The sequence below is a fragment of the Mycolicibacterium sp. lyk4-40-TYG-92 genome (assembly GCF_030209435.1).
Lineage (GTDB): Bacteria > Actinomycetota > Actinomycetes > Mycobacteriales > Mycobacteriaceae > Mycobacterium.
In genome coordinates this window covers 56412-113159 of the sequence record NZ_JARVRX010000021.1, presented here as the reverse complement: position 1 = coordinate 113159, position 56748 = coordinate 56412, and the positions used below count along the sequence as shown (strand labels likewise).

Here is a 56748-nt window from a genome sequence, read left to right as displayed (position 1 = left end):
ACGAGACGACGGCGTTCCTGGTGGTCGCGGCCACCCTCCTGGATCTGAAGGCCGCGAGGCTGCTGCCCGCCGCCGAGGTCCACGACGAGGAGGATCTGGCACTGCTCGAAGTGCGCGACCTGCTGTTCGCGCGGCTGCTGCAGTACCGGGCGTTCAAGCACGTCGCGCTGATGTTCGCCGAGCTCGAAGCCGCGGCGATGCGCAGCTACCCGCGGGCCGTCACCCTGGAGGACCGGTTCACCGAGCTGCTGCCGGAGGTGATGCTCGGCGTCGACGCCGATCGGTTCGCACAGATCGCGGCGGCCGCATTCACGCCGCGTCCGGTGCCGTCGCTGCGCGTCGACCACCTGCACGTGCAGGCGGTGTCGGTGCCCGAGCAGGCGATGAAACTGATGGGCCTGCTGGAGAATCGCGGCATCGGGGAGTGGGCCTCGTTCACCGAGCTGGTCGCCGATTGCGACGGCGGCATGGAGATCGTCGGGCGGTTCCTGGCGCTATTAGAGCTCTACCGTGCCAAGGCGGTAAACTTCGAGCAGATTGAACCGCTTGGAGTGCTGCAAGTTTCGTGGACCGGTGAGCGGCCGACGAACGAGCATCTGGCAGCGGCGGTGGAAGAAGACCAATGACGGACAACGACGCGGTGATTGCCGCGGATAGCAGCGTGGGCGAGGACGTCGAGCCTGACGCCGGTGTGACCGACGCGGCCACTGTCGCCGAAGGTGACGAACTCGACACCGAGGCTGACGACGCCGACGACGCGACTGCCGATGACAGCGACGAGATCAACACCGAGATCACCGATGACGAGCTGGGCTCGGCGCTGGAGGCGTTGCTTCTGGTGGTCGATACGCCCGCCCCGGTGGACTCGTTGGCCTCCGCGCTGGACGAGACGATCGAGCGCGTCGAGGACAAGCTGCGCCGGATGGCCGCCGAGCTGGCCGAGCGCGGCAGCGGCATCGACCTGCGCGAGGCCGGCGGCGGCTGGCGGATGTACACCCGCGCCCGGTACGCGCCCTACGTCGAGCGGCTGATTCTCGACGGCGCCCGGTCGAAGCTGACCCGGGCGGCGCTGGAGACGCTCGCGGTGGTGGCGTACCGGCAGCCGGTGACCCGCGCCCGCGTGAGCGCCGTGCGTGGCGTGAACGTCGACGCCGTGATGCGGACCCTCGCGGCGCGCGGCCTGATCATCGAAGCCGGCACCGACGCCGACAGTGGCGCAACGACTTTCGCCACGACGGAATTGTTCCTGGAGCGGCTCGGGTTGACCTCGCTGAGCGAGCTGCCGGAACTCGCCCCGCTGTTGCCGGATGTCGACGTGATCGACGACATCACCGAGACGCTCTCCGAGGAGCCGCGTTTCGCCAAACTAGGCGGAACCCCCACGCCGGCTGCGGAGCCGGCCAAATTCGATGTAGATCGGGACTGACATGGCCAACGAAGAAGGCGTGCGACTGCAGAAAGTGTTGTCGCAGGCGGGAATTGCCTCCCGTCGCGTCGCCGAGCGGATGATCCTGGACGGGCGAGTGGAGGTCGACGGCCAGATCGTCACCGAACTCGGCACCCGGGTTCACCCCGAGCGGCAGGTGGTCCGCGTGGACGGCAGTCGCGTGCTCGTCGACGAGGACCTGGTGTACCTCGCCCTGAACAAGCCAAAAGGCATGCACTCCACCATGTCTGACGACCAGGGCCGGCCCTGCATCGGCGATCTGGTCGAGCATCGCGTGCGCGGCAACAAGAAGCTCTTCCATGTCGGGCGGCTCGATGCCGACACCGAAGGCCTGATCCTGCTGACCAACGACGGCGAGCTGGCACACCGGCTGATGCACCCGCGGTACGAGGTGTCGAAGACCTACCTGGCGACCGTGGCGGGAACTGTGCCCCGTGGGTTGAGCAAGACGATGCGCGAGGGCGTGGAACTCGACGACGGTCCGGTCCATGTCGACGAATTCGCGGTGGTCGACATGGCCGCCGGCAAGTCGTTGGTGAAGATCGTGCTGCACGAGGGCCGCAATCGCATCGTGCGCCGGCTGATGGCCGCGGTGGGTTTCCCGGTCAAGGAACTGGTACGCACCCACATCGGCACGGTGGCGCTGGGGGAGCAGCGCGTCAACAGCCTGCGGGCGCTGACGCGCAAGGAAGTCGGCGAGCTGTACCAGGCGGTGGGCCTGTGAACGCCATCGTCATTGCGATCGACGGTCCGGCGGGTACCGGGAAGTCCTCGGTGTCAACGGGTTTGGCGCACGCACTCGGCGCCAATCACATCAACACCGGTGCGATGTACCGCATCGTGACGCTGGCGGTGCTGCGGGCCGGCATCGATCCGGCCGACGCCGATGCCGTCGTCTCGGTGTGTGAGAAGACAGAGTTCTCCGTCAGCTTCGACCCGGACCACGACACGTCGTACCTTGCGGGCGAGGACGTTTCGGATGAGATCCGTGGCGAAGCGGTGACGCTGGCGGTGTCCGCCGTGTCGGCGATCCCGGCCGTGCGGACGCTGCTGGTGCGGCGCCAGCGCGAGCTGATCGCTGAGGCCGGCGCGGTCGTCGTCGAGGGCCGCGACATCGGCACCGTCGTCAAGCCCGACGCCGATCTCAAGATTTTCCTGACCGCCTCGGCCGAGGAGCGCGCCCGCCGGCGCAATGCGCAGAACGTCGCAAACGGCTTGGGCGACAACTACGAAGCGGTGCTGGCCGATGTGCAGCGCCGTGACCATCTGGATACGACGCGCGCGGTCTCGCCGCTGCAGGCCGCCGATGATGCGATCGTCGTCGATTCCAGTGATATGACCCAGGCTGATGTGGTGGCACATCTGCTGGATCTCGTGCAGCAGAAGGTAGGTGTGCGTCAATGAGTGACGACGATGGTGTGTGGTTCGACGAGGGTGACTGGGAGGTCGGCTCGGAGGGCTTCGACACCGATCTCGAGGAGTACGCGGGACCGCCCCCGGTGGTGGCCGTGGTCGGCCGCCCGAATGTCGGCAAATCGACTCTGGTGAACCGCATCCTGGGCCGTCGCGAAGCGGTGGTGCAGGACATCCCCGGCGTGACCCGGGACCGCGTTTCGTACGACGCCCAGTGGGTCGGGCGCCGGTTCATGGTGCAGGACACCGGCGGCTGGGAACCCGACGCCAAGGGTCTGCAGATGCTGGTCGCCGAGCAGGCCACTGTCGCCATGCGTACCGCCGACGCCATCATCTTGGTGGTCGACGCAGTGGTCGGGGCGACCTCGGCCGATGAGGCCGCGGCCAAGCGGCTGCAGCGCTCCGGCAAGCCAGTGTTCCTGGCGGCCAACAAGGTTGACAACGAGAAGGTGGAATCCGAGGCCGCCGCGCTGTGGTCGCTGGGGCTGGGACAGCCGTACTCGATCAGCGCGATGCATGGGCGGGGCGTGGCCGACTTGCTGGACGCCGTGCTCGAAGTGCTGCCCACGGTGTCCGAATTGGGCGGCGGGACAGGTGGTCCGCGCCGCGTTGCGCTGGTCGGCAAGCCCAACGTCGGCAAGAGCTCGCTGCTGAACAAGCTGTCCGGTGATGAGCGGTCCGTTGTGCACGACGTCGCCGGCACCACCGTCGACCCGGTGGACTCGCTGATCGAATTGGACGGCAAGGTTTGGCGTTTCGTCGACACCGCCGGCCTGCGCCGCAAGGTCGGCCAGGCCAGTGGGCACGAGTTCTACGCCTCGGTGCGCACGCACGGCGCGATCGACGCCGCCGAGGTCGCGGTCATGCTGATCGACGCCTCCCAGCCGTTGACCGAGCAGGATCTACGGGTGCTGTCGATGGTGATCGAGGCCGGGCGTGCGCTCGTCATCGCGTTCAACAAGTGGGACCTGGTCGACGAAGACCGGCGGTACCTGCTGGACAAGGAGATCGAGCGCGAGCTGGTGCAGGTGCAGTGGGCGCCGCGCGTGAACATCTCGGCGAAAACCGGTCGGGCCGTGCAGAAGTTGGTGCCGGCGCTGGAAACCTCGCTGGCGTCCTGGGACGCCCGCATCCCGACCGGACGGCTCAACACCTTCCTCAAGGAGATCGTGGCCGCCACGCCGCCGCCGGTGCGCGGTGGCAAGCAGCCGCGCATCCTGTTCGCCACCCAGGCGGCCTCGCGGCCGCCGACCTTCGTGCTGTTTACCACGGGCTTCCTGGAGGCCGGCTACCGCCGGTTCCTGGAGCGCCGACTGCGTGAAGAGTTCGGCTTCGAGGGCAGCCCGATCAAGATCAATGTGCGGGTGCGGGAGAAGCGCGGGGCCAAGCGCTAGTCGCCGACGCGCGGCCGGACCCGTTTAGGGTCCGGCGGGAGGTCTGAGGTAGGCTTTCCAACCGTTGCCGGTTCGTCCGGCAGCGCCGCGGGCTGTGGCGCAGCTTGGTAGCGCACTTGACTGGGGGTCAAGTGGTCGCAGGTTCAAATCCTGTCAGCCCGACAGAAGAAGTAGCAGGTCAGAGGCGGTTTCGGAGAAATCCGGAGCCGCCTTTTTCATACCCTTCGGGGGTATGTACAGCAACCGGTACAGCAACCGGTACAGCAACCGGTACAGCAACCCGGCCAGAGTCACATGCCCAGGCTGGTGGCCAGCCCGTCGACCGCGGCGCGCGCCGTCTCATCGCTGGTATGGCCGTAGACGTCGCCAGTGATGGCGACTGATGAATGCCCGAGCAGGTCGGCCACTGCTTTGATGTGGACCCCAGCCTCCAACCACGCCACCGCCGCGCTATGTCGCAGGGTGTGCACGCCGATACCAGCGACACCGACGTCCTTGGCGGCTTCCTCAATCACCCGCAGCAGGTTGCGGGGGTCGACCGCCGTGCCGAGCTCGGTGGTGAACACAAGGCCGCTCGTGGACCACTGGTTGGCGGCGCGCAGCTGCTCGGCCGCCTGGGATGCCCGGTGCTTTCGCAGCAGCGTCACCATCGCGGGATTCAGCGGCACGGTGCGCCGTGACCGGTCGGTCTTGGGAGCCGTGATCAACAGGCCACGCTTGCCGACCCTGCCCAGCGTGCCCACCACCTTCAGCTTGGCTCCGTCCAGGTCGACGTCGGCCCACCGGAGGGCAAGGACCTCACCGCGGCGCAGACCCGTGTTGGCGATCAGCGCCAGTGCCGGGTAGTAGCGCGACTGTTCGGCAGCCTGGAGGACCGCCACCACCCTGCCGGTGTCGAGGTGCTGCGCTTCGCGCCGCTCCACTCCCGGCCGCTTGACAGCAGCGGCTGGGTTCTTGGCCAGCAGTCCGTCGCGCACCGCACCGTCCAGGCCGGCGCGCAGCACGGTGTAAATCTGCCGAACGGTGCTGTCGGCCAGGGCGCGAACAGGAGTCGGCTTGGGATCGGCCTCGGTGACCTTGCCCGGCTTGGTGCGGGACCGCAGTTCCAACACCAGGGCCTCGACGTCGGTCGGCCGCAATTTGTCGAGCCGCCGGTCACCGAACGGTGCGGGCTCAAGGTGCCGACGCGACAGGGTGGAGTACAGCTCGCGGGTGGATTCTTTCCTGTCGGATACAGCCAGTGTGGTAGCGCGCCAGCGGGCCATCCACGCACCGACCGTCACTGATGCGTCCTTGGGCGGTCCACCGGCATCCAACCGCTCGCGCACCTTGCCCAATTTCTCTCGCACTTCGGCGCGGGTACGGCCGTAGACAGTGTGCCGCCGTGTCCGGCCATCGCCGTCCTCGTAGGTGATGGCACCCCCATAACCGAGCGACTTGCCGTCGCGAGTCCGCTTGTAAATCGACCCTTCTCCATTGGCGTTTTTGGTCACGACGGTTCTCCTTCTGGTGTGAGTACGGCTGTGTCGATGAGGGGAAAATTGAGACGGTGAACAATGCTGCGACCTCGCGAAATCTTCTGCCGGTCGGCAACTCTCGCGTCCTGACGACCACTTGACACGTCCACACCGTACCTCTCTGGACGTAAACCTTTACCAGTACACGTAAACCGAAGTAAAGGGATGAAATGGGCAGTGACACAGAACTTCTCGTAACGGTCGAGGAAGCCCAGCGGCGACTAGGCGGCATTAGCAAACCAACCCTCTACAAGCGGATCGCCGCAGGTCAGATCGTCAAGGTGAACATCGGCCGCCGGGTCTTCGTCACGGTCGAATCGCTAACGGCATACGTTGACCTGCTCAAAGACGCCGGTGGAGCGGCGTGAGTCGAGCCAATAGCGTTGCGTCACAGCGGAACTCGGCGGTGACCGCTTGACCAACCAAACCAACACGGCGGTTCTGGACGAAGCCCTGAAACAGTGGCGGCGTCTGACGAAGGCCGAAATCCGTCTGCGGGAACGGATTCACCACCAACACAGCCTGATCATTGCCCAGCTGGAAACCCAAGAGGAACGCGTCGAGATGCGCGACCGCCTCGCCAAAGCTGACGCGCTGCTTGCGCAGTTGAAGACGCTGGTGGGTGAGGTGTGATGTGGCGTACTGGCAGATCAGCGAAAAGGAACGCGAGCAGCACGGAAAGCTCACCCCCGCCGCGCGACTGCTCTACTACGACGCGGGCGCGTGGGCAATGCAACAGGTGTACGACCGCCGCGGCGTCCTACCCGACCAGTGGTTCATCCCCGCGGCGCAGGTGCGTGCTTGGGGCAAGAAGAACGCTGCCACCCTGTTGGTGCGTGAGGGGTTGTGGGAACGTGCCGAGCGCGACGGACGCGCCGGCTACGTCTACGTGTCGCTGCTGGAGCAGAACACCCCCAGGCACTTGCGTGATCTGCGCGAGGACGACCGTGATGCCAAGCGCCGCAGACGGCTTGTCCATACGGACAAGGGGTAATCGGTTGTCCCAGTTCGGGACAGGGGTTGTCCCGAACTGGGACACGTTCACCACGGGTGACCTGCGTTTTGCCGACCGGTGTCCTACCGGACAAATCGCGTTGTCGGTATTACTCACCTTGGGCACGTCCCAAAACAGGACATACGCGCAGCTAGCGCACTCGCTGCGCTCGCTTGCCAACCCATCGTCGGAACCGCTCGCTGCGCTCGCGAACCCGCGATGGATCGAGCACGTCGTGCTGTCGGGCGCGCACCACCGACATCCATCGCAGCGGCGATTCACGGCGATGACCACCGCCATCGGCAACCAACCGAATCGACGGGCGCGGCCAACAACGCAAATCAGCGACCTCGTCCAGACCCAAGGGCGCGAAGCGTCCGCGGGCGCAGCCGTCACCTTGGCCGGGAACGGTACTAGCGCCAGAGGTTTGGCGACGTGCCTAGCAATTGCTACCGGGGTGCCAGGGTGATGCGGGGTCCGGTCGCCGATGCGTACCAGGGCGCGCTCGAGTCTGCGTGCGACTCGTGCGGGGCCGACGCCGGCCAGTACTGCACGACGCCCGACGGACGGTTACGCCCCTGCCCCTGCGTAACTCGCTGCCGGTCAATCCCCGTCGAACTGAGGTCATCGGCCCGCGAAGGGGATTTCGACGCGGCAGAAGGGCGTGCAGAGCCGTTGTTCATCGACCTTGACTGCCCCGACCCGAGCGAGCCACGGCACCCGCGAGGTGACGCATGAATCTCGCTGATGTCGTTGCACCGCTGATGCAGGGCGCGGCCTGTCGCGGGCATTGGCTGATGTTCGATCCCGCGCGGGCAGGCGAGCGGCCGGAGGCGGTGGCCGAACGTCACGCCCTGGCGGCGGCCGCTTGTGCTCGATGCCCAGCATTGCTCAAGTGCCGCAGCTGGTTTGACTCACTACCTACTCACAAGCGGCCGGGCGGCGTTGTCGCCGGCCGCGTTCCCCGGGAGGACCAATGACCGACAACAACCCCTGCGCTAACCCCTCGTCTAAGGGTTGCGCTGACCCCGCCGACGATGCGTTCAAGCACACGGTGGCGGTAGCCATCCAGTTCCTGAAGGAGGCGGTCGACCAGGTTGACCGGATGGACGCCCCGGAGTGGCAGCGGGCCGCGACGACGGTGCTGCTCCAGAACCTCGGCCAAGGGGTACGGGCTGCGGCGGTGGCAAAGCTGCCTGAACCGCAGTGGTTTTCAGGTGGCTGGCCGGTCGTCAATCGGGTGGACCTCGGTATGGATTGCAGTTGCGTGCATTGGCGGGTGTGGCACCCGGACCGTGATCACGGGGTGAATCGGCCGCAGGAGTTGCCGTCGGTTGAATGCCCGGCCGGCGGCCGACATCGGCTGTTTGTGATGGGGCCGGGGGATATCGAGGTACGGACCGAAGGTGCGACACGGTGACGCAGGCAACCCACCTCGACCTGTTGAAGTTCGCGGTCGCCGTTGGCGCGGGACAGGCGGCGTATACCCAGGGGGTGATGGCAAAGATGCGCGAGCTGGGCATGCTCGAGTGGGCAACGCTGACCACGATCCTGGAGAGCGTCGAGAGGCAGCTGCTGGAATGTCTGCCGAACGGCGAGGCGGACCTCGACGGCCGCTACTCGGCTGGCCACCGCGTCGCGTCCGTCGTGGAATTCCCTGATTGCCAATGCACTCACGTACAGCTCTGGCATCCCGACCCTCGCCACTCCCGCAACCAAGCGCAAGTCCTGGCGGACCTGCCGTGCCCGAAAACCGCTGTAACGCACCGCATCGAGGTCATGGAGCCGGGCGTCTTGAAGACCGTCGACCTGGGGGCGGCTGGTGCGGGATGACGGACTGTGGCTCGACGCCGACGATGCGCTGCTGTTCGCCGGGGCGCTGAAGCTGCTGGACTGGGCACTCAAGAAGCGCGGCCACAACACGCCTCCTGACATCGCCGCGGCGCAGCGAAAGCTCGAGGAGTTCATCGCAAGTCGCGTGGAAAGTCGCGTGGACGCGACAACGCGACCGATGGCCGACTGGATGGCGAATGCTCAGCTCATGGATTCGACCGAAGCGGCTGAGCGCCTGGGCCTGACGCCCGGCGCGGTGCGGAAGGCATGCCGCAGCGGCCGCTTGCAAGGTGTGGCGCGGAAAGAGCTGGGCCGCTGGATGATTCCGGCGGCAGATGTGGAGATGGGCGCATGACGTTCATTCAACGTAGTCGACCAACGGCCATCACCGATGCGCCGGAGCACCGCGCCATCCCGATTCATCAAGTGGAACTGCGGTCCGATGACAGTGGTGGCCAAGTGACGCTGACGGGTTATGCCTCGACGTGGCAGCCGTACGAGATGTACGGCGGACCGGCGGCCGGTGGCTGGATTGAGCAGATCGACAAGAAGGCGTTTACCAAGACGCTGCGCGAGTCGCCCGACCTCATGCTGCTGATCAACCACGAGGGAATGCCGCTGGCGCGCACCAAGTCCGGCACCCTCAAGCTGTCGGTGGACTCCCACGGGTTGAAGGTCAGCGCCAAGTTGGACCGGTCGGACCCCGACGTGCAGCGGCTGGAGGCCAAGATGCGCCGCGGCGACATGGACGAGATGTCGTTCGCATTCCGCGTCAAGGCCCAAACCTGGTCCAGTACAACAGAATTCCCGAACGACCAGACGGCGCTACGAACAATCACTGAGGTGTCGTTGCACAAGGGCGACGTCAGTGTTGTGAATTACGGAGCCAACGACACCACGTCAGTTGAACTCAAGGCGAGAAAGGGCACAACGATGGGAACGAGATTGGCGGCCGCGTTGGCTGACGCTCGGCGTAAGACAGGTGGTTACCGACCTCCGCCAGTGGTCGAACAGCTGTTGCAAGGCCGCTCGACGGTGTTGGTGGAGGCCGAGCGACTGGCGCGCCAACCGAGCATCTATCCGCCTACCGCCACTGCGCGCGGTCGCGTCGCAGAACGTGTGGCTCAGGAATCGCGTGACGCTATCGAACAAGGTCGTCAGGCGATTGTCAGCCAACTTGTGGCGAGAAGGGCCGAGTTGCTGCTGAAGGCGTACCAAACACCAACGCGGATGTCGCCCAACGATGTCAGAGAGCTGGCACTGGCCAACCGGCGGGAGCAGTGGCGTGCGGCGGGCCTGGACCCTCTCACTGGCCTGCCATACAAATCTCACGACTTGCTGGTGAATCCCCGCACCGGTCGCCCGTACAACGCATAACGGATCCGCATCGCCTGACCGGACCACGGTGGCCCGGCGAACGCGGAGCCTTTCGACGTTCCTCCATCCGCAGTGTGTGCCGTTGGCTTGTGTAGACCAGCACCGCCGCCGGGCCACCTGACTCCACCACCAGTCAATGAACAGCTCTTTGAAACGGAGATGCGATGACGGCATCAAGTAAGGCCGCGCCACGAAAGGCAATGCCCCGCAAATCGGATTCTGCGAATGCAGCGCCGGTAGAGACCGAGCCGATGACCAGCGCGGACGACACGCCGACGGCGTCGGGGATGGCGGATGCGCTGTCCAAGCTGTACCCCAAGGGCACCCCGGTGTGGGTGTTCACCGCGGCTGACGGCACCGAGATTCCGTTCCCCAAGTTTTCGACCGTCCCGACCCCGGACCGCGCGTTCTTCTGGCAGCTGTACCAGATGGACACGATGTTCCAAGGGTTCGAGTGGATGCGGTACGCGGGCGTTCCCGCCGAAATCCAAGCCATCGCAGTGCAGTTGCCCGAAATGGACTACCAGGGGTTGTTCGACGGCTGGTTCGCCGACGCCAAGGCCGACAATGAAGGGCCGACCAGTGCCGGGTAATGGTGGTATCGAGCTGGCCCAGGTGTGGGTGCCGCTTATGCCGGAGGCCTCCAAGATGGCTCGCGGCGTCGAGAACGTCGCGGCGACGGCCGAGCGGCGTTTCGGCAAGGCGAGCAAGGTAATTGGTGGTCACCTCGCGCAAGGGGTCGACGCTGGCGCATCCAAGATGCGGCAGGCCCTGGCTGACGTCGAGAAGCGCACGCTGGCGGTCGAAAAGGCGAAGCAGCGGGAAGCCGACGCCCAAGGGCGGGTGAACGTCGCTGAGAAGCGGTACCACGAGCTGCGGAATTCCAGTAGCGCCAAGGAATCCCAGCGCATGAAGGCGTACGAGGACATGACGCGGCTGCAGCGTGCAGCCGCGGCGTCCACGGCCACGCTGACCCGTGAGACCAAAGCTCTGTCTGTCGCCCAGGAAGCCAACGCGGCGGCGTCGGCTGCCGCTGCGTCGGCGGCGAAAGTGCCTATGGCGCAGCGGCTGTCCGCTCAGGCGGCAGCCGCGGGGGTGGCATCGGGCCAGCAGTTCACCAGGGGTTTCAGCTCGATGCTCAAGTCGGGTGCCGCGCTGGCTGGTGTCGGCGGGTTCGCTGCCACGCTCAAGTCGGTGGTGACGGCGGGCGTCGACATGGAGGCCAACCTGAACCGGCTCCAGGGCGTCACCGGGGCCAACTCCAAGGAGATGGCGCTGGCGTCCGCGACGGCCCAGAAGCTGGGGTCCGACACCACCATCGTGGGCGCGACGGCCGCCGACGCCGCCGCGGCCATGCTGGAGCTGGCCAAGTCGGGTCTGACGATGAACCAGGCGCTGGGCGCGGCCCCCGGCACGCTTCGGCTGGCGGCCGCCGCCTCGATCGACGCGGCGACTGCCGCTGAGGCGCAAGGCAACATCATCAACTCATTCCAGCTCAAGGCTGAGGACGCCAACCACGTCGCTGACGCGCTGGCCAATGTCGCCAACGCGGCAGCCGGTGACGTGCCTGACTTCATGCAGGGCCTGCAGCAGGCCGCCACGGTGGCGCACGGATTCGGCATTTCGATGGACGACACCGTTGCCACACTTGGGCTTTTCGCCAACGCGGGCATCAAGGGATCGGACGCCGGTACGTCGCTCAAGACGATGCTCACCCACTTGGCTGCGCCGTCGGATCAGGCCGGCAAGGCGATGGATGCGCTGGGCTTGAACATCCGCAATGCCAAGGGCGAGTTCGTCGGTATGCGCGAGCTGTTCCGGCAGATCGGCGAGGCGTCGAGCCGTATGCGGCCCGATGATTTCCAGGAGAACGTCGCCACGGTGTTCGGCACCGACGCGATTCGCGGCGCGATGATCGCCGGCAGCCAGGGCATCGAGACGCTGGACCGGATGAAGAAGTCGGTCATCGAGGTGGGCGGTTCCACCAAGATGGCGGCCGCCAACATGCAAGGCGTCCCAGGGGTTTTGGAGAAGATCAGCAACTCCGCATCGGGCGTCGGGCTGACGTTCTACGAGATGATCAAGCCAATTCTGTTGTCAGGCGGCGACAAAGTGGTGTCGATGCTGCAGAAGGCGCAGGATGCGCTCGACAAGATCAAGTCGGGCAAGGGCGCTGGCGGCGCGTTGGCGGTGATCGCTGACGGCTGGAAGAACATCAGCGGCGCAGTGAAGGACATCGGCCCCGACCTGATCAAGGCGGCAGCCGCGCTGGCCAAGGGCGTCGGTAGCGCCGTTGTAACTGGTTGGAATGCACTGGGTTTGGCATTTCAGGTGATCGAGCCGCCAGCCAAGCTGCTGTTGCAGGTGCTCAACAGCCTTCCCGGTGGGCTGTCGACGGCCGCCACTCTGATTGGCGCGCTGTACCTCAAGTCCAAGCTGGCGGGTCCGGCGATGCAGGGTGCCGCGGCGGCAACGAAGGCGTGGGGCAACGCATTCAGTGGCTGGCGGTCGCAGGCGGACGAGACGCACCGGACGATGACGCGTATCACCACCGCCACGGGCGAGACGGTGTACCAGCAGCGCGGCTACATCACCCAGATTCGTGATGCGTACCGCAGCAGCGCAACTGAGGCGGGCAACTTCCGCCGGACGATGGGCGTGGCCAGCGGTGCGATGACGGGCCTGCGGATCGCAGGTGGCGGCGTCATGTCGATGCTCGGCGGCCCGTGGGGTGCTGCGGCCGTCGGCCTGACGGTGGCGATGGGAGCGGTAGCCAAGTCGCACGCCGACGCGGCTGAGGCAGCGCGACGCCAGAAGCAGGCCGAGGACGAACTCAAGGGCACGATGACCGCCGGCCGGTTGTCCGAGCAGACGCTCAAGGACATGTCGAAAGCGTTGGAGGACAGCGGCGCTGCCAAGCGGGCACAGTCGTTCGGGCTGAATCCGAACGTGCTGTTGCAGGGCGCGACCGGCGACAAGGCGGCACGGGAGCAGCTGTTGACCAACCTGCAAAACCAGCTGGCCGACGTCGAGAAGAACAAGGGCAAGAACGACCAGTTCCGCGAGTCGGCCAAGGCGTTGGAGGTGTTGAAGGCCGCGGGCGTCAACGACCAGGACTTGGCCAAGGCGCTGTCGAAGGAGGGCTTCAACTGGGACATCGCCACCAAGAAGCTGGACGAGTACAACGCGGCGCAGAAGCAGGCATTCCAGGCGGATAAGCGCAACGAGGGCAAGAACTTTCAACCCGTCATTGCGTCCCTGGACACGCTGATGAACATGCTGCCCGACGCCGCGGAGTCGGCCGCGACGATGAACCAAGAGATGAACCACCAGGCGTTGACGGCGACGAACGCCGCCGAGTCGTGGAAGCGCGAGAACGCGGTCCTCAACGGCACCTGGCAGACCACGGCGCGCGGCGTGGAGGCGTTCGCCGCGTTGGGTGCCGCCATCACGTCGGTCCAATCGGACAAGCAGGTCACCGTGTCGATCCCGGATGACAAGTACATCGAGTTCAAGCGGCGGCTGGAGGAGCTGGGCAACAAGGTCGAGAAGTTGCCGGACGGCACCGTGGTGGTGACGGCCAACACCGACGAGGCGACCGAGCGGTGGAAGGCGTACCTGCAGAAGGTCGCAAGTACGCCGGTCCAGGTGCCGATCGAGTTGCAGGTGCAGAATTACGACGCGGCGCTGCGCGCGTGGGTGCAGCGGGTCCAGGCTGGCCAGATCGGCCCCATGCCGCAGGCCCCGGTCACCCCGGGCCGGACGATCGGCGGCCGCGCGACGGGTGGCCGGGTCGACGGCTCAGGGCGGATCACCGGACCGGGAAGCGGCACAAGCGATTCCATCCTGGCGCAGGTGCTGGGCGGCGGAATGGTGCGTGTGTCCAACGAAGAGTCGATCAACACCGCGCGGTCGACCCGGGCCAACTGGCCAGTCATCGACGCGATGAACCGGGGTGCCAACCTGACGCCGTGGTTCAAGCAGCTGCCCACCTTCGCTGAGGGCGGCCTGCTCGACTACGCGGAATCGCTTGTGGGGCAGGGCTACAGCCAGGCGTCACGGTGGGACTGCTCGGGAACCATTGCCCGCCTGGTCAATCGCGCTGTGGGTGGTGGCGGCGGTGGTCTGATGACCACGAAGAACGCGGCTGAGTGGCTGGCGGCCCGCGGGTTCGTGGAGGGTACCGGCGGCCCGGATGACTTCTCGGTCGGCTGGTACGACCACGGGCCCAACCCCAACGACGGCCACATGGCGGCAACGCTGCCCGGCGGTATCAACGCGGAGCAGGGCGGCAAGAACGGGGTGTTCACCCTGGGGGCTGGCGCGGCCGGCGCGAACGACCCTCAGTTCGACCGCCACATGTACCTGCCCGTGGACGCGATGTTCCCGGAGGGTGCGGGTGGCAGTGGGGGCTTCGGCGGTTCGTTCGGCGGTAGCGGCGGTGGGGGCTCGGCAGGTGGGTCGGGCAGCGGCCCGACGGGCGCGGAGCGCCGCGCACTGCGCAACGCCGCGCAGAAGGTCGATGACACCGCCAAGTCGGTCGAGCTGGCCCAGAAGCGACTGGACGAGATCAACGCGGACCCCAAGTCCAAGCCGTCAGCTCGAGCGGCCGCGCAGGAGCGGCTGAACAAGGCCGAGCGCGAGCACCAGGACGCGCTGGACGACCAGGCGGCCAAGCAGGAAGAGGTCAACCAGAAGGTGGCTGACCGCGGCTCCCGGGGCAGCAAGGGCGACCGCGACGGCAAGAGCGGCGGACCCGACGGGCAGTCGTTCGCCAAGGACATGCTGTCGGGTGCGCTGGAGGCCTTCGGGCTGGACGGGTCGGTGTTCTCCAACCCGATGGAGTGGGGCATCTGGAAGACCGGCACCGCGGCGGCCAACTGGGTTGGCGGATTACTCAAGAACTGGGGCACCAACAGCGGCCCGTCGCGCCTGAACCCCTACGGGGAGCGGGCGTATGCAGGCGACCCGATGGGTTCCCAGCACGGCCGCGGCGCGGGATCGCCGGGCCCCGGCAATCAGGGCGACGGCGGCCTGGGTGGCTTCCAGCTGGGTGACGGCGGCGGCATGTCGGGCGTCGGCGACACCCTGATGGGCGCGCTGCCGTCGGTGGCGGACTTCCTGCCATCGGCCGCTACCAACGTCGGCGGACCCATTGACGCGTCAATCACGGTGAACGGCAACGTCGATTCCAAGACGTGGGGCCAGGTCACCGCCTTCAACATGGACCGGACTCGCACAGCCGGATCCGGTCTCAAGGGAGCGGGTGGCTTCTGATGGACGGCAGCACAACCCAATAGACCTAGCGGCGGACCGGTCTTTTGACGGCCATTCGGGGACCGCCCCCGCCGCTATGGAACGTCGCTCCACCCGGTGCCCAGCACCTCACCGGGTGGGGCGACACCCACAGAAGGGGAACGACGTGGCCAAGAAACCGAACATGCCGTGCGCCAGCTGCGGCAAACCAATGTGGTCCAGCCCCCGCAACCTGCCCGCCGGACGCGCCACCTGCCTGGACTGCCGGCGCGCCAGATCGGCCACCAAGCCTGCAGCCACACGACGGTGCCGCGTGTGCGCCATCCCGGTACCCAGCCCTGCCCAGAAATGCCGCCGGCACAAGGCGTTGCGCCGCAAAGTGTGTCGACGGTGCGGCACCCAGTTCATCGGGCCCCGCGGCACCAATTGCTGCAGCGATGCCTGCCGCCAGATCGGCTACGATCAAGCACCAGCGCTATGGCGAAACACCTTGTCGCCGAACGGAATCGGCTAGCACGTCGCTAGCGAAAACCTGGCGACGTGCTAGCAAACCGGTACTGAACCGAGCTCAGTCCTGTTCGGCGATGGCAACCAGCGTCGCAGGTCCGCCCGCCGTCGCCGCACTGACCGATTCGATAGCCTCAATGGCCCGTCGACCTGCTGCGTCCTCGTCCCAGTCCCGCACCATCACCGTGACGATGCGGGTTGAGCCGACCGTCGACTCAACGACTGGCGGTTCGATTGGGTCGAAGCCCTCTACCAGGTCCAGCAGGCGCTTGAAGACCACGGCGTTGGCGACGTCGCACTGCACCTGAACCCGCCACAACGGTGCGCCTGGCTTGTAGGGCTTTGTGTGGTCAGTGCCGTGCCAGCGGAGGCCGTAGGTGATGACGTCGCTGCGGGACCCGTTGGTGCGGTGGGTGATTGAACGAGGTACCCCGCACGCGGTGGCGTACTCGTGCAGGTCCAGGTTGGGGTCCATGTGCCGCAGTACCTGGGCCGTCACCCACATGACGTTGGTCCGGACGGCAGCAGTTTCCGTGGGGTCGAGTGGCTCGGCAACGCGCCTGGCCGGACTATCGTCTTCGCGGCGGTGGCCCGCACGGTCGAGCCGGTACGGAGCGTCAGACCAGTCGTGGGAAGCGATCTCTGCGGCGAACTCACGCGCAATTCGTGACAGCATAAAAAATAACCCTCCGATGGGGTAGAAGTTAGTCGCCCCCCGACGGGGCAACTTGTAAAGCGCACTCACTATACACCACGGCACCCGACATTCGTCCAGGTCGCACCACCCTGTCGGTATAGCACGCTAGATTCCGCTCATGGCCGATATCTCGGGGTTGATCGTTGGTGGCATCGGCAGCGTCGCCGGAATCCTTGCGCTGGTCTACGCACACATCGCCAACAACAACGCCAAGCGATCCATCACCGTTGCCGGCGAGAGCCGAGACCTGGCCGTCGAAGCCAACGACCTGTCGCGACAATCCAACACCATCGCCACAGGTGCCCGCGAGATCGCGCAGGACGCCAACGACATCAGCCGCCGCTCCGAGGCTCGTGAGACCGAACGGCACGACGTTCGCTGGGAGGAGCAGTGGGTGTCGAAACAGAACGGCTTCTACGCGATAGTCAAGCGCGGCAACGACGTTGCCTACCATGTGAAGGCGACGGCGACGTTGGACAAGGGTGAACACGTGGTCGAGGCGGACACCGTCACCGAGGACGGCACACAGCTGCGATTCCGATTCGGCAGCGAGGTATACGACCGCGACAAAGCGGCGCTTGATGAGGCGTTACGCGCCCGGTCATTCTCGGTGCCACTACGCATGCACGCGGTCGACGTGCGGATCGAGTGGACCACCGCATTGGGCACCCCGAAGCTGTTCACGGCCGTGTTCCCGGTCCAGATCGTCAAGTTGCCGGGCCGCTGACCAGCGGAAATGGTTGGGGCGCACCGCCTTCCGCGGGTCGCTGACCTGGGGAAACGCGGCCGGGCCACCCGACCCCCGTCACCATAACCCCAGGTCAGGGGCCTGACCGGGGGCCCCTCGAAAGTCATCGGCCCTGGTCGCCGCCCCTTCCGCCGCGGTGTGGTCAGATCCCCCCGGCGGAAAGTAGAAAAAACGACGTCGGCGGGCCCTGCGGCGCAAGGGATTCGGCCAGCGACCGTTTGGCCTGGTCGGCCCGGCCGACCGTCACACCTGCAGGCCCTGGTGTGCGTTCACTTTTCGTCGGGCTCGCTCGTGTCCGGTGCCGGCCAATAGTCGTAACGGACCTTCCACTTCATCAGGTGTTCCTCACCGGGCAGCGCGGTGCCGCCTATGGGGTGCACCCGGATCAGTTCTTTACCGGTCCCGTGAAGTTGTCCGGCCACCGCATTGGTCAGCAGTTCGATCAACACGGGGACGGGCCGTGACTCGTTGGCCAGGATGACGGTGGTCTGCTCGGTGCACGCGGTCTGGGGCATGTTCGACATTGTTCCCGCCGACCTGGGCGTGGGGGCGGAAACTGGCGGTCCAGCTTCATACACTGCCGCCATGATCGTCAACTCCTTCATTCTGTGTAGTAGCGCCACGTTTACAGCGGCCAGCACGGTGAACATCACAGATGCCGGCATTCGAGACGTACACATCCAGGTGGCCGATGACTGGCAGCCAGGGCAGCAGTTTGGTTTCGAGATCGGTGCCGTCCTGTTTGCGGAGAACCAATCAACCGACACCTCCCAGCAGCCGTACCTGACTGTCCACTTGCGGGCGGGCAAGCCTGAGAATGGGAGTACGGCGCAGGTCCTGCTCAGCGGTTGGCAGGACGGGAACGCCGGCACCAAGTTCATTCATGAGGCGTTCCCGCTGCAGTTTGTATTGCGCGAGGAGGGCGACTACATGCTGACGGTGCACCCGGAGGGGATGGACAACGACACCGCCGCCGCGGTGTACCCGCTGAAGATATCTGTGATCAAGGCCTGATTGGCTCACGCCGGCGCGCCTCCAATCGGATTGGGTTTTCGACCCGCATATGGGGATGGTTACCACGGGTGGGGATTGCTGGGGCTCTGTGGGCATTTTTGCCTGCTGTGCGCAATTGATCAAAATGGCACAATTGATCAAAGCAGTTGTCCCACTTGATGTTTGGGATTGTCGAGAGCTAGTTTCACCGACGTGACGACCATCAATCACTATGTGCCACCGGACGACCCTGCCGACCCTGTTGCCGCGGCCCTGGACCACCTCACGCTGGCCCCGGTCGGCGGCTCGATGGCGTATCGCGTTGTGCTACGCGGTATCGCCGCCATCCTCGACGTTGAAGGCGCGCTGACAGGTCTGACTTGGCCGGACGCGCGCAAGGCTGTGGAGTGCATCGCGTACTGCTGCTGCTTCGAAGAAGAAGCCGGGCGGGCCCTGCGTAGCTGCGCAGGCGCGGTGCTGGCCGACGCGATACGGTGGCGCGACCCTCGTGGCGTAGCTCGAGCTCTGGCGGTCTCAGCGACGATCGGTGACACGCTGTGACCGCGCGCAACCGCCTGGGACGTCTACAGCATCCTGTACTCGGTTCAGCATTCTTGAATTACATTGTGCTAGTTGGTAATTCAGCTTTACATCGAGTTACATTCGGTCGCGTGAACAACAGAATCGACCCCCTACTGGTCCGTGATCTCGTCATCGACATCACACACGTAATCACCTCAGCCGGCGCCGCTAGCGATGCTGGTGACCTCCACGACGTGATGGCCGAATACGCCACCGCACTGGCCGCGGCAGGAGTCTTCGACGGGCTGTCGGCCGAGGATGCCCGTCTGGTGGGGGTGACGATCGCCTGGGACGTGACGCAGTTCGATGACGCGGCCGAACGTCTACGGAAGCGAGCGGCGGTGATCGCCGCTGGCGGGTGGCGATGGTCCGATGCCCCAATGGTCGCGGCAGGCGCGTTCATGTCGGCCGCTGCAATGCTGGAGCAGTTGTGAGCGCCCCGCTGTTCGTCGTCAGTTCCCGGCCCGCGCCGCCCGACCTGATCACCGATTGGGAGGTCTGGCAGTACGCCCAGAGCTTGTCCGTCCGCACCGTCACCGAACGGTCCAAGGTGGTCACTCGCTGCGCGCACGAGACGGGTACCGGCCCGGAGTTCCTGCAGCCGCAGCAGATCGCCCAGTGGCTGGCCAACGACGCGTGGAGTGCCCGGACCCGCGTCACGTACTTTCAGGCGTTGTCGGCGTGGTTCACGTGGATGACCACGATGGGGCACCGATCGGACAATCCGATGGAGCGGGTCGGCAAGCCCAAGCAGCCGCGCACGATGCCGAGGCCCATCACCGACGCCAACCTTCGGCGTCTCCTGGGCATCGTGATGCGCCGGCGGACACGCGCGATGATCTTGCTGGCCGCGCTGCAGGGGTTGCGGGCGCACGAGATCGCGAAGGTGAAGGCGGAAGATTTCGATCTGGTGGACCGCACCCTGACGGTCAAGGGGAAAGGGGGCGTGGTGGCGACGATGCCGCTGCACCACCTGGTTGTGGAGATCGCGTATCAGATGCCGCGGACCGGCTACTGGTTCCCGGGGGTGGATAACGGGCACCAGCGCCGGGAGTCGGTGTGCGGCGCGATCAAGGAGGCGATGGTCCGGGCTGGAGTACAGGGGTCGGCACATCAGCTGCGTCACTGGTTCGGCACCTCCCTGGTGCGGGCCGGCGTCGACCTGCGGACCACCCAGGAGCTGATGCGGCACCAGAATCTGGCCAGTACGGCCATCTACACCCAGATCAGTGACCGGCAGCGGGCGAAGGGGCTGCAGCGTTTGGATCCTCTGCAGGTCGGCACGCTGTCAGACCGCGACGACGTCGTGTAGCTGCGTGGTGGGGCGGGCGGGACTTGAACCCGCGACCAACGGATTATGAGTCCGTAGCTACTGACCAACTGAGCTACCGCCCCGTCACGGTGACCATACGGTGGCGCGATTAGGGTGGTCCAGGTTCGGCCAGGCGTACAGCAACCGATACAGCAACCCGTCCAAATTTCTGGACGTAAATGGCCGTAAACCGACGTAAAGGAACAGCCGTCTAGCTGGAGTTTCTTTACGTCGGCTTACGTCAGTTAACGTCAAACTCGACTCTGGGGGTCAAGTGGTCGCAGGTTCAAATCCTGTCAGCCCGACAGATGAAGTAGCAGGTCAGAGGCGGTTTCCGAGAGATCGGGAGCCGTCTTTTTCATTCCTGGGGCCGTGCAGCCTCGCATTCTGGGCGGCGTGTACCCCACTGCGTCTAACCTGACGCCATGACCGTCAACTCGAAGGTTTCGCGCTCCTGGCTGCTCGTCAATCCGTCCCGCGAACCTGACCTCGGCGCACTCCTGGCAACCACGAGCTGTGACGAGGTGATTCTGGATCTCGAAGACGCCGTCGCTCCCGATGAGAAGGAGGCGGCCCGGGAGCGGGTCGTCGAATTCCTGAACTCCGGAGCCCGGGCGTGGGTCCGGGTCAACGACGCGTCCAGCGATTTCTGGTCTGCCGACTGCCGCGCCCTGGCGGAGTGCCGCGGTGTGAAGGGCGTCGTGCTGGCCAAGACCGAGGGCGGAAACCACATGTGGGATACCGCAAACCGGCTCGGTGGCGAATCGCCGGTGATCGCGTTGATCGAGACTGCACGAGGACTGGCGCGCGTGCATGACATCGCTGCCGCGCGACCGTGCTTTCGCATAGCGTTCGGCGTCAATGACTACACGCTGGACATCGGCGTGGAGCAGGACCCGTTGGCTCTCGCCTACAGCCGTTCCCAGCTGGTCGTTGCATCGCGCGCGGCCCACATCCCGGGCCCGATCGACGGGCCGACCCGAGATCCCGATCAGCTGGCCGAGGGCGTGGCGCTCACCCGGCAGATGGGTATGACGGGCAAGCTCGCGTTGCGCTCGTCCGACGCCGAGACCATCAACGCCGGGCTGAGCCCATCCGAATCTGACATCGGTTGGGCGCGCGAGTTCGTCGAGCAGTTCAATGCCCGCGGCGGAAAACCCAAGGACGGCAGCGACTTACCGCGATTGAACCGCGCCCGGATCATTCTGGACAGGGCGCGTCAACTCAAGCTGATACCGGACTGACACCGCCTGCAGTGGCCGCTGCAGGGGAGCGAAGCGTCAGGTCAGCGGTACCCAGCCCCGCGGGTCGACGTCCGTGGGCACGGCGCGGACGTAGAAGCAGTTACTGAAGCCCATTGCGCCTTCGCAATGGTTGAAGATGCCGTTGCCGTCGGCTTGCCCGTCGCAGTATCCACCCCAGGGGGTGTTGAAGCATTGTCCTGGCGTGGCGTGGGCTACCCCGATGGGGCTGAGTGCGAGCGCGGCAGCAGCGATTGCGAGTGCGATTTTCATCAGCCCATCCCTCCTTCTGTCATGAGGTTTGATCTGTCGCGAGGCTCTGGTGCGTTGCCGTCACCGGGCCCATAAATTCCGATGGTAGGCCGACTTTTGGAGTGCTGGCACTGTTATGTGTGCAGGTGAACACCCGTCCCCAGTGGACTTCCGAGACGGGTGTGACGCATGAGGTAGATGGGGATTTTGCGCGGACGCCAGCGCCCAATTGCCGGAACCGCCAAGCAGTTTCGATGCGGCGGGGTCTGCCGCACGATCAGATGACGGCTTCGGCCGAGGGGCCGTCACGACCTACGCCGAACCCGCTACGGCAGGCTCGCGTACGTTCCTAGAGAATTACCGCCAAGAACCCGACGCAGCACTCGACGAAAGCCATCATGTCTCAGGATCAGAACACAGACGTTCCCCCGAACCACCTCTCCATCGATCCGCGCAGCCCCTTCTATAGCGAAGAGGCGCTCATCCGTGGCGTGGGTATCCGCTTCAACGGCTCCGAGAAGACCAATGTGTACGAATACGACGTCGCCGAGGGCTGGGTGCGGGTGGAAGTCCCGACCGCCAAGGACCGCCGCGGAAATCCGATGGTCGTCAAGCTCAACGGCACGGTTGAACCCTATTTCCGCACCTAGCAAGTAGCCGAACCGTGGTGGATACCTCTGCTGCGCCCACGATCACCGCAGCGGCGCCTGGCTCCTTCGAGTGGGACGTGTTCCATGGCCGGCACCCCAAGCTGGTTCGTCAGGTCCTGGACTCTTCGCCGTATACCTCAGCCGAAGAGGCGATGCTGCAACAGCTTCTCGTCGAGAGCACCACTGGCGTCATCGAGCCGCTGCCCGAGACCGCTCATGACCGGGCGGATTGGCTCGCCTGGGGTGAGCAGCAGTACGGGCGGCCGTGGGGTGAGGCGCCGTTCCTCTGGAGCGAAAGCTATTTCTACCGCCGATTGCTGGAGGCTGTCGGCTACTTCGGGGCGGGCACCTGGTGCGGCATCGACCCGTTCGCGCCGGTCAAGAACGCCGAGTTGACGGGACCAGAAGTCGACCAGGAACTGAGTGCGTTCGCCGACTTGGCGGACGCATCGGAGGACCAGCAGCACCAGGCGCTGCTGGTCGCCGCGGTGTGGGGTAACCGTGCCGACCTCAGCTTCCAGCTCCAGCTGAACACCGCGGCCGCAGAGGGGCACTCGGAGGGCATGCTCGTCGACGACAGCGCGCTGCTGTGGTCGGCCCTGAGGTCGCAGGACAACCCGATCATCTGCCTTGTCGCCGACAACGCCGGACGCGAGTTGCTGGCGGATCTCGTCCTGGCTGACAGTCTGCTCAGTCAGCGCTTGGCGGCCGAGATCGTGCTGTACGTCAAGCCGCAGCCCTACTACGTCTCGGATGCGACCATGGTCGACGTCCTGGCGGTCATCCGGCGCTTGAGGACAGAGTCACGTCCACAGATCGGCAGGATCGGTGACCGGCTCTGGGACGCGGTGCGCAGCGGCCGCCTCGAAGTGCGCACCCACAAGTTCTTCTGTGCGCCACTGGCGTTTCACGACATGCCGGGGGAACTGGCCGCGGAATTCGCGACCGCCACGATGACGGTGATGAAAGGCGACCTCAACTATCGGCGTCTCGTCGGAGACCGATACTGGCCCGCCACAACACCGTTCGACGAGACCGTGGCCTACTTTCCGTCTCCGGTCACGGCACTACGGACGCTGAAATCGGAAGTTGTGGTCGGCCTGACGTCCGAGCAGCTCGCCGAACTCGATGCCACCGGACCGGGCTGGCGGACCAGCGGCGGTTACGCAGTGATCCAAGTCCGCGTGGACCGGTGAGGCCGTTCAGACCACTACCGGATTGGCCTGAGGAGCCGGAACGGACGCGCTGATGAGTCGTTCCCGCATCCAGTTCGTGCCGCCCTCGAGTTCGAACGGCGCATAGTGCGGGTTCGGGTTGCTGGCCAGGAACGCTGCGCCGCTGGTCATCGCCTCGATCACGGCGACCGCCTCCTCGAAGGGCGCATGGAGCGTGAATGCGATCTGCCCCGCGAGGGAGAACGGGTTGCTGATCCAGTCGTTCATCACCGCCTCGTAGACAGCCGCTTTGACCGCGCTCGCCTGGTCGTCGCTGTTCTCGGCGAAGATGTCGCCTGCGCGGTAGACGTCCATCCAGTTGTCGGGCTTGATGGGGAAACCGGGCAACCCGAACCGCCGAATCGGGTCCAGGCCGTGGGTGCCGGTCGCCGCCACCCGTGGTGTGGCCCACGGCGCGATGGAATCGGTCTGTCGGCACGGGTTGGCATATGCCAGAACGCCTTTGAGGTCCGGGGTGCGCCAGGCCAGCGGTTGGCCGGGCTGTAGGTACCGGAAGTAGAAGTACGAGCCCACGATCGCGCCCTGGGAGTAGATGCCGAGCGACCATGGTGTGCCCTCCGGAAACGGCACGCCGTTGTCCATCTGGGTGGCGCTGAGCAGACGGGCGAGCTCGTTGATCCCGCTGTCGTTGTCGAACGGGAGCGCTCCGTTGTTGTAGCCGATGGGCTGGTGATGGCAAAGACCTTCCTTCTCAAGGATTGTCGCCGTGTCTGCCGCCGGCCCGCGGAACATGTCCGACAGGTGCCCTTCGACCGTGAACATGATCGGGCGCAGGTTCCGCGGCGGCGGAACGTAGTGGGCGGCCTGTGCGGTCACGTCGTCGAAGATGCCGGTCTGCGGTAGTCCGAGGCGCCGTTGCATTTCGGTGACGGCGGCGATGTCACTGTCGCCGTATACGCGGTCTTTTGCCGGCGCGTACGCGCGGTACTGGCGCTGGAACCAGGCTTGCCAGTATTCGATTTCCGTTCCGTGGGCTCCGGGACCGTACGGTAGAGGCATCGGTGTGCTCCCTTCCAGATTTCTGACTGCTCGTTGTGAACATGGTTGACAGGCAATGGAATTCAGAGGGCGAGGTGCGCCCTGCGATCATCTCGACAACGGGCGGCTCACGGACCGGGCCCTTCGAGCCCGTGGTGTGGCGAGCGAGACGTGGAAGCGTCGATCCGATTCCGGCACAGGAAGCACGTCATCGTCGTGCCTGAACCGGTCGGCGGCGTGGGCGAGTGGCGGTTTGCTGGAGTGCTGCCACATTCCCAGAGCGATGAGATACGCGCCCGTCCCGCCGACGACGAGGAGGCCCAACAGTCCCAGGGCGATCGAGCCCTGCAGCGCGGCTGCCGCGCCGGCAACGAGAAGTGTTGCGCCGAGAAGGAGAAGGGCTGCGCCGAGAATGATGATCCGGCGAGCATTGCCTTTGGCCCACCATACGGCGCGATACGCACCCACGGTCATCATCCGTGCGACGCTCAGCGGTGGCTTGAGAACGTTGGGTACCTGTTCGACGGCACCGGCCGCCGCGGTCACGGTGGCCACGGCTTTGGCGATGGTGCACGACATGAGTGGGGAGCCCCCATCAGAGGCGAATGTTTCAGCGGCAATGGGATTTTCGGGTAGGAATCGGTATTTGGCAGAGGTAGAGGCGGCCCGGACCGATTCGGCCCAGCTGTGAGTTGTTTCGGGGCTCCAGTCCGGAGGTTCTCCCGATCGCGGGTCGAGCACGGCATCAGCGAGGGCGTCCAGTTCCTCGTCGAGGACACGTCTCTGCCACGACTGCGCCAGCCACATGGATGTGTGGGGAAGGCTGGTCGGCATCGGCCGGCCCGGGTTGTCGAGGAATTGGAGTTCTGTGAGCACCGCAGCAGGCGCCGGGCCCGCGCTCGGTGTGCCGGGCGCCCCGATCGCTGCGAGCTTGTCCACGAACCACTGCGCCCGGCTGACCGCCCCGTCAGCTTCGGGTGTTGGGACGATCCACTGCACGCGTCGTGGGTCGAGTAGGGCGTGTACCAGCCATCCTGCGCCGTCGAGGCGACCCCACATCCAGTCGTTGGCACGCCATGAGCGTTTGTAGAAGGCGCCAAAGTGGTGGAATTGCATGCCGGTGAGTTTCTGGGCGGCCGTCTGAAAATCAGGCGCGAGTTGGCAACGGGTATCGGCGCTGACTTGGATCAGTTCCAGCGACTGCTCGACGTCTGCGTCGGTGGGGAGCATCGCCCGCTGGGTCGCGGCGAGGTCGAACAGCTTGGTGGCCACAGTCGCCGCATCGGTCCCTGGCGCAAGGTATTTGAGATACGTCGTCAGCTGATCGAGGTGCTGACCATCAGGCGGGCGGACGGCGTCGGCTGCCCGCCTGATGGTCAGTGTCCGGTTGGCAATCGCGGTCAGCTCTCGATGTCCGTTGACGATGGCAGAGCCCAGCATTTCCCAGGCGTCGCTGTTGTCGCCGTCGAGTTCGAAGTGTGCGAGATAGGCCCCGGCGAGTAGGCCGGCGACGTCCTCGAGCGAACCGTTGCGGGTCTGCGGGTTGGTGCAGACCATCTGGACGAGGTCGCCGAGGTCGAGCGCTTTCGGCGGTCCGCACGCATCCGAGATGTTCTTGGCGGTCGCTGCTACGGCGGCCATTTCGTCTGGCGACGTCGCGAGCTGGTAGGCCGCCCGAATGACGGCGATCGCGCAGGCCTTCGCCAGGTCGAAAGCCGGCCGGCCGTAGTGCGAGAGGTCCGCTGTGCTCGACGGTAGTGAGCCTGCGGGGGATGACCAATGGGTCATGATGAATTCGGTGATCTTTGTGCGGCAGAGGGTTTCGGCGTCGCCGCCGATCTTCAGGTTGGGCTCCCACTTCGTGGGAATGCTCTGCGCTGTGCCGTTCGACGCGGGCCAGGTGCTGAGTTGGCGAAGGAGTGCTGCGGTGAGTGTTTGCGCGTGCCGGGTGGCTTCTTGCCGCGTGTAGTCCGCCAGCAACTGCGGGGTGAGCAACCGTTTGCGCTTCGGCAGACCTATGGCGAGCTGGGCGAGATGCAGTCTCGTGTTGGCGCGCGCGTGCATGCGGTCCTGGTGGGTGCGGATGGCGCGGAGGTCGGCTGAGATCGATTGCGACGTCATCGCGGTCAGATCCTTGAGCAGCGCCTCAACGAGCTCGAGTGGCTTGTCGAGTTCGTCTCCGGGAGCCTCTTCCAGGGCCGGCGTCGGTCCCGAGGAGGGCACCACGAACAGGAGGACCCGGCGGACCGGCCGTTCGGCGGGACGGTCGAAGATTCGTTGCAGTAGAACGTCAATGGGCTGGTTGTCCAGCAACCCGCCATCGGCGACCCAGTGCGGGCGGGTGAAGGTGGTGAAACGGGACATCGGCGGCCGGGCGGGCGCGTCGCCCGTCTTGGCGGTTCCTTCGGTAAAGGGGATGAAGGACGGTTCGAATGCAACGGGGAACGAGGCGCTGCTGCGAGCGGCCAACGCCAGTGCCGATGCGGCGTCACCGCTCGTGAGGTTGGCCTCGGTGAAGGTGAAGACACCGCGTCGGTCGACATCCTGGACCTGGGTGCCGAAGGAGTCGGTGAACCTGCTGGTCTCGCCGTTGAGCAGCGTCGTCGTGATGTAGAGCGTGGTGGATGGGAGGCCGCCATCGGGACGGGGCTGGATCGAGAACGGTCCGTGCGTGAATGTCGGAATCTGCGCGTCGAGGTCCTTGAACATGCATTCGTCGCCGTAGAGGAGCGACGGCGTGCCGGCGTCCGTGGGATCGCGCAAGAGGTCGGTCAAGGACCCCAGATCGAGCCAGAGCTCGCGGAGGTTGCCGAGGTCGGCTCCCTTGACACGCGACCAGGCAAGGAACGCCGCGTTGATGCCGCCGGCACTGGTCCCGGACAGGATGTCGACGTCGGCGACGACGTCGAGCAGATCGATCAATTCGGCATAGAGTTTGAGCGACGCTTCCGCCGCTGTGGTCAGTGTCGAGGCGGGAAGGTCACCTCCCCTCAGTCGCCACTGCGACGCCTGGGCGAGCAGATTGATCTCACGTGTCACCCCGGCCATCCAGATCGCGAGGCTGACACCGCCGGTCATCGTCGTCGCGAGGCGCAGTTCCTGGGTGGACTCCGACGCCTTGGACGGACTCTGAAACGCCATCGCGCACCTCCCTTTTACTGGATTCGAAGCTAATGACGGTGGTGGGCGGCTGTATCGAGTAGTCGACTACTCGAATATGCGAATTCGAATGTCAGGACTCGGAATTCACTACCGGGACAGCGGCGTTACCCGTGCCCAGGAACGGTGTGAGGATCGTCATCATCAGCGCCCCGCCGACGGAGAGCGTGCCGGACAGCAGCGTGAACGCGCCGTCCGGCACGCTGTATTGGAGTGGTGACCCGGGCACCGTCAAGCCGTACACGGCCATCGACAACATGGCTGCCGCGATCGGCAGGTACGGCGGGCGCATGGCACACAGCGCACCGACAGCGGCGATGTCGCGATTCCCGGGGTTCAGGGTGTATTCGCGCTTCGCGCAATAGGTCGCAAGGATGATGGCGCCGCAGGCGATCACTGAAAAGCCGTAGAGCGCCCATCGGCCGGTGTTGTACGTAGGGCCGGAGTCAACGAACAATGCCAACAACGTCGTGTAGGCGACCAGTGCCTCGGCGGGGATCTGGGCGGCCAGCAACTGTGCAAATCCGGCAGCCGTATCGATCAGCGGTGCCGAAGGGGCCGTCTGGGTGACGTCAGTTCGCCGAGGCAACGTCGCCGTCGGCCCCATGGCCGGCATCTCCGGCTGCGCGTATGGCGGTCCGTTCGACGGCGCCGGTGAAGGTGAAACCCCTTGTCCGGAACCAATTGTCACGCTGTTCAGTGGCTGGCCGGCGGGTGCGAGGTCGCGCGCGACCGCGACCGACGCCATGGCAACCAGGCTCATGATGACCTCCTCGGTGCTGGTAGGGACCACCGGGTCGCCGTGTCAACTTGCGATCCGGTTCGCCTACGTCCCAACGATGTTGCGCTGCTGGTGGCTCGCACACCCGCGTAGCCGGCTACTCGACTGTTGTCGCGTCACAGCGACAGTCGGTGCTCAGCGCAGCGGCGATTCGAGTAGTGGGCTACTGGTGCGTCCCTGCACATTTCGTCGCGACACTGGGTTTCCCATCACTTCAGCACAAGGAGGGACTGATGACCGTCACTCGCGGCGGCGTGGAGTTCGCCAAACGCATTTTCTTCGACCGGCTGGGCGACGACTACGTCTACGGCGGCACCTGGGATCCCGGTGATCGCAGCGTCGGCTGTGACTGTTCGGGCCTGGTGACCGATGTGCTCTCAGCGGTATTCAACGGAGACCAGATGGTGTGGGGCAGGCAAGGACTGTCCACCGAGTCGTACCGTTACAAGGCTGTCGGAGAGCAGCACGTCGGACCCTTCGATCTGATGCACGTCGCATCGTTGAGCGACGTGCCCGGCGACGCACCGGTGGTGATCAACCTCCACCATGAGGGCGACGGTGGTCCGCACTCGCACATGAACTGTGTCGTCGACGGCGTCGCGATGGAATCGTCGGGCTCGTGGGGGTGCTGTACCAACCCCAAAGCGATTCCGTCTGACAGCAATTACTGGAACGACCACTGGTACGTGGCCGGCCCGATCGTCGAAGACGGCACACCTCCGGCCCAGGGCCACGTCGACAGCTTCTTTGCCGACGTGTCCGAATTCCAGGTGCCGGTCGGCGATTCCTACCCGTACAAGATTCTCTCGATCCGCGTGTGCGACGGTACCCACCGGGATTCCAACTTCGCGCAGAACTATGCGTGGATGCGCAATGCGCTGGATACCGGGCGGTTGGAATGCGGCATCGTGTACACGTACGTCCGCCCGAATTGGCAGGACAATGCCGACACGGTGCGGCAGATGATCGACGCCAACGGGGGACTGCACCCCAGGGTCGTATTGATGCTGGACGTCGAAAGCGGCGGTAATCCCGGCGGCGACGGATCCGCCTGGATCAACGCCCTGTACGACAACCTCGCCGAATATGCCGGCAACCCGGCGCGCATCATCGGCTATGCCAATCAGGGCGATTTCAACACGATGTGGGTGTCGAGGCCCAAGGGATTACGGGTGATCGCCGCGTCGTATGGCTCCAACCCGTTGCTGCCAGGCCAAATCGCCCACCAGTACACAGACGGGGCGTACGGCGCCAATCAAGGCCTGCCGATGGGCTGCAACCCGTTCGGCAACTGCGACATGAATGTGGCAGATGGATTGTCGCCCAACGATTTTGCCGCAGCATGCGGCATCGGAAGCGGTGTCGGTGCAGGACCGGTAGCCGCCACCCGGACGACAGGAGTGATCACCATGGCTCAGACTCAGGACATCCTGAACATGCTGAACGGCACCAACACGGACGGCACCCCGTTGATCGGCCCCGATGGCGCGGACTACCGTGCGGTCGACCTGCTGGCACCGGACACCGAGCCGCTCGACGAAAAGCAGAACACCACCCGCTCGGTGTTTGACCAAATTACGACATTGTCGAAAGTTCTCACCAGGACCCACAACAACAAGACGCTATTTGAGATGGTGTCCGATTTGCACGACAAGATGTGACATCGAATTTCGGACCGGTCGTTAGCCGCCGGCCCGAAAACCGGCCCGATATTTCACGGTCATAACGCCTTCAACAGCGGAAACCGGCCGGTAGAATTATCCGCCGTGGCCCAGAACTGGCCGGTCGTTCATCGTGACAGTGAATTTTCGGTGATTCGCGGTGCGTTGCTCGGGGAATCCGGCGATTGCGGCATCGTCCTTGTCGGTGACGCCGGTGTGGGTAAAACCACGCTCGCCCGGTTGGTGACGCAGTCGCTGCCGGTGCGTGCGCACTGGGTCGCGGCCACCGAGTCGGCGCGGGGCATTCCGCTCGGGGTGTTCGCCCACCTGGTGCGCAGCGCTACGTCGCGCGATCCGGTGGCATTCCTGTCTGCCGCGCGCGAAACGATTCTCGCCGAAGGACATTCGGTCATCGGCGTGGACGACGCGCATCTGCTGGACCAGCTGTCGGCGACTCTGCTGCACCAGCTGGCGATGGACGGGTCGGTGCGCATCGTGGCGACGGTCCGTTCCGGCGCACCCGTCCCCGACGCGATCACGTCGCTGTGGAAGGACCGCTATCTGCAGCGGCTGCATTTGATGCCGTTCAGCCAGGAGCAATGTGTCGGCCTCATCGAAGAGGCACTCGGCGGACAGGTGGAGGGCCTGTCGGCGGAGCTGATGTGGCAGGCTTCGGGCGGCAATGCGCTGTTCGTCCGCCATCTGGTGGAGGGGGCCATCGAGGCGGGCACGCTGCGGCAGGTTCGCGGAGTGTGGCAGCTACGGGGTCGCGCCGCGGTCACTTCCGAGCTGGCGTCGCTTCTGGATGCCAGGGTCGACCAGTTGCCCGACCCGGTACTGCACGCGCTGCGGTTGCTGACCTTCTGCGAACCGCTCGATCTGGACACCCTGGCCATGATCGTCGGTGCGGACGTGGTCGAAGACGCGGAAAGCCGTGGCCTGGTGCGGGTCGGTGAGGAGCCGAGCGGCGTTGACGTCAGGTTCACGCATCCGTTGTTCGGTGAGGTGATCCGCCGCCGGCTTGGGATGGCCGCGGCGCGGCGCCTGCGCGGCGAACTCGTTCGCGCGATGCGCGACCGCCCGCTGAACAGTTCTGCACAGCGGATCCGGCTGGCGGAGCTGACGCTGGACAGCGACGAGGTCCCCGAACTGGACCTGCTCGTCACCGCGGCCCGAGAAGCAATCGCGCTGACGAACGTGACGTTGGGTGAGCGGCTGGCGCGCGCTGCGACCAATCGGGGCGGCGGTCTCGAGGCCGGCGAATTGCTGGCGCGTTCGCTGCTCTGGCAGGGGAAGGCGACCGAAGCCGAGGAGACGCTGAGTGCGTTCGACCCCGAGCAGATGACCGAACTGGAGCTGCTGCGGTGGGGATGGGCGCGAATCGCGAACCTGCACTGGTCGATGGGCGACGCCGAGGGCTCTGACGAAGTGCTCGACTTGCTCCGTGAGCGGATCACGAGCCCCGAGCTGATACCGATCATCGACGGCACAGCGTCGGCAACGCTGACCTTCGAGAACCGGTTGCCCGAAGCCGTGGCAATGGCCAACCGGGTGCTGGCCGACCCGGTTGCGCATCCGATCGCACTGCAGTGGGCGGCATTCGGTGGCGCTCTCGCTCTGGCGTTGATGGGACGCAATGACGAGGTGGCGGTACTGGCCCGACGTGGTCGCATGGCCGGCGCGAAGGTCGACGGACTGCTCCGCTATCTCACCGCGTTCGGCGAAGTCCGCGCGTTGGTGTTGGCCGGAGACTTCGACGCGGCGAGCAGCCGGTCGGCCGACATCATGCGGATCACCTCATCGGGTCAGTATCTGGCGTGGGGGATGGCCAATGTGCTGGCCGGCACCATCGGCCTGGCCCGCGGCGAATTCCCCGAGACGGTGTCGCGGATGGAGCAGACGGTGGCGGCGCTGACCGCTGAGTCGGCCGCGTCGTGGAGTTTTCCGGCCCGGCTGCTGCTGGCACAGTCCTATTGCGCGCTTGGCCGGGTGCAGCCTGGGGCCAAGATGGTCGCCGAGTTGAAAGTCCGCTCGGGCCGGCACGTCGCGGTGTTCGGCCCGCAGCTCAGGATTGCCGAGTCGTGGCTTGCCGCGGCCGAGGGAAACGTCAGCGCCGCCATCGAACTGGCACTGGATGCGGCCCGGTTGGCCGACAGCTCTGGCCAACGAGCGGTGACCATGCTGGCGCTGCACGATGCCGTGCGATTCGGCGACCCCGGGGCCGCGGACCAGCTGATCGAGGTCGCTCCTGACGTCGGTGGCCGTCTCGCCGCTGCGATGGTGGCGCATGCCCGGGCCGTGCGTGACCACGATGCTGCTGGATTGTTCACCGCGGCAGAGCAATTCGAGCACGTCGGTGCTTTGTTGCCCGCCCTCGACGCAGCGGCACAGGCGTCCGCGGCGTTCGCGGCGGCCGACGATCGGCGGAGCAGCGCACAGGCCGCAGCCGTGGCCAACCGATTGGCCGCGCAATGTGGGGGAGTGCGCACTCCGGCACTGGAATTGGCGACGCACCCCCTACCCCTGACGGTCCGCGAACGTGAGATAGCCAATCTGGTGGCCGCCGGGCTGAGTAACCGCGAAATCGCCGACCGATTGACCGTGTCGCCGCGGACTGTGGAGGGCCACCTGTATCGGGCCTGCATCAAGCTCGACATCTCGGACCGTGAGGATCTCGCGAGGCTGATCCGCAGCGGAGGTGCGAGTAGCTGAACCGCTGTCCGAGCCGCGCGGCGGACAGCCGCATGGTGGACTTCCCATACGCTGGCCGACGTGACTGAGGACGACAACGCGGACGACGGCGAGCTCCAGATCAGTGGCCCGGTGCAACTTCGTCGCGAACGATGCGCCACCACGACCGCCGACCAGCGCCTGCTCGGCCGGCGCGACTCCACTGATTGGGTGCACACCGATCCGTGGCGCGTGATGCGGATCCAGGGCGAGTTCGTCGACGGCTTCGATGCCCTTGCCGAGATGCCGCAGGCGGTCACGGTTTTCGGCTCTGCCCGCACAACACCGCATTCGCGCGAGTACCGGTTGGGTGAGGAATTGGGCGCCGCACTCGTGCGGGCGGGCTATGCGGTGATCACCGGCGGCGGCCCGGGTGCGATGGAGGCGGTAAACCGTGGGGCCAGCGAGTCGGGCGGCTATTCGGTCGGTTTGGGCATCGAGCTGCCTTTCGAGCAGCGCCTGAACCACTGGGTCGATCTCGGGATCAACTTCCGCTACTTCTTCGTGCGCAAGACCATGTTCGTCAAATACGCGCAGGCGTTCGTGTGCCTGCCCGGCGGATTCGGCACACTCGACGAACTGTTCGAAGCCCTGACCCTCGTCCAGACGGGCAAGGTCACCGCATTTCCGATCATCATGCTGGGCGTCGACTACTGGTCGGGTCTCATCGATTGGATACGCAACACGATGCTGGCCGAAGGAAAGATCTCCGAATCCGACCTGGATCTGATCCACTGCACGGACAGCGTGGCCGAAGCAGTCGACATCATCGTCGCGTCAGCCGGATAGTGGCGTCGGCGTAGTGGCGTACGCCGCCGGTGCACTGTGCACCGGCGGCGCGCCGATTGTGCGGCGTATTGATGTGGATCGGCCCCCACCCGGCCTCAGATGATCGAGACCTACATCACAGCATGTGGCAAAGGTGAGTCAAGCCACTGCCAGGACGATCTGACGCCCGACGGAGGCCGAAATTGATGAATCCACCGAACGCGCACCGTCGTCGTCGCCTCAGCGTGAAAGCGCTGTCGGGGGCGCTGGGCGTCGGCGCTCTACTGACGATGGGCGCAGTAACTGTTGCCCACCCGACCAGTGCGATCGGCACCGGCCAAGAGCGTTGGGCGGCTGATGCGAATCTCACGCTGATTCCGGTCACCCGTGCGGAGCCATCCGCGAGACCGCAGTACGTCATCAATTTGTGTGCGTGGGCGACTGACCACATGAGAATGCACCACAACTGCTGATGGCGATCTCTCGCCACGACCATTCGATGAAGGAGTGAATCGATGCAACACATGAACTTTCAGCGGCCTCGTCGCAGCGGGAAGTGGGCTCTGGCAGCGCTCGGCGTCGGTGCCCTCATCGCGATGGGGGCGCAATCGATTGTCCACCAACCCAGTTCGACCGGCACAAGCTCCGACACCTGGAATGCGAACACCACGAGCACGATGACGACGCAACCGGTGCCGGTCTCCTTCGCCCCGACGATCAAATCAGCGTATTGCGGAGACCACAGTCCGCACGCGTGGGCCGACGGCTGCCCGTGGTGACGGCCGTTGCGTCGCTTCAGGTATCCAGGCAGCCGGGCCGTCGCTCAGTCGCGTTTCGGCTCGTATCGCAGCAGGACCGTGCCGCAGGGAAAAGTGCGGTTCTCCAACAGGCGCAACGAGATCCACGACGGCAGACTCGGGAAGAACGGGATGCCGCCGCCGACCGCGGTGGGCACGAGCACGATCCGGTATTCGTCGACCAGCCCGGCCTGCACGACGGGCGCAGCGAGCGTCGCGCCGGCGATCTCCAGATTGCCGGCGGTCTCGGCTTTCAGCTTCGTCACCACCTCGACCGGGTCGCGCCGTTCCAGGCGGGAGTTCCAGTCGACGGAATCGAGAGTGCGGGAGAACACGACCTTCGGCATGTCCCGCCAGATGCGGGCGAAATCAACGATCATCGGGGTCGCATCCGGTTCCCGGTCGGCCGTCGGCCAGTACGCGGACATCAGCTCGTAGAGCCGCCGCCCGTAGAAGGACAGCGCCGTCTCCCGCTCGAAGTCGTTCCAGTATTGGTGCAGCTCTTCGCTCGGTTCCGACCAGTCGATGCTGCCCTGTGCGTCCGCGATGTATCCGTCCACCGACACGTTGAAGCCATAAATGAGTCTGCCCATGTAGATCAGACTGCACCCGGGCGCAAGATTCATCGGTCAGGATGCAGACGCGTCTCAGCCGAGCAGTTCCACGGACCTCTGGAGATCGGTCACCAGGTCGCGGTAGGCGGCGTCACGATCGGGCGATGGCAGGCGCAGGATCGACGAGGGATGAGCGGTGGCGATGGCCACGGTCTCGTGATCGGGCACGGTGTCAGGCGGCAGTTGCAGCGTCTCGCCGCGATGCTGGGTGAGGCGAAAGTCGTTGCCCAGGAGTGACTGTGCCGCCGTCGCGCCGAGCAGCACCACCACATGGGGTTCGACGGTGCGCAGTTCGGCCAGCAGCCACGGTCGGCAGGCGACCACCTCGGTTCGGTTGGGCTTCTGGTGGATTCGGCGTTTGCCACGATCGGTCGCCTTGAATTTGAAATGCTTGACCGCGTTGGTCACGTACAGCTGGCTGCGGTCGATTCCGGCGTCGCCGAGCGCGCGGTCGAGAAGGCGGCCGGCGGGCCCGACGAAGGGTTGACCGCGACGGTCCTCCACATCACCGGGCTGTTCACCGACCAACATGATCGCGGCTGCGTCGTCGCCGGCGCCGAACACGGTCTGCTGCGCGTGCTGGTACAGCGCGCAGCCGTGACACTCGCCGGCCGCCGTTCGTAGCGCCGGGATGTTGAGCACGCCTGGCAGATAATCGGCTGCGCTGGTTTCGGGCATGCCTCTGATTACCCGTGCTCCACCGCGCCAATCGTGCCGTTCAGCCGGTGCGGTGCCCGCCTACCGGAGGGATTCGGCGCGCTTCTTGACGCCGTCGGTCATGCCGCTGAAGCCCTTCGTCAATGCACGGCCCAGCAGGCCGGCGACGATCGGTGCCACCGGCCCGAACAACTGGAAGTGTGAGTCGTAGCGGGTGCGGCCGTCGGGCAGCGGGGTCAGCCGGTGCGAACGCTCGCTGCGGAGCAGCCCCAGCGGGGCGGGTTTCATGTTGTAGCTGAACTCGACGCCCGGGGTGAAGGTATTGATGTATTCGCGTTGCTTCTTCGGCGGACCGATCAGCACCACTTTCATGTCGATCGGGCTGCCAGGCTCGAACGTCGACGAGCACTCGATGCAGAACGGATTCCACTCGCCGTAGCTGGCCCCGTCGGTGAGCACCTGCCAGACCAGCTCGGCCGGTGCGTCGATCTCTACTGATCTGTCAATCGCGAAACTCACAGACACACCGTACGGGAGGGGGTGAACACCTGGCGACAACTGTCCACTGATCACCCTGATTGGGGCCATCCACCGGGACGTCGGCGCCGAATCACTTTTGACGACCTCATCAAACGGGAAGGTGCGTGATGTGCTGAATCAGATGCGAACGTTCACGACGCAAGTGTTGAGCCCCGTCACGTCGACGGTAGGGATCCGCAGCGGGCTCGAGGAGCCGCCGTACGATGCGGAGCCGTTGGCCGGTGGAGTGCAGATTCGCCGGTATGGGCGACGAATCGCCGCTCAAACCTCGGTGGAGGGCGACGAGGAACACGCGCGTAACGCGGGATTCCGCAGATTGGCCGGCTATATCTTCGGCGCCAACCATCAGAGCGGCGGAATCGCGATGACGGCGCCGGTCGGTCAACAGCGGCGCACCGATACCGGACGGAAGATCGCGATGACGGCGCCGGTGGAGCAACAAGGCAGTCAGGCTGGGGGTTGGGTCATCCGGTTCTTCATGCCGGCCGGATCGACGCTGGAGTCGTTGCCGACGCCTGATGACGAGCGCGTCGAACTGGTGGAGGTGCCGGCAGAAACCGTTGCGGTGTTGCGCTTCACCGGTGATCGTGGCGCTGACAGCATTGCCCGGCACACCGATCACCTGCGTGACACGCTCCGCGACTACGGATTCGCCGTTGCCGGCGACCCTTCGGCGTGGTTCTACGACCCGCCGTGGACCCTGCCGTGGCGACGCCGCAACGAGATCGCGATACCCGTTGAGAATTGACCGCCCGCACATCCGCCAGATTCGCCACGTCCTCGATTCACCACGTAGGAGCTTCAACCGATGAAACTGAAAACGATTGGCACCACCGCCACCGCTGCCCTTGTCACTGCCATCGCGGGTGGGGCGGCATCGGGCCCGGCCGTCGCCTCACCGTGGTACGCGCGCTTGCGCAAGCCCACCTATCAGCCGCCCCGGCAGGTGTTCCCCATTGTGTGGCCGCTGCTGTATGCGGACATCGCTGTCGTGTCCGCCGACACGCTCGACCGACTGATCGATGCGGAAGACACGCGTGCAGCCCGCCGCTTCGGCGCCGCACTCGCGATCAATCTGGGGCTCAACGCCAGCTGGTCGTGGATCTTCTTCAATCGTCACCGGCTCGGGGCAGCTGCCGTAACCGCGGCGGCGCTGACCGTCAGTAGCGCCGACTTGACGCGTCGCGCGCTCGCGGTCCGGCAACTGCGGGCGGCACCATTGGCCGCCTACCCCGCGTGGTGCGCATTCGCGACCGTACTGTCGACGCACATCTGGTGGATCAACCGGCGCACCTGACACGGCGGCAGCCGCTAGCCGGTGCGGGTCCGCTCCTTCTGCGCTTCGGCCGCGATGTTCTTGATCATGCCCGTGAAAATGATGCCGTGGAACGGCATCAGCGCATACCAATAGAGCCGTCCGGCAAGCCCTTTCGGAAAGAAGATGGCGCGCTGGTGCAACCGGGTGGCGCCAGCGCCGTGAGATTGGAGTTCCCACTGCAGCCACGCTCGGCCCGGGGTGCGCATCTCGGCGCGCAACCGCAGCAGATGTGGCCGCTCGATGCGTTCGACGCGCCAGAAATCGAGGGCGTCGCCGGTGTAGAGGGTGTTCGGGTTGCGCCGGCCCCGGGCCAAGCCGACGCCCCCGGTCAGTACGTCGAGCCACCCGCGGATCGTCCAGGCGAGCGGAAACGAGTACCAACCGCGTTCGCCGCCGATGCCCTCGACGACCCGCCACACCTGCTCGATGGGTGCGTCGCAGTCGATGCTGCGATCGTCGGTGTAGATGGCGTCGCCGGCCCAGCTGGGATCCGACGGCAGCGGATCGGCGGGTGCACCGGTCGGTGAGGCGTTGGCCCAGGTGGTTTCCACGTCGCCGTTCTCGATACGGCGCAGCGCCAGTCCGACCGCGTCGCGGTATCCGGTGGTGCCGCCGGGTGGAGGCGGGATCACGGCGTCGATGTCGTGCTCGGTGACCACCGAGTCGGTGCTCAGGGACTCGATCAGAGCCCGGCCGATCCGTGGTGGAACCGGGGTTACCAGCCCGATCCACAGCCCGGCGAGCTTGGGTGTGAGGACGGGCAGGACCACGATTCTGCGCCGGGCCAGCCCCGCGACATCGGCGTAGATCTGCATCATGTCGCCGTAGCGCAGGACGTCGGGTCCGCCGATGTCGTAGGTGCGCGACTGCGGCAACTCGGCGGTGGCGGCAGCCAGGAGGTAATACAGGACGTCGCGGATGGCGATGGGCTGAATGCGGTTGTTGACCCAGCGCGGCGTCGTCATCACGGGCAGCCGGTTGGTCAGGTGCCGGATCATCTCGAAGGACGCCGAACCGGAACCGATGACGACGCCGGCCTGCAGCACGACCGTCGGAACACCGGAATCGATCAGGATTTCTCCGACCTGGCTGCGGGACCGGAGGTGCGTGGACAACCGATCAGACTCGCTGTGTAAGCCGCTCAGGTAGACGATGCGCTTGACGTTGGCGCTGCGCGCGGTGGCAGCGAGATTCTCCGCGCTGCGGCGCTCGGCTTCGGTGAATTCTCCCGGGTTACCCATCGAGTGCACGAGGTAGTAGATGACGTCAACGTCGCGGCAGGCGTCCTCAAGGGTGTCCGCATCGGTGAGGTCACCTCGCACCACCTCCACGTCGGCCGCCCAGGGCACGTCACTGATCTTGTCCGGGTTGCGCGCCATCACGCGCACCCGGTGGCCGGCCTCGATGACGCGTGGCACCAGACGCCCGCCGATGTATCCGGTGGCCCCGGTGATCAGCACGCGCAACGACGGTGCGGATTGATTCACGTCTGTCACAGACTCTCCTCGGCTACGGCCATATGCTGACTCTCAGGACAGTTCCCGAAAATGCCCTTCACTACCCAGTGATTCGGAGACCTGCCAGGCGCGGATGGCCGGCAGATTTTGTTTAGTCCGAACGCGGACGGGGCATCCGGTGCGGACATGCCGTATGTGCGGTGTCCGTCTGGGAAAGGTCCGACCACGTGACGATCGATTACGACAGCCCGCAGCAGCTGGTTGGTACGCCGCAGCAGGTCAATGAATTCATCTGCACCCGTTGCATCCACGTTCGCCAGCTCAGCGATCTGGCTGCTGATCGATCGCAAGGGCGTATCTGTCGCGAGTGCGCTTGATCAAGATCGGCTGAGCGGCCGACTCACCCCGCCCGCGCTAGCCTGGCGACATGTCCAGCACGTTTTTCGACAACCCGGTCGCGCGCGCCCTCAACAAGGCGGCGGTCGGTCTCACCACCGTTCCCGTCGTCGGCAACATCGTCGGCCGCAGTCTGGTCGAGATCCGCTACACGGGTCGCAAATCAGGGCGCAGCTTTCAGACGCCCGTGAACTACCGGCTGTCCGGTGATGACGTCGTCATCAGGGTGATGTCACCGGATTCCAAGAGTTGGTGGCGCAACTTTCTCGGCGACGGCGGACCCATCACGCTACTCAATTTTCGCGGCACCGACCGCGCCGGGCATGCGATCTCGACGCGTGACGACAAGGGTCGGGTAACGGTGCGGGTCCAGCTCGACTGAACGTCAATCCGCGGCGGAAATGGCATGATCCGGGTGTCGACATCCGCAGGAGGCGAGAACGTGCTGGCTCACCGTGAGGCGAACGACTGGGCGTCCGTTGCCTGACGAACTGAGAGTCGTCGATCTCGCTGACTCCCCGGGTGCGGCCGGTCTGGTGATCGGGATCGGAGACCCCGTCGGTGCTGATGCAGAGTTCTGGCTGCAGCAAGCGACTTTCACCCTGGTGGACCGCCCGTGCACGGACCGCAGAACCGTACAGGTGCCCGATGTCGACGCGGCACTGGCGCAGATCACCGAACGCGTCGCGACGTGGCCACAGACGGCCGCCGTGTGCGACGACGTACTGCGCGCGTTCGACCCCGCCGCGCCGACGTTCGCCGGGGTGATCACCGAATCACTGGCGTATTCGACGTTGCAGTCCGGCCGGGAATTCGCCCGCTGGTTGGCCGAACGCGGCCCGAAAACCGTTCCGCTGCTCCCGGATCCCGTGATGTCGCACCGCGACGGCGACACTCTGCACGTGGCCTTCAACCGTCCGCAGCGGCACAACGCATTCTCGACCGATGCGCGGGCAGCACTGCTGGAGGCGCTGGAGGTTGCCCGTCTGGACACGTCGGTGACCGCTCTGGTGCTCACCGGGAACGGTCCGTCCTTCTGCAGCGGCGGCGACCTCGCCGAATTCGGGACATTCGACGATCCGGCATCGGCGCACCTGGCCCGCACGCGCTTCAGCCCGGCGCTCGTGCTCGACGACATCACCGCGCGACTGGGCGCGGGGTGCCAGGCCGTCGTCCACGGCCAGGTGCTGGGCAGCGGGCTCGAGATGGCCGCGTTCTGCGGGCAGGTGACCTGCCACCCAAATGCCACCCTCGGCCTGCCGGAGCTGGCACTGGGACTGATCCCCGGAGCGGGTGGCACGGTGAGCATCACGCGGCGCGTCGGCCGCTGGCGCACAGCGTATCTGGTGCTGTCCGGGACGACGCTCGACGCGGCGACGGCGCGGGACTGGGGCTTGGTCGATGCGGTCAGTACGTGAGTGACGAGGCGGCGCGGGACTGGTCGGCGAGCGGGCTGGCCGCGCTGACCGGCATGCCAGCCGGACCGCCGGACCTCAGTCGCGCCGCGGTGTTGACCCGGGCGCGGGCGGTCGCATTCGAGCTATCCGGCCAACTTGGCGTCGACGTCGATGCCGCGGAGCTTCTCGCGGGCCGGGCCGCGTTGGCGGGGCTGCACCGGCAAGGACGCGTCAGCGCCGGCGGCGGCACACGGCTGGTCGCCGGGCGGGACGGCTGGTTCGCCCTGACGCTGGCCCGGCCGGATGACGTCGCGGCGGTACCGGCGCTGCTCGAATCCGATGTGCCAGTTGATCATCTGTGGCCGGCGATTACCGAGTGGTCCGCTCGCCGTCTGGTTGCCGATGTCGCCGAGCGCGCGCGGCTGCTCGGCCTTCCCGTCGGTGTGCTGGCGGAGACCGCTGCCGCCGCGCCGGTGATCCGTCGGCACGGCAACCGAAAACCGTTCCAGGACTACGGCCGGCTGCTGGTGGTCGATCTGTCCTCGATGTGGGCCGGTCCGCTGTGTGGGCAGCTGCTGGCCCGGGCCGGCGCGACGGTGATAAAGGTGGAGAGCGTCTCGCGGCCGGATGGTACCCGGCAGGGCGAACGACGATTCTTCGACTGGATGAACGGCGGAAAGCTCTGTTATGCCGCCGATTTCGGTTCTCCTGACGATCTGCGGCAGTTGCTGGCGGTGGCCGATGTGGTGATCGAATCGTCGCGCCCGGACGCTCTCGTCAACCGGGGTCTGGGTCCCGAAGACGTCACAGCGCGGGATGGCCGGGTGTGGCTGCGGGTCACCGGGCACGGCACCGATGGGGCCCACGCCCACTGGGTCGGGTTCGGTGACGATGCCGCGGTTTCCGGTGGTCTGGTCGGCTCCGATCCGGCGGGCACGGGCCCGGTGTTCTGCGGTGACGCGATCGCTGATCCGCTGACGGGGATGCACGCCGCGCTCGCGGTGGTGGAGTCGCTGCAGCGCGGCGGTGGCGAGATCGTCGAGGTCGCCCTGGCTTCGGTGGCGGCGGAATACGCCGCGCTACCGCTGACGGGTGGTCACTGCGTAGCCCCGGTGGCGGCACCGGCGGCACCCGTGCTGTCGTCGCGGGCCGGCGAGTTGGGTGCCGACAGCGCACAGGTGTGGGACATCGTGCGGGAAAGGACTTCCGGGGCATGCTGATTCGACGAGCCACGCTGCTCGACGGCCGGACCGTGGACATCCGGCTGGGCCGGCTGATCGAGGCCGTGGCCGATAGTCTCCGGCCCACAGCAGGGGAGGACGTTCTCGACGCGACCGGTGGCACCGTCATTCCGGGGCTCCACGACCATCACGTTCACTTGCGTTCGGCGGCAGCGGCATTGACGTCGGTACGGGTCGGCCCGGGGGAGGTACGCAGCCGTGACGCGCTGCGTGCGGTCCTGGGGCAGGCCGCCGTCGGCGAGGACGGCTGGATTCGGGCCGTCGGCTATCACGAAGCCGTCGCGGGTCCGCTGGATCGCGCTGTGCTCGACGAGGTTTCACCGCATGTGCCGGTGCGGGTTCAGCACCGCAGCGGAGTGTTGTGGACGCTGAACTCCGCGGGGTTGACGGCCGTCGGCCTGCCCGACCATCCCGACGGCCGGCTGCGTAGCGCGGACCCCGGCTGGACGCATGCGTTGCAGCGCAACGACGCTGGGCTCGGCGAGATCAGCCGGCGCCTCTCGGCGTTCGGCGTCACCGGTGTCACCGACGCGACGCCCGATCTCACCGCCGAGGACGTGATGGACTTCGCCGAAGCGCGCCGGCACGGCGAACTGCGCCAGCGCGTCGAAGTCCTGGCACCGGCCAAGCGCATCCTGCACGACGACGGTCTCGATCTCGACGCACTGGCCGATTGGATCACGGTGCGGCACCGTCAGGGCGGAATCGTTGCGTTGCACTGTGTTACGGCCATGCAGCTGGTCGTCACGATTGCCGCGCTGCGGCAGGCGGGGTCGCGTGCCGGGGACCGCATCGAGCACGGCGCCGTCATCCCTGACGACTGCCTGGCCGACCTGCGTGACCTCGGCGTGCTGGTGGTGACTCAGCCGAACTTCGTCGCCGAGCGCGGCGAGCAGTACCTCACCGACGTGCCCGCGGACGAATACTGTCAGCTGTGGCGGGTGGCGTCGCTGTGCGACGCGCGGATACCCGTCGCGCTGTCGACCGATATGCCGTTCGGGGACGCCGACCCCTGGGCGGCGATGCGTGCCGCGGTGCATCGCAGCACCGCCTCCGGCAGCGTGCTCGGAGCGAGGGAAAGCATCGACGCCGCAGCGGCATTGGGTATGTTCCTCGGCACACCCCAGCAGCCGGACGTGCCGCAGGAGCTGACGGTGGGCATGCCGGCGGACGTGTGCCTGCTGGCTGCGCCACCGCGAGACGTCTTGGCGGAGCTGGACGCCTCGCTGGTGGCCGCCACCGTCTATGACGGTGCGGTGGTGTACCAAGCTGGTTAGTGCACCGGCTGCAGCATGTCGTCGTCGAGCGTGCGGTTCAGCAAGTCCTGGCGTGCTTCGACGTACTGCGTCTTCAAGGTTTCGACCAGTTGCGCGACGGTGAGGCGTTCCTTGATGCTGCCCACGCCCTGGCCGGCGCCCCAGATGTCCTTCCACGCCTTCGCGTCCGTGTTGCCGCCGGAGCCGAAATTCATTGCCGAGGCGTCGGATTCGGGCAGATTGTCGGGATCAAGGCCCTGGGCGACGATGCTGCCGCGCAGGTAGTTGCCGTGCACGCCGGTGAACAGGTTGCTGTAGACGATCTCGGATGCGGTGGAGTCGACGATCATCTGCTTGTACTCGGGCACCGCATTGGCTTCGTCGGTGGACAGGAAAGCCGAACCGACATAGGCGAAGTCGGCTCCCGCGGCGAGTGCGGCAAGAATGGACCGGCCGTGGGCGATGGCGCCCGACAGCAGCAGCGGACCGTCGAACCATTCGCGGATCTCGCGCACCAGAGCGAAGGGGGACTGAGTGCCGGCGTGGCCGCCGGCGCCGGCGGCCACGGCGATGATGCCGTCGGCGCCCTTGTCGATGGCCTTGTGCGCGAACTCGTTGTTGATGATGTCGTGCAGGACGATGCCGCCGTAGGAGTGCACAGCGTCGTTGATCTCGGGCCGTGCGCCGAGCGAGGTGATCACGATCGGCACCTTGTGTTCGACGATGACGCTCATGTCGTGTTCGAGGCGGTCATTGGAGCGGTGCACGATCTGGTTGACGGCGAACGGCGCGACGATGGCGTCGGGATTGGCGAGTGCGTAGGCATTGTTCGACTCTTCGATCTCATCCAGCCAATCGCCGAGCAGGCTGGATGGCCGGGCGTTCAGCGCGGGGAACGAACCGATGACACCGGCCTGGCATTCCGCCTTCACCAGATCGGGCCCCGAGCACAGGAACAACGGCGACGCGACCACCGGCAGGGACAGGCGCTGTGCGAGGACGGGAGGCAGACCCATGGTGATAGCCCTTCGAATCGGAAACCGTGTTTGGTCTGGACCTTAGCTTTGCCGGAGGCATTATGCAACTAGTGGCATAATCGCGTTAAGTAGTGGTTGTCGGCGCTGAGCGGTGATACTCGAACATGTTGGCAATAGGCTGGATTTGGCAAGTGCTCGGCGACGGGTCCGGCTGTGGTGGTCGCTTTATGCAACAGATTGGATAACAGCCGTGACAGGACTCTTGTCGCCGCGTCACGACGGCGGAAACTCGACTGGACCTACGATCACGCCATGTCGCTGCAATTCGCCATCCTGACCGCGCTCACGGAGCGGGCATCGACCGGTATCGAACTCACCCGCCGGTTCGATCGGGCATTCGGCTACTTCTGGCCGGCGACCCACCAGCAGATCTATCGCGAACTCGACAAGCTCAAGACGTCCGGGCTCGCCGAGGCCTCGACTCCCGATCGTCCCGAGCGCGGCCAGCCCAAACGATTCAGCATCACGGCGGCCGGCCGGCGGGCACTGCGTGAATGGCTTTGTGGCATTGACGATCCCGCACCGGAGCGGATGGCCATCGCGGTGCGCGTGCGCGCAGCCGCGGCACTCGGCGAGACGGGCGCCGTCCGTGCCGTGATCGCCCACCACCTCGCGGCGCATGAAGCGATGTTGGCCAACTACCGCGAGATAGACGCGCGCGATTTCGCAGCGCCGGTCGCCGACGCCGACGTGCTGCGCCATCTTGTGTTGAAGGCGGGGCTGCGTACGGAGCAGGCCTGGGTGGACTGGTGCCGCGAGGCCCTGGACGTGCTGGACAGGCTTACGTCGTCAGGTGAGATTTGATCACGAACTGAGCAATGTCTGAAAGATATCCCCGTAGTACAGGTGCGCCAGGAAGTGGCCGCCCGGGCCCATGTGCAGTGTCGCGCCCGGTATTCGGCGTGCCAGTTCACCCGGCCACGACGGATCGATGAGCTGGTCGTCGGTCCCGCCCCAGATGTCCACCGGCAGCTGAAGATCCTCGGGCCTGAAGCCCCATGGCCGGACCATGACTCGGTATTCTTCGACGACGCCCTGAGGCTGTCGAAGGGCCTCCCGCGACATGTGCGCGAATGTGGCGAAACCCTCGGCCCTCAACACCGCGGCATCCGCCGGCCCGAGGTCGCGCGCGGCAAGCCGACCGTAGAGTTCCGGCGCACACGTCGCGGTGAGTGTCATCGCGCGAAAGCCGAGCCGGGCTGCCCACGGTGCGCGCTGTGACAAGCGGATGTAGGTGCGGTCGATCTGTGGCAGTCCCTCGAATGCGCCGGGTTCGGTCAGCGGTACGGCTCCGGCGATGATGGCGGTCCGCGTCACACGCGGCCGCAACGCGTAACCGACTGCGGCCGCGTACTGGCCACCAAGAGACCAGCCCATCACCGCGAACTGGTCGATATCGAGCTGGTCGAGCAGCTCGGTGACGTCGCGGGTCCAGTCGAGGATGGTCCGGTCCGGCTGCGGATCCGACCGCCCGACGCCGGGTCGGTCAGGGGCGATGAGCCGGACGCCGCACGACTCGGCGATGGACCCGGCGGCGGCGACATCGAGCCGGCAGGCCAACCCGCCGTGGGCGCTGACGATCGGGAAGCCGTCGGGAACGCCGTACTGCGCATAACTCATGCGCCGCCCGTCCTGCAGCCGGATCACGTGGCAGGCCTCGGTTGCGACGTGTTTGGGCACGGTCGGCCTCCGCGAGTGAGAGCGGACTTGCTTGCCTCGTCATCGTTGCACCGTCAGCCAGGCGCGAGGGCCGGAATTGACGTTGCCGCCGATTCCTGTGCGCTGGGTGGGACTACAGGTCGGGCTTCTGCCACACCAGCAGGTAGCGCCAGAAGAGCAGGCGCCGCACACGGGCACCCGGAAGAAGCTCCGCGGTCTGTGCGGCGACTTCGCGCGTCGTCAACGGTGGGTCCAGGACCACCGGCATGACGTCGTGATCGGGCGTCTTCGCGAACCCGGTGCCGATTTTCAGCAGCCGTTCCGCGCGGAATCGGACACCGAGCGCGCGATGCGCAAGTGCGCCGGCGAGCTCATGCGGCCACTCATGCCGTAGGTCTGTCCTGGGCAGCGCGATCGCCGCGAGGACACCACCGGGTCGAAGAGCGTCGGCCAGATGGGGCAGTACCGTGTCGAGCGGCATGTGGTGCAGGGCGCTGATGGACACGATCGCGTCGTAGCCGGTCGCCGGAACCCCGTCGGTCAGCACGTCGGCCTGAACGCAGTTCACATTCGCCGGGGTCCGGCGCCGCGCTTCGGCGATCATCGCTGCCGAGCGGTCAACCGCGTCGACATGGTCACTGCGCTGAGCGAGCTGGACGGCGAATCCGCCGGCGCCGCAGCCGACATCCAGGACACGTTGGCACCGCGGCGGCAGGTGCTGCAGCAGCAGACGCTGGTAGTAGGCATTGTGATCCCAGTCGAGCATGCTCCGAGCGTTGGCCACGCCGGCGTCACACCCGCGCGGCGACCCGAACCGGGATGGGACCTTTCGCAACCGTCGTGTAGGGCGACTCGAGCGGGAAGTCGTCGTGCAACGACTCGATGCGGTTCGACCGCACGATGGTGGCCAGCGCGAGTGTCGTCACCAGCATCGCGAAATGCTCACCGATGCAGGACCGCGGACCCGCGGCGAACGGGATGAACTGCCACCGGTCGCGGGTCTTGGCGTTGTCCGGGCTGAACCGGTCGGGGTCGAAGGCCAGCGGGTGGTCCCACAACGTCGGGTCCCGGTGCACGGCGCTGATGCCGATGGCCACGATGCTGCCGGCTTCGACGCGGTGGCCGTCCACCACCATGTCCTGCAGCGCCGTCCGGCCGACACCGGCGGCCGGCGGGCACAGCCGCAGCGACTCGTTGAGCACCTGGGCGGTGTAGGTGAGGCCGGAAACATCGTCGGGGGTCAGCTCCCGATCACCGATCGCGGCGACCTCGGCCGCCACCCGGTCCTGCATCTCGGGATTGCGCCCGAGCTGCCACAAGGCGTACGTCAGCGTCGTCGCCGTCGTGTCGTGGCCCGCCAGCATGAAGATGAGCAGGTCGTTACAGATGTCGTCGTCGGACAGCTTCTGACCGGTGTCGGGGTCCGAGGCCGCCAGCAGTGCCTTGACCAGCGGCGCATCGCGGTCCGGGTTCGCGCGGCAGTCCTGCAGGACGGCCATGGTCATCTTGCGCATCCGTGCCACCGCAGCACGCGCGCGACGGCGTCCCGGTGTCGGGAGCCACTGCGGCGCCTTGATCGGCCGCAGCGCGCGGTCGGCCGTGTAGCGCGAGGCCACGTGCATGTTTTCGGCGATGGTGTTGCTGTGTTCGTTGATGTCGAGACCGAGAATCGAGTAGCCGAGGGACCGCATGGCGAGCCGGCGGCACTCGGTGTCGAGGTCGACGTCACGAGCGTCGCGCCAGCGGTCGGCGATCACCTGCGCGGCCTGGGACATGTGCCCGCCGAAGCGGTCGACGTGCTGCTTGGTGAACACCGGCTGCAGGGCGCGGCGGCGCGGCGGCCAGGCGCTGTTGGGCAGGACGAAGAGATTGTCGCCGACCACGTTGCGCACTTCTTCGTGGATCGTGGAGCGCTCGGCGAGGTTGTCGGTGCGACCCAGCACGTCGCGGATCCCGGCGGGGGAGGTGACGAGCACGATGGGCGGAGCCACGCGATTGGGTACGACGGCGATGCGACTGATGGGCCCGCCGGCCTGGCTCAGCAGGACCAGACCGGTGTGCAGTTGCCGAGTGGCGAACAACTGCCGCAACGGCAGCGGATTCTTCGGCGCGAGCGGCAGCGTGCCCACGTCGCGGGCGTCGATGGTTGCAGTCATGTCAATAAGAATTATGCCGCGCCCGGTGCGCGTGGTCGAGTGATTCGGCCGGCAGGTATCGCTGTCGCGGGTAGAAAGCAGTTATGAGCAATCACGTGAACCTCAGTCCGCAGGAAAACGAACTGATCGCCGAGAGCCATCCTGAGGTCCTGGCCCGAATGGATGCGAAGTCACTCAAGGAGCTGCAGCACAGGCTGCGACAAGCGCGGGAGAAGAACTTCAGCCTGTTGCGGCGTCAGGGCGCGGCTCGCGTGGAGTCCGAGGGTGGCCGCGGTGCCGCGCAGCCGGCCAACGAAAAACGCGGTGAGAAGGTCGACGTGTTAGATGATGCGCTCACCCGGGTGAGCGAGCGGCTCGACGCGCTCGGCGAGTAAGGACCTTTGGCCGTAGCACCGGCCGGCCGGCGTCCGTACCGTTGAAGGTGTCGGAATTGCACCTTCGTCGGGAGCGGACATCATGACCGAATTATCGCCTCGCCCATATATTTTGGTCGGCATCGACGGATCAAGATCATCGCTGGAGGCGTTGCTGTGGGCCGTCGGCGAGGCGCAACTTCGTAACCTGCCGCTGCGGCTGGTCCACGCGATCGACTACGGCAATTTCGTGATGGGCTTCAATCCGGGCGCGTCGGAGAGCTTCTTCAAACACGTGGAGATGTCCGGTCAGCACTTCCTCGACGAAGCCAGCGAACGGGTGCAGGCGCTCGCACCCGAGGTCGAGGTGTCCGTCCACAACCTCGTCGGGCGCCCCGCCCAGTTGCTGGAAGAGCAGTCGAAGGACGCTTTCCTCACCGTCGTCGGATCCAGCGGGCTGCACGGATTCACCGGGCTGCTCGCGGGGTCGGTGGCGGTGGCGCTGACCGCGCACGGCCGCAGTCCCGTCGTCGTGGTCCGCGCGCCCGGCCAGCATGCCGGGGGACCCGTCGTCGTGGGCGTCAGCGGTGCGCCCGACAGCGAGGAAGCGATCGGTTGGGCCTTCCAGGAGGCGTCGCTGCGCGGGGCGAAACTGCTCGCCGTTCTCGTATCGAGTTATGTGCCAGCCTATTTCGACTACATCGAACCGACGTGGGAAGAGCTGCCGGGGCCGGCCCGTGAGGACCAACAGGCGATGCTGCTGGCGGAGCGGTTGGCCGGGTGGCAGGAGAAGTTCCCCGAAGTTGCGGTCCGCCGCGTGGTCGCCGCCGGCCACCCGGGGCACGTGCTGCTGGGCTATGCGCAGCGCGCACAGTTGATCGTCACCGGCACCCGCGGACACGGAAACGTGGCCGGGTGGTTCCTCGGGTCGACGAGTCACCGGCTGGTTCAACATGCTGCGTGCCCGGTACTGGTTGCCCGGCCGCAGGCTCGATAGTCCGACCGCACGAAGGCAGGTGGCCGTTCGCGGCCACCTGCCTTCATGCTTCTCACACCCGCGCAACGAGCACAGATGGATTGTCGGAGTTGGAGTCCGCGTGTGAGCCAACACGCAATTCACCAGCCGTAGCGGTACATCTCGGGCGACGGCCTCGGCGACTGCCCAGTGGGCGGCGTACACGGCAGCCGTCGAACCGTCGATGCCGACCACGACAGAGTCCCCGCTGTGCATTTCGATCATCTTGTCTCCCAGAATGTTTCGTTTACTCCGCCGTGGTCTGCCTTCGATGCGGAGCCGTAGATGTGTCATCGAATCCTGACGCGGACAAGCACCCGGAATCGAGGGCGCAAAGGCCCTGGGCCCGCCGCATGGGTCACCACGGGTTGACGGCCCGCGCAGTGGCAAGTGGTTGTTCAACGAGTGACTTTCGGCCATAGCCGCCGAGAGGCGGCACTCGTACCGTCGTGGACATCGGACAATAGCGTCATCGGAGGACAACGTGACCGAATTATCGCCCCGCCCTTACATTTTGGTTGGCATCGACGGATCGAGCTCGTCGCTGATGGCCCTGAACTGGGCTGTCAATGAAGCGCAGCTGCGCAACCTGCCGCTGCGATTGGTGCACGCCGTCGACTTCGAGAGTTTCGCGATGGGGTTCAATCCGGGCGCCTCGGAGAGCTTCTTCAAGTATCTGGAGACCACGGGTCAGCGTTTCCTCGACGAGGCAATGGACCACGTGCAGGTTCTGGACCCCGACCTCGACGTGACGCTGTCCAGAGTGGCCGGCCGTCCGGCGCGGGTGCTGGCAGACCTGTCCGAGGGTGCGTTCCTGACCGTTGTGGGTTCAACGGGGCTGAATGCGTTCACGGGCCTGTTGGCCGGCTCCGTGTCGGTTTCGTTGACCGCACACGGGCACAGTCCGGTCGTCGTGGTCCGTGCGCCCGGGGTTCCCGTCACGGGATCTGTCGTGGTTGGGATCAGCGGCTCTCCGGACTGCGAAGACGCGATTGCCTGGGCATTCGAGGAAGCCTCGATGCGAGGCGCAGAACTGAATGCTGTGCTGGTCTGGAGCTATATGCCGGCCTATTTCTACTATGAAGAATCGCCTTGGGATGACCTGGCGGGCCGGGCACGCGAGGAACAGCAGGAGATGCTGTTGGCTGAGCGCTTGGCGGGGTGGCAGGAAAAGTTCCCTGACGTCGTGGTCCGCCGCATCGCGGCGATCGGCAACCCGGGGCAGGTCCTCCTGAGCCACGGGCAGCACGCTCAGTTGATCGTCGTCGGCAGCCACGGGCACGGCGACGTGACCGGGTTGTTCCTGGGTGCCACCAGTCACCGGTTGATTCATCATGCGAACTGCCCGGTGCTCGTCGCTCGGCCACATGCTCGCGAGTCCACCCGATGACCAACGCAACCCGCGAGGTGCGTGAGCCCTTGGCGCCGGCGCGCTTGCGATCCGTTGATGCGTACTGGCGGGCTGCCAACTATCTTACCGCGGGCCAGATCTACCTGATGGACAACCCGCTGCTGCGAACGCCTTTGGAGCGTCAACACATCAAGCCCCGCCCGTTGGGGCACTGGGGCACCTCGCCGGGGCTGAACTTCATCTACGCGCACTTGAACCGCGCGATCATCGACCACGAGCTCGATGCGATGTATGTCATCGGTCCGGGACACGGCGGTCCCGCATTGTTCGCGAATGCGTGGCTCGAGGGCAGCTATGGTCGGACGCGTCCTGATATAGCGCGGGACGTTCACGGCATGGCGACGCTGTTCCGCGAATTCTCTTTTCCGGGTGGCGTTCCCAGCCATGTCGCACCCGAGGTCCCGGGGTCCATCCACGAGGGCGGCGAGCTGGGCTACTCGTTGGCACACGCCTACGGCGCAGCGCTCGACAATCCGAACCTGTTGGTGGCGTGCGTCGTCGGAGACGGTGAAGCCGAGACGGGCCCGCTGGCCGCCAGCTGGCATTCCAACAAGTTCATCAACCCCGTCACCGACGGTGCGGTGCTGCCGATTCTGCACCTCAACGGGTACAAGATCGCCAATCCGGCGGTCCTGGCGCGGATCACCGACGCTGAACTCGATTCCCTGTTGCGTGGCTATGGGCACTACCCGGTCTACGTCAGCGGTGACGACCCGCAACAACTGCATCAGGACATGGCTACGGCGATGGATCGCGTCGTGGCGATGATCGACGACATCCAGACTGCCGCCCGCGCTGCCGCGTCAGCACCTCCGCGACCTCAGTGGCCCATGATCGTGTTGCGGACGCCCAAAGGCTGGACCGGACCCCAATGGGTCGACGGTCTACGCGTGGAGGGTACGTGGCGTTCGCACCAGGTGCCCATAGCCGATATCCGGACTGATCCCGAACATCGCCGGCAGTTCGTCGATTGGCTGTCCTCCTATCGACCCGATGAGCTGTTCGATGAAATGGGTTGCCCCACAGCGCTGGTCACCGACAACGTGCCTTCGCCTGCTTACCAGATGGGGTTGAATCCGAACGCCAACGGCGGCCTGCTGCTCACGCCGTTGCATCTGCCTTCTGCCAAGGAATTTTCGGTGTCCACGGTCAATCCGGGAGACACCACTGCCGAGCCGACTCGGGTGCTCGGGCAGTATCTGCGCGAAGTCATGGTGCGCAACGCCTGCTACCGTAATTTCAGACTGTTCGGACCGGACGAGACCGCGTCGAATCGGCTCGGTGCGGTGTATGAGGTCAGCGACAAGCAGTGGAACGCAGCAGTTTTGCCGAGCGACGAGCACCTGGCTCGCGATGGGCGCGTGCTCGAAGTCTTGTCGGAACACATGTGCCAGGGCTGGCTGGAAGGCTATCTGCTGACCGGCCGGCACGGCCTACTGAACAGTTACGAGGCCTTTGCCCACGTCGTGGACTCGATGGTGAACCAGCATGCGAAGTGGCTCAAGGTAAGTCGGCAGTTGCCGTGGCGCGCACCGATAGCGTCGCTGAACTACCTGATCACTTCACACGTGTGGCGCCAGGATCACAACGGCTTCTCGCACCAGGACCCCGGTTTCATCGACCATGTCGCCAACAAGCGCGCCGAAATCGGCCGCATTTACCTGCCGCCGGATGCCAACACGTTGCTGTCGGTGGCGGCGCACTGCCTGGCCAGCCGGGACTACATCAACGTGATCGTCGCCGGGAAGAACGATGCGCCGGTGTGGCTCACCGCCGAGCATGCCGCGGTGCACTGCGCTCGTGGTGCGGACATCTTCGAGTGGGCCAGCACCGACGGGGGCTCGGTGCCTGACGTGGTCCTGGCCTGTGCCGGCGACGTGCCCACCCTCGAGGTACTGGCAGCCGTATCGATTCTGCGGAAACACTTGCCGAAACTCAAGATACGCGTCGTCAACGTGGTCGATCTGTTCCGGCTGCAGTCCGATTCGCAACATCCGCATGGCTTGACAGATGCCGAGTACGACACGTTGTTCACCACCGACCGGCCTGTGATCTTTGCCTATCACGGCTACCCGTCGTTGATTCATCGGCTGACCTACCGCAGGCGCAATCATCAACACATGCACGTACGCGGATACCTGGAGGAAGGTTCGACGACAACGCCTTTCGACATGCTGGTGCTGAACAAGATGGATCGCTTCCAACTGGTGCTCGACGCAATCGACCTGATGCCCGGACTCGATGGTCCCTCAGTACGTGCACTGCGGGCCGCGATGGTTGCGGCTCACGATCGCCACCGGAGTTGGATCCGGATGCATGGGGAGGACCTGCCCGAGGTCACTGGCTGGCGGTGGGAGCCGGCCGATGGCTGACGGTGTCGGTGGATGCCACTCGCGATTCAGCGTGGAGCTGAACTGACGACGGATCGCGGGTTGGCCCGGCTTGTGGTGCGCGCCACGACGACAGTCAGCATCAGGAGAAATGTGCCGACGATGGCAACGTGGATGCGCTCGAACAATCCCGTCCAATCTGTGTCGGCGAGCGCAGTCACGATTTCGATACCGCCGAGCGCCGCTCCGATCGCCGCGCAGATGAAGCCCACCAATCCCAGCTGGCGGGTGCCCGGCTCATTGCCCAGCGCGGCACCATAGGCCGCCATCGCGATGAGGACCGCGGTGAAACCGACTACTCCGGAGACGGTGTGCAACTGAGATAGCTGTGCCGACAAGGGCGCGTGATCGGCTGCCCAGCACTGGGGGTCAACCGACGGCGCGCAGCTCATGGGCGACAGGGAGTCGACAATCGAAGTGGCGGCAGCGACCGCCAGCGCCGCGCTCCCGAGGAGCATCTGTGATGACGTGCGCCAAATTACCAGGACGCCGGCCAGGATCGCGAAGCCGATGCCGGCGACAAGATCGCTGATGCGGAAAATCTGGTAGTACGGTTGGCCGGCGACCGCCAGTTCACTGATGTACGACCGGGTGGGGCTGAGCGGGGACCCGAGGACCCATTCAAGTGGGAAGTCGCAGTAGCCGATGAGCCCGACGAGCACTGCGGCAATCCAGGGTCGTAGCGCCGGGCGGAACCTGGTGTCGGTCACCGTCAGAGCCATACCCATAGCCTGATCTCGAGAAACTTGGTCAGGCGGCGGGTTCCGGGGTGCGAGCCGATGCGTCCCCAGACTGACCGCCGCCCGTGATCCACGACTTGGCGTCTTCGACCCGGCCCGCAGGAAACGGCCGGACCTCGGCGGCGATGAAATGCGACACGAAGTGTTGTGTGACGCCGGCGATCGGAGAATCAGTCACGACCGCAATCTTCTTCACGTGTTTGTGGTGGTCGTGGACAAACCGGACATGGGACACCAGCGCACCGAAGCTGTCCCAACCGGGAAAGTGGGGGCGTCGATGATGAGGCCGGCGACATCGCCACCGCGTTTGATCGTGGGGTCGACGGCGTGCGCGATGTTCGCGAAATCGCCTTCACTCAGCGGTGATTCAGGACGAATGGTCAGGACGGAGTTATCCGCATCCCAGTGCTGATCGATCATATTGGCTCCCTTGAGGGTCGATGGGACGACGTGTCTACCCGCTGAGCAGCAGCAGATTTCCCAATCGGCGGGTATGGGGTGCGGCCGTGGCAACGTCGACCAGACGGGTCAGACCGTGCGCGATGCCGCGAGCGAGCTCATCGACATCCAGTTCGGCGTCGAAATCACCGATGACGCCGAAGGCCAGGCAGTCGGCGTAGCTCATGATGGCGATACCGGTGCGCATTCCCACTGCGAGGGGCGGCACCGGCACCAGTTCGATGATCCGGCGGCCCATGATGCGCAAGATATGCTGCGGGCCGGGCACATTGGTGGTCACCGCGACGATGCCGCGTTGCGGCAGTCGACCCAGCAGCCGCACTGTCGATGCGATGATCGGGAAGGGCACCAGGTTCGCCGCAGCGACGGCCAGCGAGCCGGCTTGACGCTGCCCGCTGCCTTTCGCCTTGGTCAGCCGCTTGTGGACCAGGCGCAGCTGTTCGAGCGGATCCGATCGGTCGACCGGCAGGGCCGGTAGCAGTAGCGACACCCGGTTGTCTGAATCGTGCAGGAGTTCAGCCGGGCGGACGGACACCGGGACGACGGTGCGGATCGGTCCCGCTGACGGTTCGATGCCCCGCTCGACCATCGTGGCTCGGAAGCCCTCGGTGATGGCGGCGAGCGCGACATCGTTGACGGTGACGCCGAACCGCCTGCTCACCAACTGGACGTCATGGAGCGGGACCTGAGTGGCGCTGAACCGTCGGAGATCGCTGAGCGGTCCGTTCAGCGGTGCCGCCGGGGAGGCGAGTACATCGGCGACGACGTTGGCGGCGCCGACCGCCGCGCGCACACCGGCGCGGGCGGTCGCGGTCACCGTGCGCCAGATGTCGAGTCCGAACGTGATGGGATTGACGACGAGACCCCTAGGGGAGCGCAATGGTGCAGGGCGGCAATCAGGTTCGCTGTCGCCTCCCGTCGCTTCATCGCAGATGTCGGTCAGCATGGCGGTCGCGGAAACTCCGTCGGCGATGCAATGGTGCAGTTTGATGAGGATCGCCCAGCGGCCGGCCGCCAGCCCGTCGAAAATCCACGCTTCCCACAGTGGTCGAGACCGGTCCAGTCGGCGCTCCATCACGTCGGCGACCGCGCGATGGACGGCAGCCTCGTCACCGGGCCCAGTGACCGTACGCCGGCGTACGTGGTGGGTGATGTCAAATGTGCGAGCGGGCACCCATTCCGGGGCGCTCAGGTCCAGCGCATGGGTGCGCAACACCTGACGACAGCGCGGAATTCGTTCGGAGCGTTCATCAAACACCGCCTGCACTTCGGCGAGACTCGGGACGGGTCCGTCCATGATGGCCAGCGCGGCGATGGCCATGCTGGTGTGGCTGTCGGAATCCTCGGCCTGCAGGAAGCCGGCATCGAGAGCGGTGAGCTGGTTGTCGTTCATCGGTGTCCTTCAGATGCTTGCCCGCGCGGCTTGCGGTGGTGAAATGATGTTCTGCCAGCACGTTGACGGGGCCAAGTGCTGATCGGCAGCAGACCGAGGGACCTTGGTCACCAACGGCGGTGAGGGTGGGTGCCGGAGCATTGTGGCCGTGTGTCAGAGGACCTTTGGCCCGTGCAACCGCCAATGGGCCAACGCATCATTCGTTTCATGATCAGTCTGGATTGCCGACACGGCCGAGGTTCTGAATCGCGTGATCGCTCAGGGTGGACTCGGGCAGCCATGTCGTTTGCAGTGATGCTGATCGCTGCTGCGGCATCTGTAGGTTGGATGTTTCACGCATCCTCTGTGGTCCGCTTCGTCCTACCGGATACCGCTGCGGCTGCGGCGAATACCTTTCCCGCACAGTCGAAGACCCTGTCGCCGGCGCAGCAGCTGCGTGTCTGGCTCCGACAAGCCGCACCGTCACTCGACGCGCTGCTTGCCCTGCGGGACAGGATCGACTCTGCGGCGGTTCGCCTGGATGACGCGGAGATCCGGGGTGCGTGTGAGGCGGGCCGGGCGGTGCTGCCGCGCGTTCAAGAGCGCCTACCGAGCCCGGATGTGTCCGTGAACGCGGTATTGCAGCGGGCAGTCGACGGCTACCGGCTGGGATTCGCGGAGTGCCTGTCGGGAACCCGGCATCAGGATGCCGCAGGCGAGGAGTTGGCGGCGGTCCATCTGTACCGGGCGAGCGACGATCTGCGGATGGCGATGGCAGTGATCGCACGGGACCTGGCCGGTGGCGCCGGGAGCGACGCGGGTGTGGTGACGATCTGATTCAGCCCGCTGCGCGGGGCCGCGGTGCCCCGCTGCAGCACTTCACTATGACGGGCTGGAACTCAATTCCAGGAACTCTGCTGCAGACCATCGGACCTCGTGGCTTCCTACGATTCAACCT

57 protein-coding genes, 2 tRNA genes and 1 pseudogene (1 of these 60 cut by a window edge) are annotated in these 56748 nt (G+C 65.8%); 39 read left to right on the top strand and 21 right to left on the bottom strand.

Features of this window, described 5'->3' with window-relative positions; all coding sequences use genetic code 11:
- The 6 genes from QRN63_RS26620 to QRN63_RS26595 all read left to right on the top strand — a co-directional run.
- Window positions 1-626 carry the 3' portion of a segregation/condensation protein A gene (locus QRN63_RS26620; protein WP_285033908.1) on the top strand. The gene continues 217 nt to the left of window position 1, outside the view, so 626 of the gene's 843 nt are visible here — the last part of the coding sequence; its start codon lies off the left edge, out of view; it ends in the stop codon at window positions 624-626.
- The gene (scpB, locus tag QRN63_RS26615; RefSeq protein ID WP_285033885.1) at window positions 623-1426 is read left to right on the top strand and encodes an SMC-Scp complex subunit ScpB; all 804 of its coding nucleotides are present in this window, start codon (window positions 623-625) and stop codon (window positions 1424-1426) included. The genes QRN63_RS26620 and scpB overlap by 4 nt, the downstream gene beginning before the upstream one ends.
- Window position 1427: 1 nt before the next feature.
- On the top strand, window positions 1428-2171 hold the full coding sequence (locus tag QRN63_RS26610) for a pseudouridine synthase (protein WP_267317781.1): 744 nt from the start codon (window positions 1428-1430) through the stop codon (window positions 2169-2171).
- Complete coding sequence (gene cmk / locus QRN63_RS26605; RefSeq protein ID WP_285033883.1) at window positions 2168-2851, top strand: (d)CMP kinase; 684 nt, start codon at window positions 2168-2170, stop codon at window positions 2849-2851. Before QRN63_RS26610 ends, cmk begins: the two co-directional genes overlap by 4 nt.
- Entirely contained in the window at window positions 2848-4254 is a 1407-nt protein-coding gene (gene der / locus QRN63_RS26600) for a ribosome biogenesis GTPase Der (RefSeq protein ID WP_285033882.1), read from the top strand. Before cmk ends, der begins: the two co-directional genes overlap by 4 nt.
- An 88-nt stretch (window positions 4255-4342) precedes the next feature.
- A tRNA-Pro gene (locus QRN63_RS26595) sits at window positions 4343-4416 on the top strand.
- A gap of 128 nt (window positions 4417-4544) precedes the next feature.
- On the opposite strand, the gene QRN63_RS26590 is transcribed toward QRN63_RS26595, so the two are convergent.
- Window positions 4545-5747: a tyrosine-type recombinase/integrase gene (locus tag QRN63_RS26590; RefSeq protein WP_285033881.1), complete on the bottom strand. Its 1203-nt coding sequence runs from the start codon at window positions 5745-5747 to the stop codon at window positions 4545-4547.
- 194 nt (window positions 5748-5941) lie between these two features.
- Here QRN63_RS26590 and QRN63_RS26585 point away from each other — a divergent pair, with 194 nt between their 5' ends.
- The 9 genes from QRN63_RS26585 (at window position 5942) to QRN63_RS26545 (ending at window position 15252) form a co-directional block, all read left to right on the top strand.
- Window positions 5942-6139 carry a helix-turn-helix domain-containing protein gene (locus tag QRN63_RS26585; protein ID WP_285033880.1) on the top strand — a complete coding sequence of 66 codons (198 nt, stop codon included), beginning with the start codon at window positions 5942-5944 and terminating at the stop codon, window positions 6137-6139.
- Window positions 6140-6185: 46 nt separating this feature from the next.
- A complete protein-coding gene (locus QRN63_RS26580; RefSeq protein ID WP_285033878.1) occupies window positions 6186-6404 on the top strand; it encodes a hypothetical protein in 219 nt (72 codons plus the stop codon).
- Between the two features lies 1 nt (window position 6405).
- Window positions 6406-6765, top strand: a complete 360-nt coding sequence (locus tag QRN63_RS26575) for a hypothetical protein (RefSeq protein WP_285033877.1) — start codon at window positions 6406-6408, stop codon at window positions 6763-6765.
- Window positions 6766-7741: 976 nt separating this feature from the next.
- The gene (locus QRN63_RS26570; protein WP_285033875.1) at window positions 7742-8185 is read left to right on the top strand and encodes a hypothetical protein; all 444 of its coding nucleotides are present in this window, start codon (window positions 7742-7744) and stop codon (window positions 8183-8185) included.
- The gene (locus QRN63_RS26565; RefSeq protein WP_285033874.1) at window positions 8182-8598 is read left to right on the top strand and encodes a hypothetical protein; all 417 of its coding nucleotides are present in this window, start codon (window positions 8182-8184) and stop codon (window positions 8596-8598) included. The genes QRN63_RS26570 and QRN63_RS26565 overlap by 4 nt, the downstream gene beginning before the upstream one ends.
- Window positions 8588-8953, top strand: coding sequence for a helix-turn-helix domain-containing protein (locus tag QRN63_RS26560; protein ID WP_285033873.1), 366 nt, complete (start codon window positions 8588-8590; stop codon window positions 8951-8953). Before QRN63_RS26565 ends, QRN63_RS26560 begins: the two co-directional genes overlap by 11 nt.
- Window positions 8866-9975, top strand: a complete 1110-nt coding sequence (locus tag QRN63_RS26555; RefSeq protein ID WP_350224477.1) for an HK97 family phage prohead protease — start codon at window positions 8866-8868, stop codon at window positions 9973-9975. Before QRN63_RS26560 ends, QRN63_RS26555 begins: the two co-directional genes overlap by 88 nt.
- A gap of 251 nt (window positions 9976-10226) precedes the next feature.
- Window positions 10227-10568, top strand: a complete 342-nt coding sequence (locus QRN63_RS26550; protein WP_285033871.1) for a hypothetical protein — start codon at window positions 10227-10229, stop codon at window positions 10566-10568.
- Window positions 10543-15252 (top strand): phage tail tape measure protein, encoded by a 4710-nt coding sequence (locus tag QRN63_RS26545; RefSeq protein ID WP_285033869.1) that lies wholly within the window; start codon window positions 10543-10545, stop codon window positions 15250-15252. Before QRN63_RS26550 ends, QRN63_RS26545 begins: the two co-directional genes overlap by 26 nt.
- Window positions 15253-15799: 547 nt before the next feature.
- On the opposite strand, the gene QRN63_RS26540 is transcribed toward QRN63_RS26545, so the two are convergent.
- Window positions 15800-16414 (bottom strand): hypothetical protein, encoded by a 615-nt coding sequence (locus tag QRN63_RS26540; RefSeq protein WP_285033867.1) that lies wholly within the window; start codon window positions 16412-16414, stop codon window positions 15800-15802.
- A gap of 139 nt (window positions 16415-16553) precedes the next feature.
- Here QRN63_RS26540 and QRN63_RS26535 point away from each other — a divergent pair, with 139 nt between their 5' ends.
- Window positions 16554-17162, top strand: coding sequence for a hypothetical protein (locus QRN63_RS26535; RefSeq protein WP_285033866.1), 609 nt, complete (start codon window positions 16554-16556; stop codon window positions 17160-17162).
- A 290-nt stretch (window positions 17163-17452) separates the two neighbouring features.
- Here the strand turns inward: QRN63_RS26535 and QRN63_RS26530 are convergent, their stop codons facing one another.
- Complete coding sequence (locus QRN63_RS26530) at window positions 17453-17698, bottom strand: hypothetical protein (RefSeq protein WP_285033864.1); 246 nt, start codon at window positions 17696-17698, stop codon at window positions 17453-17455.
- Window positions 17699-17768: 70 nt separating this feature from the next.
- On the opposite strand from QRN63_RS26530, the gene QRN63_RS26525 reads away from it, so the two are divergent.
- The 4 genes from QRN63_RS26525 to QRN63_RS26510 all read left to right on the top strand — a co-directional run bounded on the left by QRN63_RS26525 (window position 17769) and on the right by QRN63_RS26510 (window position 20070).
- Window positions 17769-18197 (top strand): hypothetical protein, encoded by a 429-nt coding sequence (locus QRN63_RS26525; protein ID WP_285033862.1) that lies wholly within the window; start codon window positions 17769-17771, stop codon window positions 18195-18197.
- A 192-nt stretch (window positions 18198-18389) separates the two neighbouring features.
- Window positions 18390-18737 (top strand): amino acid aminotransferase, encoded by a 348-nt coding sequence (locus tag QRN63_RS26520; RefSeq protein WP_285033860.1) that lies wholly within the window; start codon window positions 18390-18392, stop codon window positions 18735-18737.
- A gap of 110 nt (window positions 18738-18847) precedes the next feature.
- The gene (locus QRN63_RS26515) at window positions 18848-19192 is read left to right on the top strand and encodes a hypothetical protein (RefSeq protein WP_285033858.1); all 345 of its coding nucleotides are present in this window, start codon (window positions 18848-18850) and stop codon (window positions 19190-19192) included.
- Window positions 19189-20070, top strand: coding sequence for a tyrosine-type recombinase/integrase (locus QRN63_RS26510; RefSeq protein WP_285033857.1), 882 nt, complete (start codon window positions 19189-19191; stop codon window positions 20068-20070). The genes QRN63_RS26515 and QRN63_RS26510 overlap by 4 nt, the downstream gene beginning before the upstream one ends.
- Before the next feature lie 5 nt (window positions 20071-20075).
- Here the strand turns inward: QRN63_RS26510 and QRN63_RS26505 are convergent.
- Window positions 20076-20153 (bottom strand) — tRNA-Ile (locus QRN63_RS26505).
- Between the two features lie 342 nt (window positions 20154-20495).
- On the opposite strand from QRN63_RS26505, the gene QRN63_RS26500 reads away from it, so the two are divergent.
- A complete protein-coding gene (locus tag QRN63_RS26500; protein WP_267317778.1) occupies window positions 20496-21314 on the top strand; it encodes an HpcH/HpaI aldolase/citrate lyase family protein in 819 nt (272 codons plus the stop codon).
- A gap of 36 nt (window positions 21315-21350) precedes the next feature.
- Here QRN63_RS26500 and QRN63_RS26495 read toward each other — a convergent pair whose 3' ends face one another.
- Window positions 21351-21584 (bottom strand): hypothetical protein, encoded by a 234-nt coding sequence (locus QRN63_RS26495; protein WP_073696419.1) that lies wholly within the window; start codon window positions 21582-21584, stop codon window positions 21351-21353.
- Window positions 21585-21961: 377 nt separating this feature from the next.
- Here QRN63_RS26495 and QRN63_RS26490 point away from each other — a divergent pair, with 377 nt between their 5' ends.
- Window positions 21962-22213 carry a DUF3297 family protein gene (locus QRN63_RS26490; protein WP_267317777.1) on the top strand — a complete coding sequence of 84 codons (252 nt, stop codon included), beginning with the start codon at window positions 21962-21964 and terminating at the stop codon, window positions 22211-22213.
- Window positions 22214-22230: 17 nt separating this feature from the next.
- Complete coding sequence (locus tag QRN63_RS26485) at window positions 22231-23409, top strand: damage-control phosphatase ARMT1 family protein (protein WP_285033853.1); 1179 nt, start codon at window positions 22231-22233, stop codon at window positions 23407-23409.
- Window positions 23410-23415: 6 nt separating this feature from the next.
- On the opposite strand, the gene QRN63_RS26480 is transcribed toward QRN63_RS26485, so the two are convergent.
- The 3 genes from QRN63_RS26480 to QRN63_RS26470 all read right to left on the bottom strand — a co-directional run bounded on the left by QRN63_RS26480 (window position 23416) and on the right by QRN63_RS26470 (window position 28348).
- On the bottom strand, window positions 23416-24447 hold the full coding sequence (locus QRN63_RS26480; RefSeq protein WP_267317775.1) for a peptidoglycan-binding domain-containing protein: 1032 nt from the start codon (window positions 24445-24447) through the stop codon (window positions 23416-23418).
- A gap of 87 nt (window positions 24448-24534) precedes the next feature.
- Entirely contained in the window at window positions 24535-27567 is a 3033-nt protein-coding gene (locus QRN63_RS26475) for a patatin-like protein (RefSeq protein WP_285033851.1), read from the bottom strand.
- A 91-nt stretch (window positions 27568-27658) separates the two neighbouring features.
- Complete coding sequence (locus QRN63_RS26470) at window positions 27659-28348, bottom strand: hypothetical protein (protein ID WP_267317773.1); 690 nt, start codon at window positions 28346-28348, stop codon at window positions 27659-27661.
- Window positions 28349-28599: 251 nt separating this feature from the next.
- On the opposite strand from QRN63_RS26470, the gene QRN63_RS29760 reads away from it, so the two are divergent.
- The 3 genes from QRN63_RS29760 (at window position 28600) to QRN63_RS26455 (ending at window position 33546) form a co-directional block, all read left to right on the top strand.
- Window positions 28600-30027 (top strand): glycoside hydrolase family 25 domain-containing protein, encoded by a 1428-nt coding sequence (locus tag QRN63_RS29760; protein ID WP_285033849.1) that lies wholly within the window; start codon window positions 28600-28602, stop codon window positions 30025-30027.
- A gap of 105 nt (window positions 30028-30132) precedes the next feature.
- Window positions 30133-32739: a LuxR C-terminal-related transcriptional regulator gene (locus QRN63_RS26460; protein ID WP_285033848.1), complete on the top strand. Its 2607-nt coding sequence runs from the start codon at window positions 30133-30135 to the stop codon at window positions 32737-32739.
- Window positions 32740-32799: 60 nt separating this feature from the next.
- On the top strand, window positions 32800-33546 hold the full coding sequence (locus QRN63_RS26455) for an LOG family protein (protein WP_285033846.1): 747 nt from the start codon (window positions 32800-32802) through the stop codon (window positions 33544-33546).
- Window positions 33547-34348: 802 nt separating this feature from the next.
- Here the strand turns inward: QRN63_RS26455 and QRN63_RS26450 are convergent.
- From QRN63_RS26450 to QRN63_RS26440, 3 genes are read right to left on the bottom strand one after another with little or no spacing between them, the layout of a single operon-like run.
- Window positions 34349-34915 carry a dihydrofolate reductase family protein gene (locus tag QRN63_RS26450; protein ID WP_285033845.1) on the bottom strand — a complete coding sequence of 189 codons (567 nt, stop codon included), beginning with the start codon at window positions 34913-34915 and terminating at the stop codon, window positions 34349-34351.
- A gap of 54 nt (window positions 34916-34969) precedes the next feature.
- Window positions 34970-35614 carry a UdgX family uracil-DNA binding protein gene (locus tag QRN63_RS26445; protein WP_285033843.1) on the bottom strand — a complete coding sequence of 215 codons (645 nt, stop codon included), beginning with the start codon at window positions 35612-35614 and terminating at the stop codon, window positions 34970-34972.
- Between the two features lie 60 nt (window positions 35615-35674).
- Window positions 35675-36112, bottom strand: coding sequence for an SRPBCC domain-containing protein (locus QRN63_RS26440; protein WP_285033841.1), 438 nt, complete (start codon window positions 36110-36112; stop codon window positions 35675-35677).
- Between the two features lie 130 nt (window positions 36113-36242).
- On the opposite strand from QRN63_RS26440, the gene QRN63_RS26435 reads away from it, so the two are divergent.
- Both QRN63_RS26435 and QRN63_RS26430 read left to right on the top strand, forming a co-directional pair.
- Window positions 36243-36881 (top strand): SOUL family heme-binding protein, encoded by a 639-nt coding sequence (locus tag QRN63_RS26435; RefSeq protein ID WP_285033840.1) that lies wholly within the window; start codon window positions 36243-36245, stop codon window positions 36879-36881.
- A gap of 60 nt (window positions 36882-36941) precedes the next feature.
- On the top strand, window positions 36942-37430 hold the full coding sequence (locus tag QRN63_RS26430; protein ID WP_285033839.1) for a TspO/MBR family protein: 489 nt from the start codon (window positions 36942-36944) through the stop codon (window positions 37428-37430).
- Between the two features lie 14 nt (window positions 37431-37444).
- On the opposite strand, the gene QRN63_RS26425 is transcribed toward QRN63_RS26430, so the two are convergent.
- Complete coding sequence (locus QRN63_RS26425) at window positions 37445-38947, bottom strand: SDR family oxidoreductase (RefSeq protein WP_285033838.1); 1503 nt, start codon at window positions 38945-38947, stop codon at window positions 37445-37447.
- Window positions 38948-39135: 188 nt separating this feature from the next.
- On the opposite strand from QRN63_RS26425, the gene QRN63_RS26420 reads away from it, so the two are divergent.
- From QRN63_RS26420 to QRN63_RS26400, 5 genes are all read left to right on the top strand, one after another.
- On the top strand, window positions 39136-39285 hold the full coding sequence (locus tag QRN63_RS26420; protein WP_285033836.1) for a DUF4193 family protein: 150 nt from the start codon (window positions 39136-39138) through the stop codon (window positions 39283-39285).
- Window positions 39286-39335: 50 nt separating this feature from the next.
- Window positions 39336-39686 carry a hypothetical protein gene (locus tag QRN63_RS26415; protein WP_267317763.1) on the top strand — a complete coding sequence of 117 codons (351 nt, stop codon included), beginning with the start codon at window positions 39336-39338 and terminating at the stop codon, window positions 39684-39686.
- 154 nt (window positions 39687-39840) lie between these two features.
- A complete protein-coding gene (locus tag QRN63_RS26410; protein WP_285033904.1) occupies window positions 39841-40722 on the top strand; it encodes an enoyl-CoA hydratase/isomerase family protein in 882 nt (293 codons plus the stop codon).
- The gene (locus QRN63_RS26405) at window positions 40719-41921 is read left to right on the top strand and encodes a CoA transferase (RefSeq protein WP_285033834.1); all 1203 of its coding nucleotides are present in this window, start codon (window positions 40719-40721) and stop codon (window positions 41919-41921) included. The genes QRN63_RS26410 and QRN63_RS26405 overlap by 4 nt, the downstream gene beginning before the upstream one ends.
- Window positions 41915-43219, top strand: a complete 1305-nt coding sequence (locus QRN63_RS26400) for an amidohydrolase family protein (RefSeq protein WP_285033832.1) — start codon at window positions 41915-41917, stop codon at window positions 43217-43219. The genes QRN63_RS26405 and QRN63_RS26400 overlap by 7 nt, the downstream gene beginning before the upstream one ends.
- Here QRN63_RS26400 and QRN63_RS26395 read toward each other — a convergent pair.
- Complete coding sequence (locus tag QRN63_RS26395) at window positions 43216-44214, bottom strand: NAD(P)H-dependent flavin oxidoreductase (RefSeq protein ID WP_285033830.1); 999 nt, start codon at window positions 44212-44214, stop codon at window positions 43216-43218. The two genes, QRN63_RS26400 and QRN63_RS26395, sit on opposite strands and share 4 nt — an antisense overlap.
- A gap of 273 nt (window positions 44215-44487) precedes the next feature.
- On the opposite strand from QRN63_RS26395, the gene QRN63_RS26390 reads away from it, so the two are divergent.
- A complete protein-coding gene (locus QRN63_RS26390; protein WP_267317760.1) occupies window positions 44488-45039 on the top strand; it encodes a PadR family transcriptional regulator in 552 nt (183 codons plus the stop codon).
- Here QRN63_RS26390 and QRN63_RS26385 read toward each other — a convergent pair whose 3' ends face one another.
- From QRN63_RS26385 to QRN63_RS26375, 3 genes are all read right to left on the bottom strand, one after another.
- The gene (locus tag QRN63_RS26385) at window positions 45040-45855 is read right to left on the bottom strand and encodes an alpha/beta fold hydrolase (protein WP_285033903.1); all 816 of its coding nucleotides are present in this window, start codon (window positions 45853-45855) and stop codon (window positions 45040-45042) included.
- A 172-nt stretch (window positions 45856-46027) separates the two neighbouring features.
- Complete coding sequence (locus tag QRN63_RS26380) at window positions 46028-46660, bottom strand: class I SAM-dependent methyltransferase (RefSeq protein ID WP_285033829.1); 633 nt, start codon at window positions 46658-46660, stop codon at window positions 46028-46030.
- A gap of 25 nt (window positions 46661-46685) precedes the next feature.
- Complete coding sequence (locus QRN63_RS26375; RefSeq protein ID WP_285033828.1) at window positions 46686-48050, bottom strand: cytochrome P450; 1365 nt, start codon at window positions 48048-48050, stop codon at window positions 46686-46688.
- Between the two features lie 83 nt (window positions 48051-48133).
- On the opposite strand from QRN63_RS26375, the gene QRN63_RS26370 reads away from it, so the two are divergent.
- The gene (locus QRN63_RS26370) at window positions 48134-48424 is read left to right on the top strand and encodes a hypothetical protein (protein WP_267317757.1); all 291 of its coding nucleotides are present in this window, start codon (window positions 48134-48136) and stop codon (window positions 48422-48424) included.
- Window positions 48425-48506: 82 nt separating this feature from the next.
- Window positions 48507-49400, top strand: coding sequence for a universal stress protein (locus tag QRN63_RS26365; protein WP_285033826.1), 894 nt, complete (start codon window positions 48507-48509; stop codon window positions 49398-49400).
- A gap of 99 nt (window positions 49401-49499) precedes the next feature.
- On the opposite strand, the pseudogene QRN63_RS26360 reads toward QRN63_RS26365, so the two are convergent.
- Window positions 49500-49634, bottom strand: a pseudogene (locus QRN63_RS26360) (universal stress protein); the annotation flags it as partial.
- A 268-nt stretch (window positions 49635-49902) separates the two neighbouring features.
- On the opposite strand from QRN63_RS26360, the gene QRN63_RS26355 reads away from it, so the two are divergent.
- Together QRN63_RS26355 and QRN63_RS26350 are read left to right on the top strand one after the other, a co-directional pair.
- The gene (locus QRN63_RS26355; RefSeq protein ID WP_285033824.1) at window positions 49903-50808 is read left to right on the top strand and encodes a universal stress protein; all 906 of its coding nucleotides are present in this window, start codon (window positions 49903-49905) and stop codon (window positions 50806-50808) included.
- Window positions 50805-53201: a phosphoketolase family protein gene (locus QRN63_RS26350; RefSeq protein WP_285033823.1), complete on the top strand. Its 2397-nt coding sequence runs from the start codon at window positions 50805-50807 to the stop codon at window positions 53199-53201. Before QRN63_RS26355 ends, QRN63_RS26350 begins: the two co-directional genes overlap by 4 nt.
- Window positions 53202-53227: 26 nt before the next feature.
- On the opposite strand, the gene QRN63_RS26345 is transcribed toward QRN63_RS26350, so the two are convergent.
- Genes QRN63_RS26345 through QRN63_RS26330 form a run of 4 tightly spaced genes read right to left on the bottom strand, consistent with a single transcriptional unit; the run spans window position 53228 to window position 55811 of the window.
- Window positions 53228-53941 carry a DUF998 domain-containing protein gene (locus QRN63_RS26345; RefSeq protein ID WP_285033821.1) on the bottom strand — a complete coding sequence of 238 codons (714 nt, stop codon included), beginning with the start codon at window positions 53939-53941 and terminating at the stop codon, window positions 53228-53230.
- Between the two features lie 28 nt (window positions 53942-53969).
- Window positions 53970-54194: a SpoIIAA family protein gene (locus QRN63_RS26340; RefSeq protein WP_350224476.1), complete on the bottom strand. Its 225-nt coding sequence runs from the start codon at window positions 54192-54194 to the stop codon at window positions 53970-53972.
- On the bottom strand, window positions 54152-54379 hold the full coding sequence (locus QRN63_RS26335; RefSeq protein WP_285033818.1) for a hypothetical protein: 228 nt from the start codon (window positions 54377-54379) through the stop codon (window positions 54152-54154). Before QRN63_RS26335 ends, QRN63_RS26340 begins: the two co-directional genes overlap by 43 nt.
- 34 nt (window positions 54380-54413) lie before the next feature.
- Entirely contained in the window at window positions 54414-55811 is a 1398-nt protein-coding gene (locus QRN63_RS26330) for a wax ester/triacylglycerol synthase family O-acyltransferase (protein ID WP_285033817.1), read from the bottom strand.
- A 327-nt stretch (window positions 55812-56138) separates the two neighbouring features.
- Between QRN63_RS26330 and QRN63_RS26325 the strand changes: the two genes are divergently transcribed.
- On the top strand, window positions 56139-56627 hold the full coding sequence (locus QRN63_RS26325) for a hypothetical protein (RefSeq protein WP_285033815.1): 489 nt from the start codon (window positions 56139-56141) through the stop codon (window positions 56625-56627).
- The last annotated feature ends 121 nt before the right edge of the window (window positions 56628-56748 follow it).

Coding starts and splice junctions, on each gene's coding strand:
- scpB (WP_285033885.1), top strand. CDS start 623: ATGACGGACAACGACGCGGTGATTGCCGCGGATAGCAGCGTGGGCGAG.
- QRN63_RS26610 (WP_267317781.1), top strand. CDS start 1,428: ATGGCCAACGAAGAAGGCGTGCGACTGCAGAAAGTGTTGTCGCAGGCG.
- der (WP_285033882.1), top strand. CDS start 2,848: ATGAGTGACGACGATGGTGTGTGGTTCGACGAGGGTGACTGGGAGGTC.
- QRN63_RS26585 (WP_285033880.1), top strand. CDS start 5,942: ATGGGCAGTGACACAGAACTTCTCGTAACGGTCGAGGAAGCCCAGCGG.
- QRN63_RS26570 (WP_285033875.1), top strand. CDS start 7,742: ATGACCGACAACAACCCCTGCGCTAACCCCTCGTCTAAGGGTTGCGCT.
- QRN63_RS26555 (WP_350224477.1), top strand. CDS start 8,866: ATGCCGCAGCGGCCGCTTGCAAGGTGTGGCGCGGAAAGAGCTGGGCCG.
- QRN63_RS26550 (WP_285033871.1), top strand. CDS start 10,227: ATGACCAGCGCGGACGACACGCCGACGGCGTCGGGGATGGCGGATGCG.
- QRN63_RS26545 (WP_285033869.1), top strand. CDS start 10,543: ATGAAGGGCCGACCAGTGCCGGGTAATGGTGGTATCGAGCTGGCCCAG.
- QRN63_RS26540 (WP_285033867.1), bottom strand. CDS start 16,414: ATGCTGTCACGAATTGCGCGTGAGTTCGCCGCAGAGATCGCTTCCCAC.
- QRN63_RS26535 (WP_285033866.1), top strand. CDS start 16,554: ATGGCCGATATCTCGGGGTTGATCGTTGGTGGCATCGGCAGCGTCGCC.
- QRN63_RS26530 (WP_285033864.1), bottom strand. CDS start 17,698: ATGCCCCAGACCGCGTGCACCGAGCAGACCACCGTCATCCTGGCCAAC.
- QRN63_RS26525 (WP_285033862.1), top strand. CDS start 17,769: ATGATCGTCAACTCCTTCATTCTGTGTAGTAGCGCCACGTTTACAGCG.
- QRN63_RS26500 (WP_267317778.1), top strand. CDS start 20,496: ATGACCGTCAACTCGAAGGTTTCGCGCTCCTGGCTGCTCGTCAATCCG.
- QRN63_RS26495 (WP_073696419.1), bottom strand. CDS start 21,584: ATGAAAATCGCACTCGCAATCGCTGCTGCCGCGCTCGCACTCAGCCCC.
- QRN63_RS26490 (WP_267317777.1), top strand. CDS start 21,962: ATGTCTCAGGATCAGAACACAGACGTTCCCCCGAACCACCTCTCCATC.
- QRN63_RS26480 (WP_267317775.1), bottom strand. CDS start 24,447: ATGCCTCTACCGTACGGTCCCGGAGCCCACGGAACGGAAATCGAATAC.
- QRN63_RS26475 (WP_285033851.1), bottom strand. CDS start 27,567: ATGGCGTTTCAGAGTCCGTCCAAGGCGTCGGAGTCCACCCAGGAACTG.
- QRN63_RS26470 (WP_267317773.1), bottom strand. CDS start 28,348: ATGAGCCTGGTTGCCATGGCGTCGGTCGCGGTCGCGCGCGACCTCGCA.
- QRN63_RS29760 (WP_285033849.1), top strand. CDS start 28,600: ATGACCGTCACTCGCGGCGGCGTGGAGTTCGCCAAACGCATTTTCTTC.
- QRN63_RS26450 (WP_285033845.1), bottom strand. CDS start 34,915: ATGGGCAGACTCATTTATGGCTTCAACGTGTCGGTGGACGGATACATC.
- QRN63_RS26445 (WP_285033843.1), bottom strand. CDS start 35,614: ATGCCCGAAACCAGCGCAGCCGATTATCTGCCAGGCGTGCTCAACATC.
- QRN63_RS26430 (WP_285033839.1), top strand. CDS start 36,942: ATGAAACTGAAAACGATTGGCACCACCGCCACCGCTGCCCTTGTCACT.
- QRN63_RS26415 (WP_267317763.1), top strand. CDS start 39,336: ATGTCCAGCACGTTTTTCGACAACCCGGTCGCGCGCGCCCTCAACAAG.
- QRN63_RS26400 (WP_285033832.1), top strand. CDS start 41,915: ATGCTGATTCGACGAGCCACGCTGCTCGACGGCCGGACCGTGGACATC.
- QRN63_RS26395 (WP_285033830.1), bottom strand. CDS start 44,214: ATGGGTCTGCCTCCCGTCCTCGCACAGCGCCTGTCCCTGCCGGTGGTC.
- QRN63_RS26390 (WP_267317760.1), top strand. CDS start 44,488: ATGTCGCTGCAATTCGCCATCCTGACCGCGCTCACGGAGCGGGCATCG.
- QRN63_RS26385 (WP_285033903.1), bottom strand. CDS start 45,855: ATGAGTTATGCGCAGTACGGCGTTCCCGACGGCTTCCCGATCGTCAGC.
- QRN63_RS26380 (WP_285033829.1), bottom strand. CDS start 46,660: ATGCTCGACTGGGATCACAATGCCTACTACCAGCGTCTGCTGCTGCAG.
- QRN63_RS26375 (WP_285033828.1), bottom strand. CDS start 48,050: ATGACTGCAACCATCGACGCCCGCGACGTGGGCACGCTGCCGCTCGCG.
- QRN63_RS26370 (WP_267317757.1), top strand. CDS start 48,134: ATGAGCAATCACGTGAACCTCAGTCCGCAGGAAAACGAACTGATCGCC.
- QRN63_RS26365 (WP_285033826.1), top strand. CDS start 48,507: ATGACCGAATTATCGCCTCGCCCATATATTTTGGTCGGCATCGACGGA.
- QRN63_RS26350 (WP_285033823.1), top strand. CDS start 50,805: ATGACCAACGCAACCCGCGAGGTGCGTGAGCCCTTGGCGCCGGCGCGC.
- QRN63_RS26345 (WP_285033821.1), bottom strand. CDS start 53,941: ATGGCTCTGACGGTGACCGACACCAGGTTCCGCCCGGCGCTACGACCC.
- QRN63_RS26335 (WP_285033818.1), bottom strand. CDS start 54,379: ATGATCGATCAGCACTGGGATGCGGATAACTCCGTCCTGACCATTCGT.
- QRN63_RS26330 (WP_285033817.1), bottom strand. CDS start 55,811: ATGAACGACAACCAGCTCACCGCTCTCGATGCCGGCTTCCTGCAGGCC.
- QRN63_RS26325 (WP_285033815.1), top strand. CDS start 56,139: ATGTTTCACGCATCCTCTGTGGTCCGCTTCGTCCTACCGGATACCGCT.